Origin of the sequence: Paenibacillus sp. ACRRY (assembly GCF_022346995.1) — a bacterium.
GTDB lineage: Bacteria > Bacillota > Bacilli > Paenibacillales > Paenibacillaceae > Paenibacillus.
On sequence record NZ_JAKRNM010000003.1, the window covers coordinates 346,029 to 403,699 of the forward strand.

45 protein-coding genes (2 of these 45 cut by a window edge) are annotated in these 57,671 nt (G+C 50.7%); 32 read left to right on the forward strand and 13 right to left on the reverse strand.

Annotated elements, in window-relative coordinates:
- The 10 genes from MH144_RS15110 to MH144_RS15155 all read left to right on the forward strand — a co-directional run.
- On the forward strand, nt 1-484 hold the 3' portion of the coding sequence (locus tag MH144_RS15110) for a tubulin-like doman-containing protein (protein ID WP_239301684.1). The gene continues 2,906 nt to the left of window position 1, outside the view; 484 of the gene's 3,390 nt are visible here — the last part of the coding sequence; its start codon lies off the left edge, out of view; the stop codon is at nt 482-484.
- 1 nt (nt 485) lies between these two features.
- On the forward strand, nt 486-2,930 hold the full coding sequence (locus MH144_RS15115) for a transcription initiation factor TFIID (RefSeq protein ID WP_239301686.1): 2,445 nt from the start codon (nt 486-488) through the stop codon (nt 2,928-2,930).
- Between the two features lie 73 nt (nt 2,931-3,003).
- The gene (locus MH144_RS15120; protein WP_239301688.1) at nt 3,004-4,287 is read left to right on the forward strand and encodes a vWA domain-containing protein; all 1,284 of its coding nucleotides are present in this window, start codon (nt 3,004-3,006) and stop codon (nt 4,285-4,287) included.
- Between the two features lie 21 nt (nt 4,288-4,308).
- Nucleotides 4,309-4,956: a beta-mannanase gene (locus tag MH144_RS15125; protein ID WP_239301690.1), complete on the forward strand. Its 648-nt coding sequence runs from the start codon at nt 4,309-4,311 to the stop codon at nt 4,954-4,956.
- Between the two features lie 47 nt (nt 4,957-5,003).
- On the forward strand, nt 5,004-6,263 hold the full coding sequence (locus tag MH144_RS15130; RefSeq protein ID WP_095291103.1) for a TRAFAC clade GTPase domain-containing protein: 1,260 nt from the start codon (nt 5,004-5,006) through the stop codon (nt 6,261-6,263).
- Nucleotides 6,263-9,457, forward strand: coding sequence for a GAP1-N2 domain-containing protein (locus MH144_RS15135; protein WP_239301692.1), 3,195 nt, complete (start codon nt 6,263-6,265; stop codon nt 9,455-9,457). Before MH144_RS15130 ends, MH144_RS15135 begins: the two co-directional genes overlap by 1 nt.
- A gap of 144 nt (nt 9,458-9,601) precedes the next feature.
- Nucleotides 9,602-9,865 (forward strand): hypothetical protein, encoded by a 264-nt coding sequence (locus tag MH144_RS15140; RefSeq protein WP_239301702.1) that lies wholly within the window; start codon nt 9,602-9,604, stop codon nt 9,863-9,865.
- Between the two features lie 323 nt (nt 9,866-10,188).
- On the forward strand, nt 10,189-11,076 hold the full coding sequence (locus MH144_RS15145; protein ID WP_239301704.1) for an ABC transporter ATP-binding protein: 888 nt from the start codon (nt 10,189-10,191) through the stop codon (nt 11,074-11,076).
- Between the two features lie 92 nt (nt 11,077-11,168).
- On the forward strand, nt 11,169-11,978 hold the full coding sequence (locus tag MH144_RS15150) for a ferric iron reductase (RefSeq protein WP_239301706.1): 810 nt from the start codon (nt 11,169-11,171) through the stop codon (nt 11,976-11,978).
- Nucleotides 11,979-12,120: 142 nt separating this feature from the next.
- A complete protein-coding gene (locus MH144_RS15155; protein ID WP_239301708.1) occupies nt 12,121-12,600 on the forward strand; it encodes a glutathione peroxidase in 480 nt (159 codons plus the stop codon).
- 81 nt (nt 12,601-12,681) lie between these two features.
- Here MH144_RS15155 and pelA read toward each other — a convergent pair whose 3' ends face one another.
- Nucleotides 12,682-13,854: a pectate lyase gene (gene pelA, locus MH144_RS15160; RefSeq protein ID WP_239301719.1), complete on the reverse strand. Its 1,173-nt coding sequence runs from the start codon at nt 13,852-13,854 to the stop codon at nt 12,682-12,684.
- A gap of 519 nt (nt 13,855-14,373) precedes the next feature.
- On the opposite strand from pelA, the gene MH144_RS15165 reads away from it, so the two are divergent.
- The 5 genes from MH144_RS15165 to MH144_RS15185 all read left to right on the forward strand — a co-directional run bounded on the left by MH144_RS15165 (nt 14,374) and on the right by MH144_RS15185 (nt 21,203).
- On the forward strand, nt 14,374-15,735 hold the full coding sequence (locus tag MH144_RS15165; RefSeq protein ID WP_183523533.1) for an FAD-dependent oxidoreductase: 1,362 nt from the start codon (nt 14,374-14,376) through the stop codon (nt 15,733-15,735).
- A 143-nt stretch (nt 15,736-15,878) separates the two neighbouring features.
- Nucleotides 15,879-16,349, forward strand: coding sequence for a DinB family protein (locus tag MH144_RS15170; protein ID WP_239301731.1), 471 nt, complete (start codon nt 15,879-15,881; stop codon nt 16,347-16,349).
- A gap of 163 nt (nt 16,350-16,512) precedes the next feature.
- Nucleotides 16,513-17,352, forward strand: coding sequence for a formate/nitrite transporter family protein (locus MH144_RS15175; RefSeq protein ID WP_239302249.1), 840 nt, complete (start codon nt 16,513-16,515; stop codon nt 17,350-17,352).
- Between the two features lie 392 nt (nt 17,353-17,744).
- Entirely contained in the window at nt 17,745-19,808 is a 2,064-nt protein-coding gene (locus MH144_RS15180) for a molybdopterin-containing oxidoreductase family protein (protein ID WP_239301741.1), read from the forward strand.
- 171 nt (nt 19,809-19,979) lie between these two features.
- Nucleotides 19,980-21,203, forward strand: coding sequence for an MFS transporter (locus MH144_RS15185; RefSeq protein WP_239302250.1), 1,224 nt, complete (start codon nt 19,980-19,982; stop codon nt 21,201-21,203).
- Nucleotides 21,204-21,330: 127 nt separating this feature from the next.
- Here MH144_RS15185 and MH144_RS15190 read toward each other — a convergent pair whose 3' ends face one another.
- From MH144_RS15190 to MH144_RS15200, 3 genes are all read right to left on the reverse strand, one after another.
- Entirely contained in the window at nt 21,331-23,043 is a 1,713-nt protein-coding gene (locus MH144_RS15190; protein ID WP_239301743.1) for an ABC transporter ATP-binding protein, read from the reverse strand.
- 98 nt (nt 23,044-23,141) lie between these two features.
- Complete coding sequence (locus MH144_RS15195) at nt 23,142-24,170, reverse strand: iron-hydroxamate ABC transporter substrate-binding protein (RefSeq protein ID WP_239301745.1); 1,029 nt, start codon at nt 24,168-24,170, stop codon at nt 23,142-23,144.
- A gap of 91 nt (nt 24,171-24,261) precedes the next feature.
- Complete coding sequence (locus MH144_RS15200) at nt 24,262-25,914, reverse strand: AraC family transcriptional regulator (protein ID WP_239301747.1); 1,653 nt, start codon at nt 25,912-25,914, stop codon at nt 24,262-24,264.
- A 459-nt stretch (nt 25,915-26,373) separates the two neighbouring features.
- Here MH144_RS15200 and MH144_RS15205 point away from each other — a divergent pair, with 459 nt between their 5' ends.
- The 3 genes from MH144_RS15205 to MH144_RS15215 all read left to right on the forward strand — a co-directional run bounded on the left by MH144_RS15205 (nt 26,374) and on the right by MH144_RS15215 (nt 31,780).
- Entirely contained in the window at nt 26,374-27,390 is a 1,017-nt protein-coding gene (locus MH144_RS15205; protein ID WP_239301749.1) for a LacI family DNA-binding transcriptional regulator, read from the forward strand.
- Between the two features lie 112 nt (nt 27,391-27,502).
- Nucleotides 27,503-28,270, forward strand: coding sequence for an alpha/beta hydrolase (locus MH144_RS15210; protein ID WP_239301750.1), 768 nt, complete (start codon nt 27,503-27,505; stop codon nt 28,268-28,270).
- A gap of 129 nt (nt 28,271-28,399) precedes the next feature.
- Nucleotides 28,400-31,780 carry a GH36-type glycosyl hydrolase domain-containing protein gene (locus MH144_RS15215; protein ID WP_239301751.1) on the forward strand — a complete coding sequence of 1,127 codons (3,381 nt, stop codon included), beginning with the start codon at nt 28,400-28,402 and terminating at the stop codon, nt 31,778-31,780.
- Between the two features lie 137 nt (nt 31,781-31,917).
- On the opposite strand, the gene MH144_RS15220 is transcribed toward MH144_RS15215, so the two are convergent.
- Nucleotides 31,918-33,090, reverse strand: a complete 1,173-nt coding sequence (locus tag MH144_RS15220) for a methyltransferase domain-containing protein (RefSeq protein WP_481857368.1) — start codon at nt 33,088-33,090, stop codon at nt 31,918-31,920.
- 196 nt (nt 33,091-33,286) lie between these two features.
- Between MH144_RS15220 and MH144_RS15225 the strand changes: the two genes are divergently transcribed.
- Both MH144_RS15225 and MH144_RS15230 read left to right on the forward strand, forming a co-directional pair.
- Nucleotides 33,287-33,790 (forward strand): GNAT family N-acetyltransferase, encoded by a 504-nt coding sequence (locus MH144_RS15225; protein ID WP_239301753.1) that lies wholly within the window; start codon nt 33,287-33,289, stop codon nt 33,788-33,790.
- A gap of 26 nt (nt 33,791-33,816) precedes the next feature.
- Nucleotides 33,817-34,605, forward strand: coding sequence for an SDR family oxidoreductase (locus MH144_RS15230; protein ID WP_239301754.1), 789 nt, complete (start codon nt 33,817-33,819; stop codon nt 34,603-34,605).
- A gap of 137 nt (nt 34,606-34,742) precedes the next feature.
- Here MH144_RS15230 and MH144_RS15235 read toward each other — a convergent pair whose 3' ends face one another.
- The 3 genes from MH144_RS15235 to MH144_RS15245 form a co-directional block, all read right to left on the reverse strand.
- Nucleotides 34,743-35,324, reverse strand: coding sequence for a hypothetical protein (locus MH144_RS15235; RefSeq protein ID WP_239301755.1), 582 nt, complete (start codon nt 35,322-35,324; stop codon nt 34,743-34,745).
- Nucleotides 35,325-35,537: 213 nt separating this feature from the next.
- Nucleotides 35,538-36,086: a GNAT family N-acetyltransferase gene (locus MH144_RS15240; protein ID WP_183523559.1), complete on the reverse strand. Its 549-nt coding sequence runs from the start codon at nt 36,084-36,086 to the stop codon at nt 35,538-35,540.
- Between the two features lie 32 nt (nt 36,087-36,118).
- Complete coding sequence (locus tag MH144_RS15245) at nt 36,119-36,376, reverse strand: DUF2164 domain-containing protein (protein ID WP_239301757.1); 258 nt, start codon at nt 36,374-36,376, stop codon at nt 36,119-36,121.
- Between the two features lie 190 nt (nt 36,377-36,566).
- On the opposite strand from MH144_RS15245, the gene MH144_RS15250 reads away from it, so the two are divergent.
- The gene (locus tag MH144_RS15250) at nt 36,567-38,294 is read left to right on the forward strand and encodes a glutamine--tRNA ligase/YqeY domain fusion protein (protein WP_239301759.1); all 1,728 of its coding nucleotides are present in this window, start codon (nt 36,567-36,569) and stop codon (nt 38,292-38,294) included.
- A gap of 78 nt (nt 38,295-38,372) precedes the next feature.
- On the opposite strand, the gene MH144_RS15255 is transcribed toward MH144_RS15250, so the two are convergent.
- Nucleotides 38,373-39,602: an MFS transporter gene (locus tag MH144_RS15255; protein WP_239301761.1), complete on the reverse strand. Its 1,230-nt coding sequence runs from the start codon at nt 39,600-39,602 to the stop codon at nt 38,373-38,375.
- A gap of 114 nt (nt 39,603-39,716) precedes the next feature.
- On the opposite strand from MH144_RS15255, the gene mobA reads away from it, so the two are divergent.
- Nucleotides 39,717-40,331, forward strand: coding sequence for a molybdenum cofactor guanylyltransferase (gene mobA, locus MH144_RS15260; protein WP_239301763.1), 615 nt, complete (start codon nt 39,717-39,719; stop codon nt 40,329-40,331).
- Nucleotides 40,332-40,412: 81 nt separating this feature from the next.
- Here mobA and MH144_RS15265 read toward each other — a convergent pair whose 3' ends face one another.
- Nucleotides 40,413-41,909: an aminotransferase-like domain-containing protein gene (locus MH144_RS15265; protein WP_239301765.1), complete on the reverse strand. Its 1,497-nt coding sequence runs from the start codon at nt 41,907-41,909 to the stop codon at nt 40,413-40,415.
- Nucleotides 41,910-42,088: 179 nt separating this feature from the next.
- Between MH144_RS15265 and MH144_RS15270 the strand changes: the two genes are divergently transcribed.
- Nucleotides 42,089-42,697 (forward strand): LysE/ArgO family amino acid transporter, encoded by a 609-nt coding sequence (locus MH144_RS15270; protein ID WP_239301776.1) that lies wholly within the window; start codon nt 42,089-42,091, stop codon nt 42,695-42,697.
- A 112-nt stretch (nt 42,698-42,809) separates the two neighbouring features.
- Here MH144_RS15270 and MH144_RS15275 read toward each other — a convergent pair whose 3' ends face one another.
- The 3 genes from MH144_RS15275 to MH144_RS15285 all read right to left on the reverse strand — a co-directional run bounded on the left by MH144_RS15275 (nt 42,810) and on the right by MH144_RS15285 (nt 47,307).
- Nucleotides 42,810-43,646 (reverse strand): methyl-accepting chemotaxis protein, encoded by an 837-nt coding sequence (locus tag MH144_RS15275; RefSeq protein WP_239301788.1) that lies wholly within the window; start codon nt 43,644-43,646, stop codon nt 42,810-42,812.
- 309 nt (nt 43,647-43,955) lie between these two features.
- Nucleotides 43,956-44,957, reverse strand: coding sequence for a GTP 3',8-cyclase MoaA (gene moaA, locus MH144_RS15280; protein ID WP_239301790.1), 1,002 nt, complete (start codon nt 44,955-44,957; stop codon nt 43,956-43,958).
- A gap of 127 nt (nt 44,958-45,084) precedes the next feature.
- A complete protein-coding gene (locus MH144_RS15285; protein WP_239301792.1) occupies nt 45,085-47,307 on the reverse strand; it encodes a methyl-accepting chemotaxis protein in 2,223 nt (740 codons plus the stop codon).
- Between the two features lie 582 nt (nt 47,308-47,889).
- On the opposite strand from MH144_RS15285, the gene MH144_RS15290 reads away from it, so the two are divergent.
- The 9 genes from MH144_RS15290 to preA form a co-directional block, all read left to right on the forward strand.
- Nucleotides 47,890-48,705, forward strand: a complete 816-nt coding sequence (locus tag MH144_RS15290) for an ABC transporter ATP-binding protein (protein ID WP_239301794.1) — start codon at nt 47,890-47,892, stop codon at nt 48,703-48,705.
- On the forward strand, nt 48,686-49,498 hold the full coding sequence (locus MH144_RS15295) for an ABC transporter permease (RefSeq protein WP_239301804.1): 813 nt from the start codon (nt 48,686-48,688) through the stop codon (nt 49,496-49,498). Before MH144_RS15290 ends, MH144_RS15295 begins: the two co-directional genes overlap by 20 nt.
- Nucleotides 49,495-50,430: an ABC transporter permease gene (locus MH144_RS15300; protein WP_239301806.1), complete on the forward strand. Its 936-nt coding sequence runs from the start codon at nt 49,495-49,497 to the stop codon at nt 50,428-50,430. Before MH144_RS15295 ends, MH144_RS15300 begins: the two co-directional genes overlap by 4 nt.
- Nucleotides 50,431-50,510: 80 nt before the next feature.
- The gene (locus tag MH144_RS15305) at nt 50,511-51,572 is read left to right on the forward strand and encodes an ABC transporter substrate-binding protein (RefSeq protein ID WP_239301808.1); all 1,062 of its coding nucleotides are present in this window, start codon (nt 50,511-50,513) and stop codon (nt 51,570-51,572) included.
- A gap of 22 nt (nt 51,573-51,594) precedes the next feature.
- Nucleotides 51,595-52,968, forward strand: a complete 1,374-nt coding sequence (locus MH144_RS15310) for an aspartate aminotransferase family protein (protein WP_239301810.1) — start codon at nt 51,595-51,597, stop codon at nt 52,966-52,968.
- A gap of 64 nt (nt 52,969-53,032) precedes the next feature.
- The gene (locus MH144_RS15315; protein ID WP_239301812.1) at nt 53,033-54,313 is read left to right on the forward strand and encodes a M20 family metallo-hydrolase; all 1,281 of its coding nucleotides are present in this window, start codon (nt 53,033-53,035) and stop codon (nt 54,311-54,313) included.
- 90 nt (nt 54,314-54,403) lie between these two features.
- On the forward strand, nt 54,404-55,285 hold the full coding sequence (locus tag MH144_RS15320; RefSeq protein WP_239301814.1) for a nitrilase-related carbon-nitrogen hydrolase: 882 nt from the start codon (nt 54,404-54,406) through the stop codon (nt 55,283-55,285).
- 69 nt (nt 55,286-55,354) lie between these two features.
- A complete protein-coding gene (locus tag MH144_RS15325) occupies nt 55,355-56,725 on the forward strand; it encodes an NAD(P)-dependent oxidoreductase (RefSeq protein ID WP_239301816.1) in 1,371 nt (456 codons plus the stop codon).
- Between the two features lie 92 nt (nt 56,726-56,817).
- Nucleotides 56,818-57,671: the 5' portion of an NAD-dependent dihydropyrimidine dehydrogenase subunit PreA gene (preA, locus tag MH144_RS15330; protein WP_239301818.1), read on the forward strand. Its footprint extends 442 nt past the window's final position; the window shows 854 of its 1,296 coding nt (coding positions 1-854); the start codon lies at nt 56,818-56,820; its stop codon lies beyond the right edge, outside the window.

The following is a 57,671-nucleotide window of genomic DNA, read 5'->3' on the forward strand; positions in this document are numbered from 1 at the left end:
ACTGGCGAAGATGAATGCCATCTCGGCCAAAGTGGCTGAACTGGAAGGCATCCTGGCACAGCATCAGGATGAGGAACAATGGTATGATCGCTTCATCGAAGCTCTGTATACGGACACGATCGTCAAGAAGGGCGCACTCTACGTCTATGACCGCGATCCGGAAGAAGATGCCTGGGAACCGTTCGCGAACCTGATGAAGAGCCGCAACTTTGCCGAGTATGAAGTGTTTGGCAATTTCCGCGGTCTGTCTGAAAAAGATCGCAGTACACTACTGCGCAAAGCTTCCCGTCGGGATAACGAACTAACGGCTTCTGAGGACATTGCTCCGCTGCTGGCCAAACTGGATGATCTGGCTGCCCTGTTCATGGAATCGCGCGATCGACTGGAATATGAACGTGTAGAGCTGGCAAACGGTGAAGACATCTATCAGTTCTACAGAACGATGTCGTCGAAGCTGAATGACATCCGCAGAAGGCTGAAGTAACATGGCAGCCGGGATGGAGTTCAAGATGAACAATACCCTGAAGCGGGATCTGGAGAAGTACGCAGCACAGTATGCGGCAGAGCAGGAGCGGCAAGGCAGCCTGGGTGATGGACGAAGCAGCATCCATTACCCGGCCCTGTTTCTTTTTGTTGGTGACCTGGTCGAACCGGCCATGGCTGCGGTGCGCGAGATCAATCAGTTGAAGTGGGATAACGGAGAAGGTGTGGTGTATCTCCAGATAGGAACGGAGGGCCGGGAGGAACAAGGAGGACGGGAGCATCGTGATTCATTGGAAGACGGTCAGGTGACCCGTCATATCCTGCCTCTATCTACTGCACAGGCTGGACGTCCTTCAAAGACCATGCGCAAGGATGTACACCGCAGTTTTCACGATTCGGAGCAGGCGCTCTTCGGGCTGAATCGCACGTTACGACGGGTGAGCAATCGGATCGCTGAATATGGGCGACTGTATTCATCGTTTGACCGGATTTACGTAACCGTTGTGACAAGGGCGGATGATCCACTGAACGTGCTTCTGCCTGAACTGACCAAGCTGACCGAGACTATTCTGGCCCAATCCTTCAAGTCGGTCCAGACCGATCTGCATGTACTGGTCAGCGAGATGGAGCAGGTGGATTCCTTCGGATATGCTAGTGCAGCCGGACTTGCCTTTTTGCGGGAACTGGATTATATGCAGGCACTGGACTATACGTTCAGCGGTAATCTGCTCGTAACGGAAGATGGGATTTCCATCCCCGTCGTGCACCCTTCTTCGCCTTTGTTTGATCTCGTCTATATCCTGTCTGACAAAAATGAGCGAGGAACCGGCGTGATCGGGGGATGGATAGAGAATGCCCAGATTATCTGCCGAATCTGCCTGCTGAAGAACCGGAAACAGGATCCGGATGCGCTTGGTGCGGTTGCAAGCACAGGGGCCAATACCTACAATAATACGTCGTTCAAAAACAACATTCGTACGACCTCGGATCAGCACGGCTATGCGAGTGCAGGTTTTGCCGAGATCAGACGGCCCAACCAACCGATTGCGCTCGCGGTATTGTATCATCTATACCGCTATCTGTTGGACCTTATGCGACAGGAGCCGGAATGGAGCATGAAAGACAAGCTTGCTTTCTTCGGCCTGGACGCTTCATCCGTTGAGCACAAGGTTGAAGGACTGCTGCACGAGCAGGATCTGGTGGGTGGCATGAGCGGCATTATGACGCATAACGTCAGCTTCTCCGATCTCAAGCCGTTATCACTGCGTGAAGCGGAGCGGGCGCTATTCGGTCAGGGTGCAGAGGCGTACTTCCGTGATAACATGGTACGTCCGGCGGAAGAACGTCTGCGTCAGCGCAGCAGCCAGAGTTCCCTACTCCGCCGGGCAGAGCAGTCACGGACAGAGTACCCGGAGATTGGCTATTTCCAATGGGCCTCATGGAGTGACGGCAGCCCTGGGAGCGTGCGTGAGGCCTTGCTGGGACTCATTCGCGACAAATCGGTTCAGCTTGATTCAGCACGTGCCCTGCTGGAGCAGCGTCAGCAGGAGCAAGTGGAGGATCAGCCGATCAAGCGGGCATTGTTCCGGGACAAGCAGAATGTACGGAATCTGATCGATTGTTTGTTGGAACGTGTGTATGTGCCCAAGACAGAGTTGTTACGACTGGAAAATGAACTGCAATTGCTTCGCATCTACGATTCGGAGATGGAACAGCTTCATAGCTTCAGCCGTAGCATAACGACAGCACTTGAAGCGCTGGAACGTACGCTGCGTGACGCGGCAGAAGAACGTATCGCGGCCGCGGATGAATATATCGGACAGAATGTGATGGAGTACTACGGTAAGGTAACGGAAGCATTGATTGCCGATTTGGAGGCCAAGCGGGGCCGGGATGTTTGGTTTGAAGAGCGTTATATGGGGGACATCAACCGGCTTGCTGCCGAAGGCAACGAGCGTCTGCTGCGACGTCTGATGGAGGTATGCCATACGCTGCTGCTCACAGCAGAACCACTGAGGTTACCTTTTGAGGAAGAACTGCTGCAGCGAGCGAATGTAACGATTACCTATGGGGACAAAAACGTATTGACCCGCGATGATCTGTTCCGCAGGCTGTATCGTACGCTGGAAGATCAAGCGGTTGTGAGAATACGGGTATTCGATTATACCCAGGAACATCGGTATGAAGAAAAGTATTTCTTTGGTGATCATCACAGTGCTTTCATGGATTATGCGGCGCACGCCGAGGAAACGTCCCGCATCTATAAGCTGGGAGTTGTGTACGAAGAACGCAGTAGTGGTGTGGAAAAGTTGAACCTGATGGGAGGGTTCCATCTGGAGGATCTGATGGTCTATCGCAACGGCAAGGTGTATTACGACTCGTATACGGAGAACGGTTATGAGCTTCATCCAGCAGGCCTGGCTGATAAGCTGTCACCTATGCGATAGAACGACATGTCATGATCGACTCCAGTATTAATTCAGCCTATGATGGGCTGGTTTGGAAAGGATGCATGCGAACATGCAGCGAAAAATCAATCTTCTCCTGGTCCTGTTCAGCCTGATTGGCGGAGCCGTGGGATTTGCGGCAGGAGAAATCATGCTGCATCAGTGGCTTGGGGAGATGCCTCGCCTGCTGCTGATGGGATTATACTTCGGCGTGCTGGCGCTGAGCGTAGGTCTGTTCTGTCTGCTCGCCGAGATGATCTCGCCCAAGCTGAACGGGTCTTCCTGGAAGCTGAGATATCTTGGCTTGTCGTGGAAGCTGCTCGTTCCGGCAACACTGGTGTTCCTGTTTGTTGTTGGATTGGTCTTTCAATTGTTGTATCAGATCAATCCAGGCGGCGTGAAGCAGGTAAAGGACATTGTGCTGATGATCGACAACTCGGGCAGCATGTCGGAAACGGACCCGGATAATGGACGTTTCGAGGCGGCCAAGACGTTAATCAGTCAGATGGAAAGTGACAAGCAGGTCGCTGTTATTACATTTGATGATCAGCCGCAGTTATTGCAGCCGTTTACCGCATTAGATAGTGAAGCGGCAAAGGCAGAGGTCAACGGTAAGATCGACGGCATTGTCACAACATCGGGCGGTACAAACTTCGATGCCGTGCTCCGGGAAGCCATGGAGCAGATCCAAAACAAGCAGGATCCAAAACGCGGCACGGTTGCTATTTTGCTGTCGGATGGATTCAGTGAAGCAGATACTTCGGATATCTTATCCCAGTATGCGAATGAACAGATTGCCGTGAATACGGTAGGTCTGAGTCTGGTTGATCCATCGGGTACCGACTTGCTGCGCAGTATCGCTCAGCAGACAGGTGGCTTGTACTATGACGTGCCGGATTCCGGTGGTCTCAGCATGGCATTTCAGCAAATTTACGATACGATTGATGAACGGACGCTGGTGACGGAACGTACAGGCATGATGGAACACAGTACCTATCTGGCCATTTTCCGCGTTGCTGCAATACTGTTGATTGGTGTAGCACTGGGCGTATCGCTTGGTCTGGTGTTTGATAACCGCCATCTGGCAGTCAGCTTCGGCATTGGTGGAGCGGTGTCAGGCCTGCTAGCAGGCCTTTTGCTGGAGTGGGGACTGGACGGTTCTTCAGTAGGGGATGCATTGGTTAGACTGGGTGCGATGTTCATATTATCTGGGGTACTCACCCTGTTCACCTGGATTATTCCGGTCAAGGAGAATACGCCGCGGAAGAGCAAGGGCCGCCGTGAGGCAGGCAGGGGAACTCCGAACGCAGACGGATTTGGTCAGCGGGGGAGAGACACACGCAGCAAAGGATTTTAAACATCAGGAGGTTGGCGACACATGCGATATGCAGATGCGGACCCTTCGGTACCTCTGATTCGCAGACTTACACTTGCGGTGGATGATGGTAACTGTACCCTGCGCTGGCTCTGGCCCGAAGGTGTAGAAGCCGTTTACGTGGAGCGGTTGGAGCTGGAAATGATCGAAGGTGGACAGAGCAAGAATCAGACTGTGAATGGCAAGCTGAAACTGTATACGAGAGAAGAATACAAGGCGAGTAACGGATATACGGACCGGATGACAGGATTTGGTGCCATCCGGTACACGATACATGTTTGCCGAATGGACGAAGACGGTCCTGTGCTGCTGCGTCAGCAAAATGACGAGAATACAGTCATCGCCAGTGCAGGCAAGGCGGATATTCGTTTCTCCATTCGCTACAAAAGTGGTTTTTTTCAAAAAAGGAAGACGGTTCTCATGACGGTGACGGCTGAAGTACCCGTGCCGAAGGAAGCCCTCTGTTATGTACGCAAGCAGGGCGGAGTTCCTCTCAATAAGGAAGATGGCACGGTATATCCTTTTGTCAGTGATTTTGCTCCAGGGAGAAATGAGATGCCGCCCGTGGAAGTGGCCAAGGATGACCATGTGAGGCTGTTTTTCACGGACGGACCGAAATACGGAGCCGTTTACCGCCTAATATCAGACTAGATAAATGTGAGGCAGTTCAGTCTGCCTGAACAGGGAGGGGAGTGGCTATGAGCTTTTTTAGTCGGTTTTTGAAGAAACAGCAGCCCGTAGAACGGCCGCTGTTTTACGATATTGTCTGTCCGTATTGCTTCAGCAAGTTTTCGCCGGAAGAAGTGGTGTTCCGGGCTGCGCATCACCGGGATGACGATGAGGATTATGCACTGGGGGAAGATGCGAAGCTTAATCGGTATCGTGAGCGTTTTGGGCTGGACACGGTATTCGATATGGAAGCTGTTCTGGCTCCGCATGATGTGCCTGAGGAACATCGCATTTATTCGGATAACATTGTGATGGGACTGAACGATCGGTATGGTGTGGTTACACGGCGCCGGCTGTGCCCGCATTGTCATAATGAGCTGCCGGTGACGGCAGGCAAGGCACCGAGCAATATCATTTCCATTATTGGGGCATCCCAGGTGGGGAAATCGGTGTATATGACATCGTTGATTCATACGCTTCAGCATTATACGGCTGACCACTTTGATGCGGCCTGCATGCCGCTGAATGCCGAAATTAGCCGCAGATTCCGCGCAGATTACGAAGAACCGCTGTTCGAGCGGGGAGACCTGCTGGATTCCACGCAGAAGGAGAAGCTGCAGGAGCCGTTTATTTTTCAATTTGTATTTAAGGATGAAGATAAAGCACCGCTGACACTGGTCTTTTTTGATGTGGCGGGTGAAGGTATGGTCGAGCAGGATTATCTGGGTCTGCATGGTCAGCATATCAAGAACTCAGCGGGTATTCTGTTTATGGTCGATCCGCTCCAGATTCGTTCCATTCGGGACAAGATCCGTATTAACCTTGGCAACGAGCCAGGCGAGTGGACGCCACGATATGATGAACCACGTGATGTTGTGCTGACCCTGTTCGGTGATTTTATCGCTTATCAGGATAAAGCCAAAACGAATATTCCTACAGCCGTTGTGCTGACCAAGAGCGACATGCTGCATTCCCTTAAGGATGAAGAGGGGGATTATATCAAATCCAACAGCAATGTATTCCGCAATATGGTACACCGCGATTGGTTCGATCTGACCGAATTCGAGAATATTGACGGGGAGATTCGTCGCTTTATCGAGAAGGTGGACCGTCCGTTCAAAGGCACGATGGATGTGTACTTCAAGGATACAGCCTATTTCGCGGTATCAGCGCTGGGCAGTAATCCGGTGGATATGAAGCTGCAGGGCGTCGTAAGCCCCATCCGTGTGGACGAGCCCTTCCTATGGCTGCTGTACAAGCTGAAGTACATTGAGGGGAGAGTGGAATAATGCGTTCTTCCATGACCCCGCCTATTGAACAGCAGATGTACACAAGAGAGCGGCGCGGGGTGTTTCGCACAACGGAGGGGTTCGATACGGTTGCGGCATCGCCGGGAATGGACCCTTCCTTTATCAAGAAAGTACTTCATCCTTATTGCGTCTATGATGCTCCAGCGGAATTAACGGGCCGAAGCGAGAAGGATCCGGCTAAATTTCCGCCATCCATACATCTGATTCATCTGGAGAGCGGAGAGACGATCCTTGGTCAAAATGTGTACCAGTCTGCTGATTTTACCGGGCTGCGCAGCGCCTTTTTTGCACACAACTATGTCCTGTCTCCGGAACGTTCCGAGGAACAGATGAAGCAGGGGAATTGGCTGGATGCCGTATTCGCCACGTCATATGACATCGAACAAGGCACGGTATTGCCTGCCCTGACGGAATTGCCGGGTGCACCACTGAATGGCCGAGATGCCGCCACCGGAGCAGGCCAAAGTGCCCGTTCCGTAGCGCCAGCTGATCTGCTGGCCGCACTGAAGATGAACGAAACTCTCTTCAAGCGCCTGCTCTATGCCGTCATGCAGGCAGTAGCAACCCGGCGGAAGGTATACATTGCACTCGATCTTCCTGCTGAGGAGATCACAGCTGGAGCCAAGGAACTGCTTCGCCTGCTCTATGCAGCACTGCCCTATGCGTTTAGGCGGCAGCTCGGCTTCATGACATTTGCCAAAGAGCCTCAGGCCAAGAAGGGAATTCATCTTCAGTTTGTAGAGCGGGGCACGCTTCGTCCAAAAGACCGAAATACGGAGAAGGACTTTACCTTCGACTTGGCTACGGGCAGAGTAACCCATGCGGAAGTGTCGGTTGCCCAGCTGCCCTATGCGGAGTTTGCCTGGTCACTTCTGCAGGAACCAGCTATGGCGGATGCGTTTTATGCTTTTGCAGACGAGATGTTATCCGGCACCGAACCGGGGCGTGAGCTTTCTATCCAGGCCTATGGGGAATTGTCCATGTTTTATCGTCTCGAGCAAGGGATGGAAGATCTCTACCTGAATGATAAAGGCGGGGTTCTGAGCGGGCTGCTCACCTATCTGAAACCCGAAGGTAGCGTACAACGACGTTCACGTTTGAACGAGCTGTTCCTCACTCTGCTCAGCCGGGAATTGGACAGCGTCAAAAGAGAGAACGTACCTGAAGAGACGGTCGCCTCACGTATTGCGGAATATTTCCGCGTCGCTGCGCCTGTCGTTCAATCCCGCATCGTGGATTATTTCATCTATGCGGTGAACAATGCCAGGTCTCAGAAGCGGATGAGAGCCGTACAGGAATTGTATGATATGCTCGACCGCGATTCCGGGCTGAGTCGTGCATTCTTCGATAAGGTACTGGCCAATGAATCACTGACAAAACTGCTGTTTGAGCCTTATCTGGACAATCAGCTGAAACGTACCGAGACCGCTTCGGATGTGATTGGCGTGATCGAACGCTGGGTAACCACGCATACATCTGCGGTTTACAACAGCTTCCTGCTGGACCGGACAGCGACAGAGCTGGGTGAACGATTATGTTCTGCCCCGAATCCGGTACATGCTGCGAGTGAGGCACTTAAGCGTGTGAGCGTGCTGGACCAGCTATCTTCTGACATGCTCGTGGGTGATGGAATTAAGGCCCGAATTGGGCAGTCTCAAACCGTCACCCGATCCGCCCGTTCAAGTGGAGCCGAGTCAGCGGGATTATCCGCATATCAGGAAGAACTGACACGCCTTGCTGACAAGCTGGCCTATGTCATTAACCTGTTTTTGATTCAGGATCTTGATCTGGAACGGGTGAACCGTGAGCAGTTGCTGAGCATTGATATTTTGCTGCATGACAGCGAGGTACGTGATTGGGCGGCGCGTCAGGGACAGGATGTAACGGCTCGTACAAACATGATGCTGGCAGCCAGAGCATGGCTGAGCGGCGAAGACCGTGAAGAAGAGGTGCTTGAATCCCTTAGCCTTGCGGAGCGGAATGAACTTCAGCGTTGGGTACGCAGATGGCTCGCAGGGGAACTGCGGGATCAACCGGGAACACCTGCATATGAGGCGCTTCCGCTGGCTTTCTACCGGGGAGGAAGCGGCAGCAAACTGGACTATGCAGGGCTGATTGAGTTTGTCCGCAGCAGTGCTGGCAGTAAGGAAGTATTGTATTCATTTATTGAATGGTCGGGAAGCCAACGGTTGTTCATACGGAATTCCCAGGCGAGCAAAGCATATTCAGATGCCATAGTAGCCTATTTCAAAGATCATGACCGTGAAGCCTTCAAGTCCAAGTCGGCATTCAAGCCGTATTACACGAGAGCGAGTAAAACAATGAAGCCGGTCTATGATCGGGCCAAGAACGAACTTTCATCACCGCTTGTGCGCATGCTGACAGGCAAAAGAAAAAATCTTTTTCTAGGGTCGGTTATTGTTATCCTGATCCTGGGTATCGCTGGAGTTACGTATGCCCTGACGAATAAGACGGAAGCGCCAGAAGAGGCAGCGCCATCGACACAGGAACCCGTGGTTCCGGTAGAGCCTGAGGTACAGTTAGCTGAGCAGATCGCTTATGTCATTCCGGCAGCCGAGGTGGATGGCACAACGACTGAAGCACAATTGGTTATCCGTTTCATGAATGAAGCGGACAGCAATGCGTTATTGTCTGGTCCGGTCCAATTAACCTTGCAGGATGGCACAACGCTGGAGATGGATGCCGCGTCGGACTGGGAGAGTTTTAACCGGAATGAGGATGTCGATACGGAAGGACCAGCAGAAGATGGGACTTCGCCTGAGGGAACGTCCGGGGATACGCCTACAGGATCTACAAACGAAGTTCAGCAGGGTGAGGAGCCTGTTCAAGGGACAGATTCCACTACGTCAGATGACTCTTCTGCAGATGAAGCGGCAGGTGCAGAGACGAGTGGAGCGACCGGGGATGAGTCTGGCTCTGCTGCCGCGGATGGGAATACTGAGCAGGGAACAGATATTACATCATCCGGTTCTTCGGGCACAGCAGGCGAATCAGGAGCGTCCTCTTCAACAGAATTGACGCCTGCTGAGGCGGACCGTCTGTATCCTTATGGTCAGCAAGTGCCGCTGCCTGATGAGGTTAATCCAGAAGATATCGTAAGTGTCCAGAGCGGTACAATGGTTATCCAACTGATGCCAGAGCCTAAGTTATAGGATCGTTATAATCTGTTCGTAACCAAAATGAAATCATTACATGATGACCTTCGGATGTAAATCGGGGTCATCTTCTTTTTATTTTTCCTGCTACCAATCCTTCCTTTAAGGACGATCTTATTTGTTCACTCCAAACAAGTGTTTATGGTGGATATACAGGTGAACGGGGAAACGATTTTTCCTCCGAGATCAACAACTAATAAAGGCCTCATAACGGAATTGACGAATGAGGATTGGTACACGGAACCGTATGAAATAACACTGACTCAAGCACAGCTCGATAAGATGGGTGGATCAGAAGCCAACATTGTGCTGCAAGCCTATTTTCAAGCCGAACAGTCAGGTTATGGGGACGAAAAAAAGATGATTCTAAGTGCTTCCCAAGTTCTGCTGCAAAATGAAGAGTAGATTCTTTTTTTTGTTCACAAATCAGACACAAGCTCTGGATTCATTCTTTTTGGATAATCCCCAATAGGGATCAACTGCACGTATACGTTGAGAAAAGCTCTCACATAAATGAGGCAAATTCCGATCTGAAAGTCCTCTGAACTGCTATAAAATAGCTCCAAACAAGCAAGAAGTTTGGTATTTCTTATTGACAAATGATAATGATTATCAGTATCTTTAGTATAGAAGATTTGTTGCGCCGGAAATACGCTGAACATATAAATTCGTTTTCGTTATCGATAGCCGGAATACATAACCGGGATAAATGAGAGAGGGATGATCGCATGTTTCGTCTGGAGACGTCCAAGCTGGATATCGCTTATGAGGAAAGACTGATTGTTGAAGATCTGAATATTCAAATACCCCAAGGAAAAATTACAGCGCTTGTTGGAGCCAATGGTTCAGGTAAATCGACGATCCTGAAGACGATGGCACGCATCATGAATCCAAAAGCAGGTAGTGTTTTGCTCGACGGGAAGTCCATTCATAAGCAATCCACCCGTGAAGTAGCCAAGCAGCTTGCGATTTTGCCGCAGAATCCTACAGCACCAGAGGGACTCACCGTAACGGAACTGGTATCCTACGGAAGATTTCCTTATCAAAAAGGCTTCGGTTCCATGCGTGCGGAAGACAAACGCATGATTGAGTGGGCTATCAAAGTAACCGGTATGACGGAGTTCCACGATCGCCCCATTGATCAATTGTCAGGCGGACAGCGTCAACGTGCCTGGATTGCCATGGCTCTTGCACAAGAAACGGATATTTTGTTCCTGGACGAGCCGACAACGTTCCTCGACATGGCTCACCAGCTTGAAGTTCTGCAATTGCTGGAGATGCTGAACGCAACAGCAAACCGCACCATCGTTATGGTTGTGCATGACCTGAATCATGCTTCCCGCTATGCCCATCACATGATCGGCATTAAAAAAGGTAAAGCAATCGCTACAGGCTCCCCTGTAGAAGTCATGAACTGTGATGTGCTCCGTGAAGTCTTCAACATTGAGGCTGATATCGTGATTGATCCACGTTCCGGTGTGCCACTTTGCCTGCCATATGCTCTTGCCGGCGAACGCCAGCAAACGGCAGCGCCAGAGCAAATGGTGATGAATGGCGCCATGATGAATGCCGCTGGACGCTCCGAACAACGTGTTCGTACCGCAACAGGAAGTTAATACAGTGGACCATTGGTGGTCTTGAAATATAGAATAAGCCGCTTTGCATTTATGCAGGCGGCTCATTCGCATTCATGGGAGGCATGCTGAAAATGGGAGCAATCAACTATACCTGGTTACAGCAATATGGAAGAATCACAACCGAACCTGGAGATGAACCAGTTTGGGAGATTCACATGACTGAGCTTAGACAACCGGAGAAGGCGAGAGAGCTGCTGGATGTATATAATAAACATCTTCAGGCAGATTCAATCCGATCCGCGGCGGTATACTTCATGCATTCGGTGCGTGGGCTGATGCTGGGGATTCATTATATGACGGCACTGTGTGATACATGGCTTGATCTATCACTGGAGAACATGAAGCTGCAGCTCGAAGTTCAGGATGGCCGTACAGCCTTTCGTTTTCAACTGCTGGATGGAACAGAACATCCTCACCCTGCACCAGTTCTCATAGATGCAGCCCAATCCTCATGGCGCAAGGACATCCTAACCACTTACTACACGGAGCAGCTTCGTCCCTTGATCGAAGGGGTTGCCTCTGCCGGAGAAGCGAACCTTGGTCAGATGTGGTCACAGCTTGCCTCCATGCTCCGATGGTACAAGACCACAGCGTTACAAATGAACATTGAAGAAGCTGAGCGAGAAGCGGTGATGGAAGGGTATGAACATGTAATCGCTCTACCTGCCAGTCTGCTCGGATTGAAGAAAAATCTGTTATCTTTCAAGCCGGTAGAGATCGATAATCCACATCAACCGGGAGAGACCATGCTGATGAAGCCGGTGTGCTGCCTGCATCACCAGGTGTATGGAGGACAAAATTACTGTTATAGCTGTCCCAAACTTAGTAAGGCCGAGCGGCAGAAGCGTTATGATGACATCCTGGCAGCCAAGTCCGGATAACAAGCAGGAAGGACTCAAGGCTGAATTTGGTAATTGGTTAGCACCGGGTCTATAATATGGAGATAGGCGCTGTATTACGTTGTAGATATATAAGGTAACGACAGCTGCTCAAAACCAACATCGATCATGGGAGGAATCAGTCATGTCCGTATATTCATATCAGGCCGTAACGACAGCCAATCAGGAAGTATCACTGGATCTGTACCAAGGTAAAGTTCTTGTCATCGCCAATACGGCCAGCAAATGTGGATTGACTCCGCAATATGGAGAGCTGCAGAAGCTGTATGATCGTTACCGCGATCAGGGTCTGGTTGTACTGGGTTTCCCTTGTAATCAGTTCGGAGGACAGGAGCCGGGTACAAGCGAGGAAGCCGAATCCTTCTGCCAAGTAAACTATGGTGTGAACTTCCCTGTATTCGCTAAAGTGGACGTGAACGGTGAGGATGCGCATCCTTTGTTCCAGTATCTTCGCGAGCAGCAACCAGGGGCAGCTGAAGACGACACGATTCAATGGAATTTCACCAAATTCCTGGTCAATCGTGAAGGGGAAGTGGTGGGACGCTTTGAACCCAAAGAGTCTCCTGAAGCGATGACTGCAGAGATTGAGAAACTGCTGGGATAACCAAATAGAACAGATCAAGCCTGCCCTCGTTGTTGGAGGACAGGCTTTTTTGATGCTATTTTATACTGGGACTGGGAGGATTTATGGCAGCGGTTTGCTTAAATTGTAATATCCCTGATCCGAGGCAAGCTGCAGGAGATTACGGGCATAGTTTCCTGCCCAGGAATAGCCGTGCCGCCGCTCCTCGCTGATGTCCATAATATCCATGTACTTCTTGCCGTCACGGTCCGCGTAGAAGGGCACATCTTCATCTACATTGTAGAAACGATACCAGATCACGCTGGACGGGTCAGGTTCAAAATACACCGGTCCTTGACGATTATATTTGGTTCCATCTTCTCGGACCTGATCAAACCAGCGGAGGGCGCTTTTGGCTGCACGTTCAATCTCGGTCGTCTGAGGCCTGGACATGAGGAAAGCCGTGATGGCTACAGATTCGGATCCGGATTTGGATGGCAGCTCATAGGCTCTGCCGGATACAGGTGCATAGGTTACAGGGTCATGCTGGGCACCCCAAACTGTAGGCACACCGCCGTTTTTAATTTGAGCTTTTAATGTATATGCGATTCCTTGATCCAAGGCTGCAACCAGTTTCGACCGTGTATCCTCACTCAGAATATCGTTGTTGAAGCCTTCACGCTTCTCAATGATATCGTCGATGAGCACCATGGTTCGCACCATGGCATTGTCGTTATATGTAACGCTGTCGGAGTAATTGCTTCGCTGTGGATAAACCTGAGGCCATCCGCCTGAAGGATATTGGGAAACGAGGATAAAATCCACCGCTTTGCGGACACTGTCCCGGAAGAGGGGGTTGCCCGTCTTTTCATACATATCAGCCAGGAAGCGGATCTCTGTTGTGGTTGCATCATTATCAAACGTTCCGAGCTCTATGCCTTTGGGATCCTTCCAATCCGAACGCGGCGTCACCCCGTCCCATGAAGAGTTGTACTTCTCCTCCATTGCTTTGAAGAATCCACCATGCGGCAGCTGCCAGGATACAATGTTTAGCGCATATGCGGTGTCCTTGGCCAAGTCCCCGGTAGAGAACGTGCTGTAATCCCTGAACTTATTCAGCAGTGAAGATACATCAACCCCTGCAGAAGTTTTGGAGGATAACACCTCGGTTTTAATAGTGACAGGCGGGGAATCAGCAAAAGCAACTACGGGCTTGGTCATATCTGCGGTCAACATGGCGATAATTGCAGTGACAGGAACAAGCGTTAATGAAACAGAGATGGAACGTTTCTTCAAATGAATGCCTCCCAACGTAATTGGTATTCTATTCATATAAAATCCAAATAAAGGGTCAATATTATTGTAAGCGCTTTCTAATACAAAAATCAACTGTAAGCTGAAAATTTATATTTGTTATCGTTCAGCAATCAGCCGCCAGCCTTACCATACGGTGAGGACGAAGGCCTTTTTTCTCCAAAAGGTTCAATAGCATAAACCGTTATTGGTCAGGGGACAATAAGTCTTAGAGGTTGAGGCAACGGGTCGTCCGCAAGGGATATATCCTATTTTTTAAATATTTTTAAGAAAACACTTGTAATGTGAAAAAGATCACATTATAATAAGTGCATGAAGTGAAATAAATCACAAAGCCATCGAGTTAGTGGTGAATATTTTCACATAATCGTTTAGTTTCATTAGTGAATGTATTCACAAGAGAGTGAAACCATTGTCGTTTTTAAATCCCAGGAATCAAGCGCAGCAAACTGATAAATGAAGCACGGTTTATATTTTATAACTCCAAGGGGGACCTTTATTATGAAAATCGCAGTTATCGGATGTACACATGCAGGAACCGCAGCCATCGTAAATACCGCCAAATTGTACCCGGATGCTACCATCACGGTGTATGAGCGCAATGACAACATTTCCTTCCTATCTTGCGGTATCGCCCTTTATGTCGGCGGGGTAGTTAAGGATCCGGATGGACTGTTCTACTCTTCGCCAAACCAGCTGGCTGAGCTGGGTGTAGTCACCAAGATGCTGCATGAGGTTACAGCAGTGGATGCCGCGAATCATAAACTTCAGGCTAAAAACCTGAAAACAGGGGAAGAATTTGAAGATACGTTCGACAAGCTCATCGTGACAACAGGTTCATGGCCGGTCGTTCCAAAACTTGAGGGGATCGAGATGGAGAACATCTTGCTCTGCAAAAACTACAATCATTCCAATACGATCATCGAAAAAGCCAAAGAAGCTAAACGCGTTACTGTTGTTGGTGCAGGGTACATCGGTATTGAACTGGTTGAAGCATTCCAAATGAACGGTAAGGAAGTCACCCTGATCGATAGTGTGGACCGGATTCTCAATAAATATCTGGACCCCGAGTTTACAGATGCCATTGAAGACACACTGACTGGACGCGGGATCAAGCTTGCACTGGGTCAGACTGTGCAGAAATTCACCGGAGAGAATGGCAAGGTAACGAAGGTGATCACATCGAAAGGTGAATTCGAAACCGACCTCGTAATCTTGTGCATCGGTTTCCGTCCGAATACCGAATTGCTCAAAGGCCAGGTGGATATGCTGCCGAACGGCGCGATTATCGTGGATAAGTATATGCAAACAAGCCAAAAAGACGTGTTCGCTGCAGGTGATAGCTGTGCCATTCACTATAATCCAACAGGCAAGGCTTCTTACATTCCACTCGCGACCAATGCTGTAAGAATGGGTACACTGGTAGCTCGTAACCTGGTTCGTCCAACAACGCCGTACATGGGTACACAAGGGACATCAGGAATTAAAATTTACGACCAGAATATTGCAGGTACAGGGCTGACCGAAACATCTGCTACAGATGACGGGCTGGTGGTGGAAGCTGTAACGCTTGAAGATGCTTATCGTCCAGAGTTCATGCCAACGGCTGAGAAACTGCTGCTCAAAGTCATTTACGAACAGGCTACACGCCGAATCGTTGGAGCACAAGTGATGTCCAAGGCGGATCTGACACAGTCGATCAATACAATCTCGGTTTGCATTCAGAACAACATGACCGTAGATGAGCTGGCCTTCATCGACTTCTTCTTCCAACCGCATTACAACAAACCATGGAACTTCCTGAACTCGGCTGGTCTTCAGGCTCTGCCTCCAGTGGAAGTAAAAGCACCAGCGATGGTGTAACTAATGAATTCGAGAACTGCCGCAGAAATGCGGCAGTTTTTTTATATAACTTGATGTAGTTGGTTCTAGAAATTGGTGATATATTAACAACAGTTTAGAGGTCATACCGCAATAGATATGAACATAAAGGAGTGGTTCACAACATGCTTACAACTACAGTGTCCGAGCTCAAAGTTCTGCTACAATCCGTACCTCGCTCGTTTCTTGCGCTGAATCCAGATGAACTTGTACAGCCACGCATGGAAGGGAAATGGTCCCGTCTTCAGATTCTTGGTCATTTATGTGATTCGGCTCTTCATAACGTAAGCAGGTTTGTCCAAATGCAGCATCAGACCGAACCATTGTCTATAACGCCTTATCATCAAGACCAATGGGTAGAGAGCCAACAATATGTCAGTGCACCGATTGAAGAGGTGTTAAATCTCTGGATCAGTCTGAATCAGTCCGTCATTCGTGTTCTATCCAGCATGCCGGAAACAGGGGAATCAGCAACGTGTGTCTTACCTGATGGAAGTGTGGTTACGATGGAGTGGCTGGCACAAGATTACGTCCAGCATCTGAAGCATCATCTGCAGCAGATTTTTGGTGAACATCATAACCTGGGAACAGAATAAGTAACCAACCAGCTGCACTCAAGCAAGAGAGCACGGAAGCTGGAACAAGGGACTTTTAGGACTTTGTGATAAAAGTAACAAACTTGCCGAACCCTTCGCGATACAATGAACATATCAACGATGTAAGCTGATTTTGTTCATGAATAGTGAAGGAGAGGATGGCATGGCGGCAAAAACACCTCTTGAGGTTGCACAATATACGGTGAGCACAGGGATGAAGAAAGGACAGAATCAGGTGTCCTCTGTGCTCGTTCTCAGTTTCCTGGCAGGGGCATTTATTGCGCTTGGGTTCCTGCTGGATATTCGCGTAATTGCCTCCGCCCCGGCGGAATGGGGCAGCTTGGTTAACCTGATCGGGGCAGCGGTATTCCCCGTAGGCTTAATCATGGTATTGATTGGCGGGGGAGAACTACTGACAGGCAATATGATGGCAGTACCGCTCGCCACGCTAGCCCGTAAACTGTCCGTAGGCAGCATGCTGAAGAATCTTACTTTGGTCACGATTGGGAACTTTTTGGGTGCACTGTTCGTGGCATATGCGTTCGGGCATGTGCTTGGTCTCACGGGAGAAGGAGTGTATCTGACCAAGGTTGTGGATATGGCGGGACACAAGCTGCATGACGGCTTTCTACAAGCGTTTATATCTGGAATCGGGTGCAACTGGCTGGTAGCCCTGGCGGTGTGGCTGTCTTACGCTTCGGATACGATGAGTGGCAAGGTGCTCGGCATCTGGTTTCCGACGATGGCCTTTGTCGCTATTGGCTTCCAGCACGTGGTTGCCAATATGTTTCTTATTCCGGCTGCCATCTTCGAAGGGCACTACTCATGGGGGCAGTACATCATGAACTTTATCCCGGTATGGCTCGGTAATCTGACGGGAGGCGCATTGTTCGTTGCTGCTGCCTACTGGATGGTGTACCTGCGGAAGACGGAACCCGAGGTCAAAGCGGTTGTTCAGCCAGTAGAGCCGGAAGCCAGAACGGTGTGGAGCAAACAGGCATAATCCTATGCACAATTAAAACTGAATATATTAAAGCGATCCCTTACTGCCATGAGGTCACGGTGTATGTTATACCGTAAGCCGGCGAAGATGGGATCGCTTTTTTTGCAGACAAAATAAATTCGCCATGACAAGGTTCGGGGGAACGAAACCTGTTCATGGCGAATTTCGGGAGTGGTCCATGATATGGCATGAGGAGGAAGTGGGGAAACACTAACCTAATGCCTTGTTTTTAATTTACCCCTGAATTTCGAGGATGAATCATGGGGCCAAAATTTTTTTTTTAGATGAAAGGCATCAAGCCTGAGCGCACAAAACATGACTGTTCTCTTTACGTCATAACCTCCAAAATTATATGATGTAAGGATAGTTTTAAATGGGGAGGACTTGTACATATGATCGATCAGGAGAATGGCGTGTTTCCGGCGGTATGCCCGCTTGACTGCCCGGATACTTGCGGCCTGCTGCTTCATAAGGAGAACGGAAAAATCGTGAAGGTGGCGGGCAACCCTGACCATCCGATTACGAAAGGCGCCATCTGCAATAAAGTCAGAAACATGGCAGAGCGGGTATATCACCCCGAGCGGCTGCAATATCCGATGAGACGTGTCGGCGCGAAAGGTGAAGGCAAGTTCGAACGTATAAGCTGGGATGAAGCGATCCATGAGATTACGGGGAAATTCAAATCGATATCCGAGAAGTACGGCTCGGAGAGTATCCTGCCATACAGTTTCTACGGCAACATGGGGATCCTTGGGGTAGATGGTATGGATCGTCGTTTCTTCAATGCGCTAGGTGCAAGTATGCTGGAGCAAACGATCTGCAATGCGGCCGGGAATACCGGATGGAAATATACGATGGGCGCCAATCGGGGGACATTGCCCGAAGATACAGAGCATTCGGACCTTATTCTGGTCTGGGGAGGCAACATTGTCAGTACAAACATGCACCAGGTTGTCCTGGCTGAGAAAGCTCGCAAAAAAGGTGCCCAAATCGTGGTCATCGATGTTCACCGGAATCGCACAGCTCAATGGGGAGATTGGTTTATTCCGCTCTACCCTGGCACAGACAGCGCACTCGCACTGGGATTGATGAATGTACTGTTTGATCGGGGCCTGACGGACGAAGCCTTTATGCAAAAGTATACTGTGGGCCATGAGGCACTGCGTGATCATGTCCGCGACTACACCCCTGAACGGGTCGCTCGCATTACGGGTGTACCGGAAGAAGATATCGTGAAGCTGGCTGAACTGTACGGAAATGCACAGGCGGCACATATTCACATCGGCAACGGTCTTCAGCACCATGACAATGGAGGCATGAATGTGCGAAGCATTGCCTGTCTGCCTGCCATCACGGGACAATGGCTGAACCGAGGCGGCGGAGCCGTACGCACCAACAGCTATGCGAGCACCAATAGCGACGCGCTGGAGCGTCCAGAGCTTCGGAGCAATCCGGAGGCGCGGGTCGTGAACATGAACCGGATTGGCGAAGCATTGCTGGAAGCGCAGCAGCCCATCCGGGCATTAATGGTCTACTGCAGCAATCCTCTGGTGGTGGCACCGGATACCGAGCGGGTGGAGCGAGGTTTTGCACGGGAAGATCTGTTTACTGTTGTGCATGATCTGTTCATGACGGACACGGCTAAGTATGCAGACATTGTGCTGCCGGCCAAGTCTTCGTTTGAAGCGACCGATCTGTATACGTCCTACTGGCATCAGTATGTTCATCTGCAGGAACCGGTCATTGCGCCAATCGGCGAGAGCAAGAGCAATGTGGAACTGTTTTCGCTGCTGGGACAGGCGATGGGATATGACCCTGAAATCTTCGGTGAGACGCCGGAACAGATGATTGCGGACGCTTTGGCGGATACAGATAATCCTTATATGAACGGAGTGACGCTGGAGGCCCTTCAGGAGCATCGTTTTGTGAAACTGGATATGTCGTCACATGATTCTTTCCTGGAACAGCTGCCAACACCATCCGGGAAGATTGAGCTGTATTCCGAAACGATGGCAGAGAGAGGCCTTCCGCCGCTGCCTACATATCGTGCTCTAGTTGAAGGGTATGACGGGGAACATCCGGCCGGACCTGATGATGTGCATCCGCTTATGTTCCTGTCGCCACCGAATCACAATTTCCTGAATTCAACCTTTGCAAATACGGAGAAGCATCAACGTATGGAGAAAATGCCCACGCTGCAAATTCATCCAGAGGATGCAGCTCATAGAAACATTGAGGATGGCGATGCGGTGGTCGTGTGGAATGACCGGGGACGGATCGAACTGACTGCCAAGGTGAGCGAATCCATGCTGCCGGGTACGGTGATCAGCCAAGGTCTATGGTGGGATGGAAGCGGACGGAAACAGCGGGTGAATTCACTGACATCGGGTCGGCTGTCGGACATGGGCAACGGGGCAACGTTCTTCTCGGCCACTGTCGAAGTGAAGCGTCAATGAGTGCACTTGCAGATTGAGACTTTTCAGGTAAGATGAACAAGGGGTAAACCTTGAAGCAAGAATAAAAGGCAATGTTTAATATACAAATGGCCTCCGCTCAGGTAGTTTAAGCCGCCGTGAGTGGAGGTTTGTTTTGTTCGTTTATGGTAGTAAGGAGAATGAATGAAGATGATGAGATGGTTGGATACATATCCAAAAGAAGTCAAAGTATTTTTGCTGGCAAGTCTGGTTAACGCGACAGGCAGTGCCCTGATGTGGCCGCTAACCACGATGTATGTATTTGATGAACTTGGCCGGACGATGGCTAATGCAGGATTCGTCATTCTGATCCAGTCGCTCGGCGGCATCTTCGGCCAGCTGCTCGGCGGTGCATTATATCACAGAGTCGGGGTGAAGAAGCTGATCATTGGATCGCTTGCCCTTAATGCACTTGGCCTGTTTGCCTTGCCCTGGATTAGTGCGTACTGGGTTGTATTTATATGTGCCATGGGCTGGATCGGCTTGTTCAGTTCCTTGTCACTGCCTGCGATCCAGGCCTTTATTGGCTTTCGGTTTGCGGAGCGGCGGGGAGAGCTGTTCAATATTATTTATGTGGCGAACAACATTGGTGTAGCGATTGGGACAGCACTTAGCGGTTTCTTGGCCGACTTTTCCTATCACCTCAGCTTTGTACTGAATGGCGTGACCTCTGCCGGGTTTGCAGTCTTCTTCTGGTACTATCTGTCTCGGGTGGATACTGATCAGGGAGAAGTGCATCTGACAAAACGGAAAACGGTCCAGAATGGTCCTGGGATCTGGGCGCTGCTCGGCAACACCAGGTTATACCTGTTTATGAGCCTTGGGGTATTGTTCATCCTATTTGGCAACTCCATCTGGAACACAGGCGTATCGCCGTACATTATCTCCGAAGGGATGGAGAAACGAATGTACGGACTGCTCTGGACACTGAACGGGGTTCTGATCTTCGTGGGCCAACCGTTTACGAGCTGGGTTAAACGCACCATGGCCCGTACTTCCACTGCGCAGATGGCAGCAAGTGCGATTTTCTATGGATTGGCTTATATCGTCATGATCACGATGTACAGCTATCCGGGCATGGTGTTTGCGATGGTGCTGGCGACCTTTGGAGAAATGCTGATCTCACCTGCAACCCCTGCCTTTATTTCTGATCATGCGGGCAGAGCTGCACCATTTTACATTGGAGTCTCCGGCGGTATCGGATCGATTGGTCGTGTCATCGGCCCTTATGTGATGGGTGTGATGTACGATAAACAAGGCCTGATCTCCGTAGCCTGGCTGGCAACGGCGATGGCAGGGGTGGCACTGCTCGGTTTTGCACTTCATGCCTTCCTGAATCGTCACCGTGAGGTGAAGGAGTATGGGTTGGATACCTAGAGTCTTCGAGCCAGATCCAAGATCTGGCCGGTTTAAAAACAAAGTAACGCTCTAAAATTAAGAAAAGACCCTTTCCCTGTAACAACAGGAGAAGGGTTTTTGTATTAAACAATGTAAATGAAGCACTTTATCCAAATTGCGCCTGATGCAGTCGGCTATAGGAGCCTTCTCGTTTGAGAAGTTCATCATGGCTGCCTTGTTCAGCTACGCCACCGTTCTCCACGACAATAATGCGGTCCGCATGCCGGATGGTTGCCAGTCGGTGCGCAATAACAAGTGTTGTACGCCCCTGAGCAAGCTCAGACAGTGCGAGCTGAATGGCGGCTTCTGTTTCGGTATCCAGAGCCGAAGTTGCCTCGTCCAGGATGAGGATTGGCGGATTTTTCAGAATCATGCGCGCAATAGACAGGCGCTGTTTCTGTCCTCCGGACAATTTCACGCCACGTTCACCAATCATGGTGTCGAGTCCTTCGGGCTGTGAACGTACGAGCTCTTCCAATTGTGCCCGGCGGATGGCTTCCCAGATATCTTCATCCGATGCATTCAACTTACCGTAGGCAATGTTTTCACGAATGGTGCCGTCAAACAGGAATATGTCCTGCTGTACAATGCCGATATTGGAGCGCAGCGACTCCAGCGTCATATCCTTGACCGGGATGCCGTCAATGGTGATATGCCCTGCATCCACATCGTAGAAGCGCGGGATCAGGCTGCACAGCGTCGATTTGCCTGCTCCGGAGGGCCCGACCAGAGCAACGGTCTGTCCGGCTTGAATCTCCAGGTTGACCTTGTCCAATGTAGGTTTATGTTCACCATAGGAGAAACTAACATTATGGAAAGCGATATCTCCGCTTACGCTTGTGATCGGTTTGGCTTGCGGTGTATCTTCTACATCTGGTACAGCTTCGAGCAGTTCCAGGTACCGCTTGAAACCAGCAATGCCTTTCGGATAGGTTTCGATGACAGAGTTAATCTGTTTGATCGGACCCAGGAAAATATTCGACAGCATCACGAAGGCGATAAATTCCCCGTAGGTCATACTACCTTGAATAACAAACCATGTTCCACATACCAGCACAAACAGCGAGACGAACTTCATCAAAATAAAGCTAAGCGAGGAGTTCCACGCCATAATGCGGTAGGTGATCAGTTTGGTGAGGCGGAAACGTTCATTGTTTTCAGTAAAACGTCCGATTTCATGATTTTCATTGGCAAAAGCCTGTACTACACGGATTCCACTAACGTTGTTCTCTACTCGTGCATTATAGTCTGCAATATCGGCAAACATGCGTTTGAAGGCTTTGGACATCTTGCGGCTGAAATACAAGGACAGGTAGATCATCAGCGGCACGATGATAAAGGTCAGTACGGCGAGCTGCCAATTGATGCTGAGCATGATACCGAAGGCACCTGCAAGAGTCATCAGGGCAATGAATAGATCCTCCGGTCCATGGTGCGCGATCTCTCCGATATCCATCAGATCATTGGTCATACGTGAGACAAGGTGGCCTGTTTTGTTATTGTCGAAGAAGCGGAAGGACTGCTTCTGTACACGTGTGAACAGTTCTCTCCGCATATCAGATTCAATGTTAATCCCCAGCTTATGTCCCCAATAGGTGACTGCAAAATGGAAAAAGGAACTGAGCAGATAGATGCCGAGCAATGCGGCACATGCGGTTAGAATCATGGACCAGTTGCCCTCAGGAAGTAGTTTATCCACCACCTGGTTTACTGCCAGTGGAAACACGAGTTCCAGCAGGGCAGCGGCGATTGCGCAAGAAAAATCCAGAATGAAAAGTCCCCTATAGGGACGGTAATATGCCATGAAACGGCGAAGCATATGTATTTCTCCCTTCTATAACGCAAAAGCCCAGGCAGGCTTCAGGGCCTGTCCGGACACAGCGTTCAGTCGTGTTGGATGTATGTTATAACTGCTATTTACTTGCGGTTCTGCTGCGCACGCTCCACGATCATATCAGCGAATTCCGCTGCCTGACCTTGGATTGCGATCGGATCGAAATACCAGTAGCGATCCTCTTGTAGTTCGTACACCTGGTTGTTCTTCACAGCCGGCAGGTTCTGCCAGATGGAATCACCTTGATAATTGGCATTACCCTCACTTACGGTCAGAAAAATATGATCTCCTGCATAATCACCGATGATCTCACGCGAAATTTCCTTCCACTGCGTATCACCCATGAGTTCTTTCTTGGTAATCTCGAGCGGTGCAAGTTCCAAGGCACGATAGACGGCCTGTCCACCACGGCCAAAATTATCCCCGTAACCATAGTAGCTCTTGTCGGATACTTCAAGAATCGAGAATGTTTCCTCAGGCTTAATCACTGCCTTTACCTTAGCGCGGGAGGCTTCAATACTCTCGTCATATGATTTTAGCCACGCTTCGGCTTCTTCGGATTTGTTCAGCAGTTCTCCGAATCCCCGAATCTCGTCATGCACATTGGTGAATGTGCCGTAGGGAATAACGACTGTAGGTGCTATTTTTTTATATTTCTCAATTTCTTCAGCATCTGTCGAAGGGGTGATGATTAGATCCGGGTTTAATGCGATAATTCTCTCCAGAGAGACAGCACCACGGTCACCGATATTTTCGACGTCAGCGACCTGATCCGCATAGAACGGATTATCGAGATAGTATTTGACTGCACCGACAGGTTTCAAACCGAGAGCAAGCAGATCACTTACGTACATATCCGTAACAATACGCTTGGGTTCAGCAGGGATTTCAACATCTCCGCTTAGGGATTTATAGATCCTTGTTGCATTGCCGGAAGTGCCTGAGTCGTTCGATGCTGCTGCAGTGGTTTCGGTCGACCCGTTGGTAGTTTCCGTACCTGCACCAGTCTGTTCTGCAGAGCTGGAACCTGCCCTACTGCTGCAGGCAGACAGGATCATAATGATGGCTAGCATAAGCAGCAAGCCGGAAAAGCGTTTATTGACGGCAAACATCGGTAAGTTCCCCCTGTGATAATCAATAATGATTATTATTCTCATTAATAACATAGAGGAAGATTTGACATTTGTAAATGGACAACTATGATCAGTGTTCCATGGACAATTGTGATGTGAGTTTATGCATGATAGTTTGCAGCTGTTCAATAACTGATAGTGGATCAAATCCGTAAAACATGTCTGCTTCAATCTCGTAGACTTGTCCATTGCGAACAGCGCCAAGGCTGCTCCAGTGCCCCTGACTAAGGAGTAATTCCAGAGCTTGTCGCTCCTCTGGATCTGTTGGATAAGCCATAAATATATGATCAGCATCATACAGGTGAATGTCCGAAGTGGGCACATGTACATAACCTGTGAGTAATTGGCCGTCTTTTTCCATACGTGCGGGTGGAGTGAAGCCCAATGACTGATACAGGATATACGAGGCCCTGCCCCAGCCTTGGCCATATACATAAGCTCCACTTTCGCCAGTCCAAAAGATGCATATGGCTGATCCTCTCGTGCCGATTGATGAGTCCAGCCTATGATTGGCGTCCGTCTGAAGCTGATCATAATGACTTAGCAATGCCTTGGCATTGTTCTCCAGGCCTGTAACCCGGCCCAGTTGAAGGAATTGCTCCTGCCAGTCCATTTCCTCAAATGGCATCAGAATGGTCGGTGCGATCTGTCGTAATTCATCCGTACTGGAGTGCGGCGCGTAACCGATGATGACATCTGCATCGGAGTCTGCAATCAGATCAAGCCGGGTAAACAGTTCATATTCGGAGTGCTGTATGAAGGATTGCTGTCCATTTTGAGCAAGTTTATTTTCCATCCAGGAGGCCACAGCTCCCATGTAGGGGGTATAACCCAGTGCCAGCAGAGAAGCGGTATAGTTATAAGTAAGGGTTACAATCTTCTTGGGCGTCTTTCGGTAAAGGGTTGGCGCGGTTCCGACCATTTGCTTGAATTTACGGCTTAAATAGAAAATATCCCGGTAGCCTGTCAGCTGTGCGAGCTCCTGCAGTGTGGGATTGGAGAATAGCAGATGCTCCTGTGCTAACCGAATTCTAAGCCGGGTGACATATTCCACAAAGGTAAGACCGGTATGCTTCTTGAATTCCCGTGAAAAATGTTCTGGGCTCACATTGGCATCTCTCGCCAATTGATCTCGTGTCAGTGGATGGTCAATTCTGTCATGAATGTGTCTGATGACAAGATCTAGCCATGAATGCTCATTACGGCTTGAACGGACAAAATGATCGTATAACACATCAAGCAGCTGATAGAATAGCATGTGCGGTTTGAACAGACCGGACGCCTCGCTTTTGGAACAGGCAAGCACCAGCTCGAATGCAATCTCGGCAATCGCGCGGTTCGCAATGGACGCAGGTGTTCCAAACGGCCAGAACGACGATTCAATGTCGGTTCCTTCAAAAGCTATAGCAATCCCTTGTACCGGCGATAATGAGCCGCGTGTCTGTTCATGCTGAATCAGGGCTCCGGCCTGTCGAACCACTACAGACCCGGTATTCACTGTCAAATTCCGATCCATGCTGATCAGCCTTGCCTGACCCGATGTAACGACATAAATCACATGCAGTCTGTTCCAGTCTTCATCTGTGCGAGAGAAGGCCTCTTGATCATGAAAATGAACCAGATAGCGCAGCTTGTACATCACTGGTGAAAGGGACCGAATCTCGTGCATAGGACTGGTTTTGGGTAGAGGATGTTGGTATTCGTTTTGCTCCATAAAGCTCATAACACAGATGTCTCCTTACTTGGTTTGAATTAATATGCAGTATATACCATTATTGCTGAGTGTGGTTGCTTGGATCAGGAAGTCCATTTATTTCAGTGAAAATGAATAAAGAGGTTGAAATCGCTATCAACACCGACTATAATAAAAATGTCGAAACGTTTCAATGTCTTGCCAAGAAGCATGTCCATACGATCTTTGTAAGGAATTGCCTGTTGAGTTTTACATTGAAAGGCTTGTCTCGATGCGAATGGATCCCCAGTTAAAGCTGGTACGAATAAGCCGTTGGGCAAGAAGCAGAATGGAAGATTTTTTTTTGATATCACTTCGAAACGTTTCGATTAAGTAAAACCGGCTAATATTCAATGATAAAGTATAGAATTTGGTGGTTGTCACAACCATTTACAGTATAAAATGTAGGTAACTTATGAAATTGGTCAAGTTAGAAGGGGCGAGCGTGGAATGGCAACGATTAAGGATGTGGCAAAGCTGGCAGGTGTGGCGCTCTCGACCGCTTCCTATGCATTAAACGGGGATAGCAAGGTTAGCGCCAAGACCAAGGCAAAAGTGCTTGAGGCAGCCCGGGAACTGAATTATCGCAAAAACGGCTTTGCCATGGACCTGAAACGGAGCCGGACGAATACGATTGCGTTAATTCTGACTGATCTTTCGGGCCCGTATTACTCGGAGTTAATCCGCAGCGTTCAGGATGTGGCGCTTGCGAATGGATATGATCTGATTGCGTGCAGTTCAATGGGCGGTCGTGATTCAACGGCAGTCCGGTTTTTGAGGGAAAAGAGAGTGGATGGTGCGATTGTACTCGCGCACAACATTCAGGATGATATTTTGGTCGAATCAGCAGGGCAGCGTTTTCCTATTATTGTAATGGATCGTCATCTGTCAGGTGACCATCTGGTCAATGTGCTGGTTGACGGTGAACAAGGTGGATACCTGGCTACGCGTCACCTGATTAATGAGGGGCACCGGAAGATTGCCTACATTAGCGGTCCATCCAACTCGTATGATAATGCCCTGCGCTACCAGGGATATCTGAGAGCCATGAAGGAAGCAGGGCTTGAAGAGAAATCCAAATGGCGTCTAAGCGGCAATTTCGTACGTGAGGGCGGGCATAGCGCAACCAAAATGATGATTATGCAGGGCGAGCTTCCAACCGCTGTATTTTACGGGAATGACGAGATGGCTATAGGTGGTTTGAAGGCGCTGGAAGAGAGCGGCATATCCGTGCCAAATGATATTTCGGTTATCGGGTTTGATGATATTCAATTGTCGGAATTCGTTCGTCCTCCGCTCACCACGGTACGGCAGCCGAAGCACGAGGCCGGCTCACTTGCAGGACATCTTCTGTTTCAGATGCTAAATGGTGAAGCCGTGAATCCATCTTATACGTTGACGATAGAAATGGTGGAACGCGAGTCTGTACGTTCTGTGCAGGCAGAGTCGGGTACCCAGCCCGCGTAAGAAGCAGCGTTTGGATGAGTAAGGTCCTTTTATATCGAGGCATAAGGGACCATTTCTCAAATAATTGCATCCATGATCATCACGTAAATCTCGTTGAACAGGAGATGAAGCAATGGCTTTGATCCAATGCCAGTTGTTCGCCGAAAGTCTTAGCGTGTCTACAGACATTACACTTATACTGCCTGAGCGTTCACCGCTTCGTGCAAGCCGGGATGGCAAACTGCCTGTCCTGTATCTGCTGCATGGACGCGGTGCAGACCACTCCGAATGGACAAGGCATTCATCCATCGAACGTTTGGCTGAGGCCAGGGGGATTGCGGTTGTGATGCCATCGGCAGGGCGAAGCTATTATATGGATATGCAGCAGGGCGGGTCTTATTTTACATATATAAGTGAGGAACTGCCTGCATTCGTAAAGTCACTCTTTCCCATCTCGGACCGCCGTGAAGATACATTTGTAACTGGCGTTTCCATGGGCGGGTATGGTGCATTCAAGCTGGGTCTGCGTTTTCCGGAACGATATGCTGCGGCAGCCAGCCTCTCGGGCGGGCTTGATCTGGCAAGCAGGGTGCGTGGCGAAGGGAACTTCACCCCTGCAGAAATGCAGAGCATCTTCGGGAGTCCGGAGCGAATTGAAGGCAGTGATGACGATCTGCTGGCTGTTAGCCGCAGACTGGCTGCGTCAGGGACGACGTTCCCGCAATTGTATCAATGCTGTGGAACAGAAGATTTTCTGTACGAAGCCAACCAGACATTTCGGCATACGATGAAGGAACTGGATGTACAGGTGACGTATGAGGAAGAGCCAGGTGGCCATGAGTGGAGTTATTGGGATATGAAGATCAAGCGTGTTCTGGAATGGTTGCCTGTTCAGGTATAGCCAGCGTGAAAATAAAACCAGGGGTTCGTAACCAGATTGGCCTTTAACAGGTTGGTTTGCAGAGGAACCCTATTCTTTTTCAGTTGATTCGAAACGTTTCGATTTTTACTAAATGAAGGAGTGAATGACATGACAACGATGATTAATGAACCGATCCGGCTGACTGCCGGGGAATTGACGTTTACCTTTTTGAACAGTGGGGACCTGTACCAGGCCACATCCGGTACAACCATGCTGAACCAGCTGCTAAGCAATCAGATCGATGGATCTCTGAACAATCTGTACCTGCGAGTACACGAGGGCGAGAACATTAGCTCTTTCCCGCTGCTGGGTGCACGTTCGAACAGTAAGGTGATTACAAGCAAGGCTCAGCCAGGCAATCAACTAATCTGGGAAGGCAGCATCCCATTGGAAGGCAAGGAACAAGGCATTAGTTATCAGGTCGTGTTCACTGCAGCATCGCAAGGCGTATGGTTCTGGGATGTGAAACTGAAAGGGCAGCATAACGGAGTAGATATCGTCTACGGACAGGATGTTGGACTGGCTGATCCAGGTGCGGTACGCAGCAACGAGGCCTATCTGTCACAGTATATTGACCATACTGTCTTTGAAGACGAAGCGAAAGGGTATGTCGTTTGTTCCCGTCAAAACCAGCCTCAAGGCGGCGTATTCCCTTATATGCAGCAAGGCTCTTTAACTAGAGCAGTCGGCTACTCTACAGATGGATTCCAATTCTTCGGCTTATCCTACAAGGAAACCAACGAACCGGAGGGTCTCAGCCGTAAAACTCTGGCTAATGAGACTTATCAATATGAGTTCGCCTATACGGCGCTGCAATCCGAGCTGTTGAACCTGAACGGGGAAGCTGAGGTTGTCTTCTATGGACTGGCGAAGTCCAATCATTCAGAAGGCATTTCCGCACTGGAGTATGCAGATGAAGTGTCTACGGCATGGGACGCTGTACAGAAACTCGAAGTTCAGTACGGTGAAACGCTCGAACAAGTGAAGCTGTCTTCCAGCCTGGGCGAGCCGCTTGTGGCACTGGACATGACAGAAGAGGAAATCAAGGAACTGTTCCCTGATCGTCACCAGGAAGAGCGTAATGAGGATTCACTCCTGTCCTTCTTCACAGGCAGTTACGAACATATCGTGCTGAAAGCCAAGGAACTGCTGGTGGAGCGTCCTCACGGTCATATCCTGATGAGCGGTGGCAACGTGAAGCTTGGAGCACAGGTCATTACAACAACGTCTTATATGTACGGTATCTTCAACTCACAGCTGGTTATCGGCAACACTAATTTTAACAAAATGATCAGTAACGCCCGCAATGCACTGAACGTGCCCAAGACTGCCGGACAACGCATTTACGTAGAGATGGATGGCCAATATCGTCTGCTCACAATGCCGTCATTGTTCGAAATTGGCTTCAACTATGTGCGCTGGATGTACAAAACCGAATCCGATACACTCATCGTGACGAACTATACTGGGGCGCATACAACGGAAGTGAGCATGAACGTGCGTTCCACAAGCGGTAAAGCCTATCGCTATCTGGTAACCAACCAGATCACAATGAATGTGAACGAATACGAGTATCCACTGCATATGACGCAGGAGGGCAATACGTTGGTCTTCAAAGCAGACCCAAAAGCAATCAGTGCCGGCACATATCCTGACTTGCAATATCGCATGTCTGTAGAGGGTGCCTCAATGAACGCAGGCGACGAGACGCTGCTGGCAAGCGGTATCCGCAGTGGATCTGCTTCGCTCGTTACGCTTAGCCTGGAAGAGAGTGCAGAGTGGACGCTTAAAGTGCAGGGTGTACTGGAAGGCCAAGCTGACGAAGCTGGATCAACTCTTACATTTGAAGAGGAAGTACAGGCTTATCGCGAATTCTTCGAGGGTGTAATGAATGGCTTCCGTTTGTCCCGCGGGGAAGGTCAGCGCGCTGAGGATCTGTTCAAAGTGAATGCCTTGGCCTGGTGGTATACACACAACATGCTTGTTCACTATTCCGTGCCTCACGGTCTGGAGCAATACGGCGGCGCAGCATGGGGTACACGGGACGTATGTCAGGGTCCGGTTGAATACTTCATGGCTACTCAAAAATACGAGCAGGTACGCGACATCATCAAAATGGTCTACACGCACCAATACGAGGATGACGGCAACTGGCCGCAATGGTTCATGTTTGACAAATACTTTGCCATCCAGCAGGAAGAGAGTCACGGCGATATCATCGTCTGGCCGCTGAAAGTGCTGGCAGACTATCTGACGGCGACGCGCGACTATGCGATTCTGGATGAAAAAGTGCCTTACACCGTCAAACACAGCTTTGGATTCACGGAAGAAACAGCAACGGTACTGGATCATGCGAAGAAAGAGATCGAATACATTCGTTCGCACTTCCTGCACGATACGTTCCTGTCTTCCTATGGTGATGGGGACTGGGACGATACCCTGCAACCTGCCAACGCACAGCTCAAGCAGTTTATGGTGAGCAGCTGGACAGTAGCTCTAACGTATCAATCCGTCAACGTGCTCTCACAGGCTTTGAAATACAAGGATGCTTCCTTCGCAGAGGAGCTTGGAGCTCTGGCTCAGGGTATCCATGAAGACTTCAACCGTTACATGCTGGGAACCGATGTTATTCCGGGCTTTGTGTACATGGAGGACGCGGATCAGGCGAAGCTGATGCTGCATCCGACCGATACCGAGACAGGCATTCAGTATCGTCTGCTGCCTATGACACGCAGCATGATCGGTGAATTGCTAACGACAGAACAAGCTGAATCGCATTATGCACTGATTCGCGAGCATTTCCTGTGCCCGGATGGAGTGCGCTTGATGAATCGTCCGGCTCAGTATGCCGGCGGTGTAAGCAGCCACTTCAAGCGGGCAGAACAGGCATCCAACTTCGGACGCGAAATCGGGTTGCAGTACGTACACGCTCACATTCGTTATGTGGAAGCAATGGCCAAGCTCGGTAAGACAGATCAGGTATGGAATGGACTCGCGATGATCAACCCGGTTGGCATCGGTGAGGTTGTACCTAATGCAGAGATTCGTCAAGCCAATGCGTACTTCAGCAGTTCCGACGGCAAATTCAACACACGTTATGAGGCACAGGAGCACTTTGATCAATTGCGCAAAGGTACCGTACAGGTGAAGGGTGGATGGAGAATCTACTCCAGCGGCCCGGGGATCTACATGAACCAGCTGATCTCGAATGCACTTGGTATCCGTCAGGAAGGTGGAGATCTGGTCATTGACCCTGTCCTGCCAGCTGAGCTGGACGGCATGCAATTCGAATTTGAATATGCAGGTGAACCGGTAACGTTTATCTATCACCTCAACGAAGGATCGGTTAACCGTGTAACCGTAAACGGCAAAGATATCCGCACAGAAGTTACGGCGAATCGTTACCGTCAGGGCGGGGTCTGCATCTCACTGGATGAGTTCAGACAGCTGCGTACTTCGGACCGTACCCTCGTTGATATTTATATGTAACTCACTTCTTATGAGCTTGATGCTTGAGTGTAATGAAAGGCCATCCTCCTTAATAGGCAGGATGGCCTTTTTTTCATGAACGTGAGAGACAGTGGCCCAAGTCTTGTGCCATAAGGGGAGCACGCGTATCACCTTTATCAACGCAGCGGAACCGCCAGCATCGTATGCAGCAGCTCATTGTGACGAACGTATTTTGTAACGTAGCCATGCGCCTCAAGCCACCCGGTCAATTCATCCAATAGGGGGAAATGGCGTTCTCTTACGGCAAGCAATTGCTCACCGTTTCCATCTGACTCAGCTTGTCTTATATAAGCTTCGCGGTGAAGTGCGTCCGCAAACATGAGATCGGTTAGACAGATCCGTCCCCGCATGGTTAATACCCGCTGCATCTCCTGCAGCGCCAGCTGCTGCTGATCCGGACTCAGATGATGGAAGGCGAAGCTGGATACAAGGAAATCAAAGGTCTGGTCGGCAAAAGGCAGAGCCAGGAAATTCCCCAGCTTCACATGCATCCCGGGGTACTTGGTACGGCATGTGCGCAGCATTTCTCTGGACTGGTCAATCCCCGTCATGATGGCATGGCGTTCCAATAACTTGCCTGCCAGATTACCGGTGCCTGTTCCGATATCAAGTCCGTGTTCACCGGGAACAGGGGAGATCCAATTCGCAGTCTGTTCAAGCGCCTCGTCATAGTTGTGATACAGGTAAAAGGAAGACGGTGGGGCCTTCTTGATATCCGGGTGTTCTACGGTGTACCTGGATTCGTTATAAGGCATGTTATCGGCTTCCTCCGGTAAAGATGGGGCAGATGCAGGGATGCAGCCGCTTTTGGCATGAACACGCTCATCATGGATAGCAGCCTGGGTATCATAGTTCCAACGATCATGCCAGTTCTGGCGTGCTTCCCGCAGGCGGCGGGAACTGTCTGCAAGTTCATGGAGATGGCTAACATCCAGTGGCCCGTCTTGACGATTGAGATCAATCATGCGCTGGGTTGTATCCAGCATGCGTTTCAGTTCAATCCACTGGGCATACATGACGGCCTGCTGCAGCTCGAGATACTCTTCCAGCCGCTGTTGGTTGCCTTGATCAATCTCACTGAGTGCGTGAGTAATATCCTGAAGTGACATGCCAATCTCCCGCAGTGCGGCAATCGTCTGAAGCCGCCAGATGTCATTTTCCGTGTAGCTCCGGTATCCATTGCTGGCCTGCTTGGCGGGGAGAACTAATCCTTTTTCCTCGTAAAAACGGATCGCTCTGGGGGATATGCCAAGCCTGCCTGCCGCCTCTTTAATATTCAAGGGACGCACCTCCTTCATGACAATCAGTATAAACGATGACGTAACGTAAAGGTTAAGGGGGACACCCAATTTTAGTTCAGGCTGAGGGCTGTGCTACAATATAATCAGATGAAAAAAATGCGCTAGTGGTATCTATCAGCTATAATCCAAGGGCCATACAGCGCGCTGGAATAATGTAATTACCTGTATGAAAGGTTGAAATGCGATGCTTACCCGTCAAACGTATAAAATTCGGCCATCCGAGATGAAGGATGCACCCCAACTGATGGAGATGGATGCTCTCGTGTGGGATATACATACCTCTCCAGCGCCGTTCCATTGGAAGTCCAGACAGCAATTTCTGCAGCATTGTCCGCCCGGCAGCCAGCTGGTTGCCGTTCAGGGAGACCGGGTCTGTGGCTATGTGGGCTTTTATCCGGCTACGGGAATGCCTGTCAATCGTCATGTCTACGAGATTAATATTGCTGTTCATCCCAATGACCGGCGTAGTGGCGTGGCCACGTCCCTGATGCATGCCATGAAAGAATATGCTCGTGAACAGGGGATACATAAGCTGCGTCTTCGCGTGCTGTCGAGCAATCCGGGAGCGATCGCTTTTTACACCCAATGTGGATTTGAGACGGAGGGCCGACTGGTGTCGGAATTTTATATCGCCGGGAAGTACGTGGACGATATTCTCATGAGTTATTTTATCCGGACTGAACGGTAGTTCGATGGCGAAGGAGGAACAATATAATGGATATGGGACTTCGGGGTAAAAAAGCGCTGGTGCTTGCGTCCAGTCAGGGACTGGGCAAGGCGGTGGCAGCACAGCTGGCCGCAGAAGGCGCAGACGTGATGCTTGCGAGCAGGAACGAGGAGAAGCTCTCAGCCGTCAAGCAAGAGCTGCTGGAACTGGACGGCGGAGGACGCGTTGAATACTGCGTAACGGATGTTACACGGAAGGAAGACATTAACGCACTGATCCATAAGACAGGGGAACTGTTCGGACAGATTGATATCCTGGTGAACAACTCTGGCGGTCCTCCCTCGGGAACATTTGAATCATTAACAGATGAGGATTGGGTACGTGCATTTGAGTTGAATGTTATGAGCTATGTACGTATGATTCGTGGGGCCCTCCCTTATATGAAGGCCAATGGCGGACATATTGTGAATATTGCTTCAACTTCAGTGAAACAGCCCATTCCGGGGCTGATTCTGTCCAACACGTTCCGCACGGGTGTCTTTGGTCTGGCGAAGACGTTGTCACAGGAGCTTGCTCCTTATGGCATTCTGATCAATACGGTGGCACCTGGACGAATCGGAACAGACCGGATACGTGAACTCGACACAGCCCGGGCAGAGCAGAATGGAATCCGTGAAGAAGAGGTAGCCGAACAGTTCCGCAAGGAAATCCCTCTGGGACGATACGGTCAGCCCGAGGAATTCGCCAAAGCCGTGGTATTTCTTTTATCCGGGGCCAATACCTACATTACCGGTACTTCGCTAGTGGTGGATGGTGGTATGGTACGTGCTCTCTAAAGATGGAAAGGTAATTTATCGGAATGAGTCCGGTTAGATATAGGAATCATGTAAAACCCTCTGTCACACCATGGGTGAAGACAGAGGGTTTTTGATCGAAAACATGTAGAAACATACAAACGAGCTGGCATGATCCCTCAGGCCGGATCAGTGCTGTTCGTGCTGGTGGATTCGTCTGGGCTGCCTGAATCGGGTTCAGTTCCTGAAGCCTCGTCACGCTTGCCCCTGGAACTTTGTCGTCCTTCCGGCAGTACGCCGTTCACCAAGTCCGTCACTCGTTCATTCAGACCGGCTATCCGTGTGTCATACTGGGTTTGTGTAATATTTCCGTCAGACAGCTGCTGCTGCAGCTCGCTCTTCCCGGCGGCGACAAGCTTGTCAATGACAGTCTGCACGTCCACATGGTTGCTCGCGGCCATCTCGGCAATAGTGCTGCCCGCCTTGCGGGCTTCTTTCAGCTCGTCTACTGTTACGCCGAGGGCGGAGACCAGCTCATCGGTATATCGGCCATGCCCGGCTCCCTTGTTATCATTTATGGATTTTGATGATTTCGATGTATGTGAATTCGTTGCGGAGCTGGCATTTTTCTTCTGAGTGGAAGTGCCTGCAGCTGGATCGGCACTCGCCATGCTGTTTACAAACAATCCTCCGCCAAGTGCGATCGTCAAAGCCATCGTGCTGGTAATCATCATGGTTCTTGATGTTCTGCTTCTCTTCATCAGCGATCACCCTCTTTCTCAGTATGGTTGTGTATGGTATGGGCCATGGACCCACAACGTTATCTTAGACGTCCAGGATGAGGAGAGGCTGAAAAAGACCTTAAGACGCAGTAAAAGTTCAATTTTGTCGGCCCAATCCAAAATGTCCGTATCTGCACGAAGGTGGCTTCGTGCAGATACGGACATTCCATGTTGTATCGATATGTATGCGGGTTAGCGCAAAAGCTCCCATTCATGCTGCAGCATGCCGTATACGGCATGGTTGACGTATCCCTTAGGTAATTTCTCAGCCTGACGAATAACGCCTTCCAGGACAAATCCAAGACGCTCAGGGATGGCGCGGCTGCGCTTGTTGTTTGTAGCTGAACGAATCTCTACCCGATTGAGGTCCAGGGTGACCAGAGCATAATCGACCAAAACACGACAAGCGCTGGTCATGAGTCCCTGACCTTCAAAACCCTTGCCGAGCCAGTATCCAATGCTTACCGAACGATTGGTCCAGTTAATCTCGTGGAATCCGATAATGCCAGCGAGTTCGCCCTTCAGCCATACACCTGCGGTGAAGCCTCCGTTCTCGGCACCTTGCTTCAGCGCATTGTTAATGAAATTTGAGGTATGTTCAATTTCGGTGACATGGTCCACCCATGGCAGCCAGTGTCTCAATTGATCGCGGGAACGATCCGTAAGTTCAAACAGCGGCTTAGTGTGCTCTATAGAGAGTGGACGGAGCTCAGTATATTCATCCAATGAATAGGTAAACATGAGTGCAACCTTCTTTCTTTATAAGTAGTGGTTTAGCGGGAAGCAGAGGGCAGTTTGCGCTCCAAAGCAAACAGATCTTCTTCCATGGAGGCCATGCGTTGATTCACGGTGGTGCGAGCATCACTGAGAGCCTGATTATATATGTAGGGAGCGAGCTTCGTCATAAACAGATCGAGCACCCCCCAAGCGGCCAGGTCGCCAAGTTCTTCATCGCGTTCCTCTTGGAAATACGACTGAATCGTGCGAATGGCTTCATCCTGTTGTTCTTTGGTCAGTTTCAGCGCGTTCAATGGGAATCCCTCCCTATATTTTGTTTTTACTATCATGCTACATGATTCGTGCGAACCCGTCAAAATGGTTTTTGGCCTATCTTGCATACAGGCAATCCGGACTTTGGTGCCGTTCTTTATTGAACTCGTCCCTCGTTAAAGGTATATTTAGATGAAACACTTTGTAATTTCTGAAAGCTCCAATCAATTCATGAAAGGTTTGATACCTGTGGACAATCGTACAACCCCTCCTAACTTTATCAAAAATATTATTACCGAAGATCTCCGGTCAGGAAAAGTCCAGGAAGTCATTACCCGTTTTCCTCCGGAACCGAACGGTTATCTGCATATTGGTCATGCCAAGGCCATCTGGATCAACTTCACGCTGGGCGCTGAATTCGGCGGCAAGACGAACCTGCGTTTTGACGACACGAATCCGGTGAAGGAAGATGTGGAATACGTACAATCCATCCAGGAGGATGTTAAATGGCTCGGCTTTGAGTGGAACGAGAAACGTTTTGCCTCCGACTATTTTGACGAGATGTACAAACGCGCTGTCCTGCTGATCCAAAAAGGAAAGGCGTACGTCGACGACCAAAGCGCCGACGAAATTCGGGAAATGCGCGGCACGCTGACCGAACCGGGCAAGAACAGCCCATATCGTGATCGTACTGTAGAAGAGAACCTGGATCTGTTCACACGGATGCGCGCAGGTGAATTCCAAAATGGAGAGAAAGTGCTGCGTGCGAAGATTGATATGTCCTCACCTAATATTAACCTGCGTGATCCGGTCATCTACCGGATTTCTCATGCACACCATCACAACACCGGTGACAAATGGTGTATCTATCCGATGTATGCCTTCGCTCATCCGCTGGAAGATGCCATTGAAGGTGTGACACATTCCCTCTGTTCCCTGGAATTTGAGGATCAACGACCATTCTATGACTGGGTTATCGCTGAATGTGAGATGGAGAGTCAGCCGCATCAATATGAATTTGGTCGCTTGAACCTGTCCCAGATGGTAACGAGCAAGCGGAAACTGAAATTGCTTGTGGACGAAGGACATGTGGATGGATGGGACGATCCGCGCATGCCAACGATTTCAGGTCTCCGTCGCCGGGGTTACACACCGGAAGCGATTCGTGATTTTGTATTCGAGACAGGTATTTCGAAAAGTCAGGGCGTAATTGACCTGCAAACGCTGGAACACTTTGTCCGTGAGGATCTGAAGCTGAAAGCTCCGCGCACCATGGCGGTTCTGCACCCACTGAAAGTGGTCATCACCAACTACCCTGAAGGGGAAGTGGAGTGGCTGGAAGCTGAGAACAATGTGGAGAATCCGGAGATGGGTAATCGTAAAATTCCGTTCTCCCGCGAGATCTACATTGAGCAAGACGACTTCATGGAGAATCCGCCGAACAAATACTTCCGTTTGTTCCCTGGTAATGAGGTTCGACTGAAACATGCGTACTTCATTAAATGTAACGATGTGATCAAGGATGCTGAAGGAAATGTGACCGAGATTCATTGTACCTATGATGTGGAAACGAAGAGCGGCAGTGGATTCACAGGCCGTAAAGTCAAAGGAACCATCCACTGGGTGGAAGCAAGCCAGGCTGTACCGGCTGAATTCCGTCTGTACGAGCCATTGATCTTGGCAGAAGCACCGGATGCTGATGTAGAAGCAGAAGTAGCCGGAGCTGAGGTCGTGGAAGAGCAACCGGAAAAAACATTCCTGGATCAATTAAATCCGAATTCCCTTGAGATCGTTCACGGGTATGTGGAGCAAGAGATGCAGGAGGCGAAAGCACAGGATAAATTCCAGTTCTTCCGCCATGGATATTTCAGTGTGGATCCGAAGCATTCGGAGCCAGGACGCCCTGTATTCAACCGGGTAGTATCGCTGAAAAGCTCGTTCCAACTGCCGAAGGCATAAGATACATGAAATAAATAAAAGGGTGTCCCCACGCAATAGCTGCGTGGAGACACCCTTTTTCTTACTTCCCTTTTTTCATTATCCATCCTCATCCATGCTTCCCATTTCAGTCAGCACAACAGGTTGGTAGCCATTCTTGCGATTGATCAACCACATGACACCAAAACCTGCTGCGCCAATGAGAGAGAAAAAGACGCCAATGTTATACATGACCTCGGCACCGAAGCTCTGGAATAACCAGCCACCGAACAAACCAGCAATGACACCGGATATACCGCCCCAGGCCATTGTATACACAGCTTGGCCAGAAGAGCGATAAGGTCTCGGAATAAACAGCATGGTCAGCTGGGTTCCGACATAGAAGTATCCGCCAAACGTAATGGAATGCATTAGCTGGATAAATACAATCTCCAGGGGATTAACGGCCTCAGCCATCAGCTGCCAACGAACGGCGAATAACAGGCTAACGAGCACGAGACTTGCAAGCAGCATGCTCATTTTTCGTTTCAAGAAGCGATCCAGCAGCAGGAAGACACCTACTTCAAGAATAGATGAGGTAAAGATGGCCCATCCGACCATCTGTTTGTTGCCGCCCATCTCTGTAATATAGAGGGACATAAATGTACTGTTCATCGCATTGGGAACCGACACCAGCACACCCAGTCCGATAAACGCCATGAAATACGGATTGAACATCACCCTGCCGAAACGGCGGAAGGTCACTACAGGAGTGTCCGAAGCGATCGGCTGCCTTGGCAGAAACATGGCAAAAGCAAATGCAATGATAATTAAGCAGGCGAAGACAATCGAAACACTGCCGACACCCAATCGGTCAATAAGCGGTCCTGCAGCTGCCGCAGTCAGAGCCCAGCCGAGGGAGCCCCACAGCCGGAAAGTACCGAATTTCTGCGTGGTCCCATCGATATACCCGAGAATAAGGCTGTTGGTTTGGGCAAACAGCGGACTTTGGAAGAAATAAAAGAATATCATGGCTCCATAGATCCAGGCATAGGTCGGTGCATGAAACACCGCTTGTGCCAGCACGAAGGTGCCCCCCATCATCATCATCAGGACAATGCGGATATTGCGGGACTTGTCACTCCAGTAGCCCCAGAACGGATTGGCAAATAAAGATACAAAGGGGCCGATCGCCATCAGACTTCCGATTTCCAGCTTGGTCATGCCGATCTCCTGCAGATACAATTGGAGGAAACCGGCGAAGATGGAGATGGCTCCGTATATGAAAAAGTTATATAGCTTCAGCGAAACCAAAGAGGGATTGCCTCTTCCGGGTGCATATCTGTCCAAATAGAGCCATTCCTTTCAGAATCAATATTCTTCAATGTATCATTTGTTGAAAGGGGATTCAATGTATAGAATAAGTTTATTATATGAGAACCGGAAGGGATGATAACCGTGAACATGAAGGAATGGACTGGCATTATACTGGCAGGGGGCTTATCCAGCCGGATGGGCTCCAATAAGGCGCTGCTGCCTCTGGATGGCTCCATTGTGCTGGAGCATGTGGCTTCGGCTATAGCTCCTGCAGTATCCCGTGTCATCGTTGCTGCCGGACCGAATGCGGATGCTTATCAAGCTTTCGGTTATACGTGTGTTCAGGATAGCTACCCTGGAAAGGGGCCGCTGGCCGGGCTGCATGCCGCATTTGAAGCATCCGAGACCGAGTGGAATCTGGTCTGCGCCTGCGATATGCCTTTGGTCCAGCCCTCCTTATTCACCGCAATGCAACGGCTTGTTGAATCGGACAAGACACATCCGGCGATGGTGCCGCGTCTGGATGGACGTGTTCATCCACTGGTAGGCATATATCATATTGATGTACTTCCCAGCCTCGAACAGTGTCTGATTGAAGACCGCTTGCGAGTCACTCGTTGGCTGGAGGAGGTTGGGTGTCGGTATGTGGAAGCAGAGGATCTGGAGAGAGCAGGGGTCCTGGATGCAGCGGCACAGTTAAGCAATATGAACACCATGCAGGAGTATCAGGATCTGGTGGACAAGCGTCCGCCGAGCATGTGAGGCGTATGCAATCACGTGAAGAACGTAAGCCTACCTTTGACCACACATTACCTGATGAGAGATCCTCATGGTCCTGTGTGGTTATTTGTTATGAACCGACAGGTTTCTGGCTGCTTTGGCTAACCGCTGCATCCCGCGCTCCATCTCGTCCTGCGAAGCATACGCATAGGACAGTCTGAGGTGGTCCGCATCCAAGCGGTCATACAGAAAACCAGGGTGAATGAGCACACCATCCTGGAGACAGGCATGGAACAGCTGGCGCATCGAAAGAGTGGTGGCAGTGAACTTGAGCCAGATGTAGAAGCCTCCGGCTGGTTTGTTCCACTGGGCTATGTCCTTGAAATAACGTTCCAGCAGATCTAGCATAAAATCTCGGCGGCGGCGAAGCTCTGGCCGCAGACGCTCCATGTGCCGTGTGTGGTATCCTTCCGCAAACCAGAGTGCGGCAGCTTCCTGCGCGAGTGAACTGGTGCCATAGTCCGTTTGCATCTTGATGTCTGCCAGGCGGCGAATAACTGGTTCAGGTCCCACCAGCCAGCCCAGACGCAGACCAGGGCTGACAGCCTTGGACAGCGTGCCCATATGAAGCACGCGGCCATCCGTGTCCCTCGCTTTTAACGATAAAGGCGGGGGCATGTCCAGCCACAGGTCCGTGTAGGCGGCATCCTCCAGAATGGATATGCCTCCGGCACGGGCCGCAGACATCAACTCGTTTCGGCGAGCGTCACTCATGACGGAACCCGTCGGATTGTGAAAACTCGGTATGGTGTAGAGCAGCGGCGAAGGATGGCCCTGATGAGTGCCTCCTTCGATCATATCTACCAGTAGCTGTATTTGTAATCCACCTGCATCCATGGGAATGCCATTCATTTTTAATCCCGCGGATTGGAAGGCATGTATGGAATAGAGGTAGGAGGGTTTCTCCAGCAGGACAGCCGACCCGCGGGGAAGCAGGCCGACGGATATCAAATGCAGCGCCTGCAGCGAGCCCGAGACAATTAGAATTGCACTGGGAGACGCCTGAATGCCGCAAGTCAGCAAATAGTCAGACAAGGCCTCACGGAGCTCCGGACTGCCTTGAGGCTGAAGGTAATTTAACGTACGGGACCGTTCAGAGAGAGAACGCAGGATGTCATTGAAGGCGTCTTCCGGCATTAGTTCAGGTGCAAGCTCTCCGGTCCCGAGCCGGATGATACCAGGCTGGAATTCGGCACGATTAATGAGCTGTACTTCAGGGAGGTTGGGGTAATACCAGCCCTCCTCAATCGCTTCATTCCAGTTGGGTGGCGCCCCATTGGCAAGTGCATACCAGCCGGAACCGGAGACGTAGGTTCCGCCGCCGCGTCTGCCTTCAATCATGCCGGCAGCGATCAAGTTGTCCAGCGCAGCGACCAGTGTACTGCGGTTAACGCCCATGGACTTAGCCAGCACTCGCTGGGAAGGCAGGCGGTAGCCCGCAGTCCATTCTCCGGTCGTTATTTTTTCACGGATATATATTTCAATCTGACGGAACAGAGCCAGGGGGATTGCAGGATCAGGTTTCCAGTCAATGCCCTGTCTTGGATCAGAATGCTTCATGCTGAGCTTGCCTCCAGTGGGATAAGATGATTCAGGCTTTTTTTTGTATACCGAATTTGTGTACCAAAATTGTATATCGACAACTATATCATTTTGGTTGGTCTCCATGCCATCCAATTGGTTGGTCACACGGAAAGTCATCCCCTCTAATATAGAGACATATACAAGGGGGATGAACAATGAGTGTAATTATACATGCCGTGGTACTGGCGTTTGGCCTGATCCTGCCACTTGGCGTGCAGAACGTGTTTATTTTTAACCAGGGGATGAGCCAGCGAAGTTTATTGCGTGCACTTCCGGCGGTAGTGACAGCTGGTATTAGCGATACATTATTAATTGGTGCTGCGGTCGGAGGGGTGTCTCTCATTTTGCTGCAGTGGCCGCTACTCGCCGGTGTGTTGTATGCAGGGGGCAGTGCATTTCTGCTGTATATGGCATGGAGCATATGGAAGTCATCCGGAACCGTGAGTGGCTCAGCATCCGTGTTGACCGCAGGGCGCCAGATTGCTTTCGCTGCTTCCGTATCCCTGCTTAACCCGCATGCACTGCTGGATACAGTAGCTGTCATTGGCACCAGCTCACTTCAGTATGAAGGGGTGGACCGGATTACTTTTGCCATCACCGCAGCGGCGGTTTCTTGGATATGGTTCCTTGGACTCGCAAGTGCTGGAAGGTGGATTGGAAGAACGGATACTACTGGACGGATCAGTCTGGTCTTCAATCGGTTATCGGCAGTGGTAATGATTGTGATGGCGGCCATGATGATATGGAAGCTGATTCATATGTAGCGTCTCACACGGGAATTTTTGCTGAGAAAAACCCCGCACGATAGCGTGCGGGGTTCATTGTGTTACAGGCTGAGTTGCAGCCGGTTGTAACATCTGATCATGCTGTTTATCGTTATTCCGCTTTCAGAATCATGGATTGAATAAAGGACTTCAGTTCCTCACTCACATTGTTCAACTGGTCAATAACTTCGCTAAATTCCGTGACAAGTTCAGCCTGCTGCGTACTGGACTGGGAGATGGATGTAATCTCCTGCTCCATCTGACGGATGGAATGCTGTACGTCCTGGAGGGAACGTTCGATATTCACGGTAGCTTCCTTCGTCCCGGTGGACAGCTTGCGTACTTCGGAGGCCACTACACCGAATCCGGCGCCTGCTTCACCCGCTCGTGCTGCTTCAATAGCCGCGTTGAGGCCGAGTAAATTGGTTTGTTCGGAGACTTCCCGGATAAACGAGGCCACTTTATTGACTTCCGCTGCATTTTGAACGGCAACCTTGGTGTTGTCCAGAATTTGTGAAGAGGAGGCAGTCAGCTCTTCGGATTGAGCTGCTACAGTTTGGACCATGTCGGTCAGCCTGCCACTGATGCCGCTGATCAATTCGGTGAAATGTCCAAGCTGCTCTTCGTTTTTGAGAGAGAAACCAATGGCAAGCGCACCAACAATATTCCCCGCTTCATCGCGCAGAGGTGTAGCTGTAGAATTAAGGGCTGTTCCGTAATGATGTGCTTCAATGCGATTGGCAGAAGTCTCGCCGTTGATCAGGGCACGGCGCAGTGTAGGATCCTCTAGTGAAACAGGGTCTCCTGCCTTGATACCGAGGTCAAGATCTTCGCTGGGCACGTAATACCAGAATTTTTCGGTGTCGGTTACAGCAATCATCAGATTATGTTCCTTAAGCATGATTTTAAAATATGGACTTGCTGCGACGATTGCTTCAACAATGTTCATCCAGTCAGCTCCTATGTGCGGTATATTTGTTTGGTTTTCATTGATTATACATCGTCCGTATCACGGAAATTATAGAGACCCAGAGGGCAATATATAATCATCTTTTATTGTAACAATTTTAGTAGCAGAAAGGAAAAGGAAGTCCTATTTTTTAGTGACCCTCTTAGGACTTTATGAAAAAAGCCGCAAAGGATATCTCCTTTGCGGCTTCATAACAAGCTATTATCGTTTGCACAACGTTTGTTGAGCTTACTTAGCATCCATAGTTCTTTAATTCGTTCGTAACCGTTATAAGGTTGAAAAGAAGGCTTAACCGCCGATCTGGGACATGCGCCGTACGGTTGGGGTATGGCTTTGCATTTTTTGCTCCAGCGCCAGCGCCATCTCATGGTTCTTCGGCTTCGTGCCGAGTGCCTTGAGGAAGAGGGCAGCCATCGCATCCGGATCATCGACGTAGCGGCGAACATTGTACTCATCCGACCAGTACAGGCAGGCCTTGATATGTCCGTCTGCCGTCAGGCGCAGCCGGTTGCAATTATCACAGAAGTGATCGCTAACCGGATGGATCAGACCGAAAGTTCCCTGTGAACCAACAATCTTCATGTTGCGGGAAGGACCATTTCCTGCTGGTCCCGATGTGCTCTCTACGGTCCAGCCGGCTTCCGCGCACACATCAGTGACGGTTTCCAGCGGGAGGTACGATTTACGCCATGAATCCGAAGCATGTCCGATGGGCATGTATTCGATAAAACGCACATGCAGCGGTTGATCGATCGTCATCGCAATGAAATCCTTGATTTCATCATCATTGATGCCCTTCATCAGGACCACGTTCAGCTTGATTGGCGCAAGTCCAACAGCCGTTGCAGTTTCAATCCCCTTGAGCACCTTATTGACGTCTCCTCCGCGGGTAATCATGGAGAAACGGTCCGCATGAAGGGAATCGAGACTGATGTTAATCCGGTTTAGTCCAGCGTCTTTCAGTGCCTGGGCCTGTTTATCCAGCAGGAGCGCATTGGTCGTCAGCGCAATATCCTCAATCCCGTCGATAGCCGAGATCATGCCAACAAGCTTATGCAGATCCTTGCGTACCAGAGGTTCACCGCCAGTCAGCCGCACCTTGCGCATGCCCATCGGGGCGAGTACCTTGAGCACCTGGGTGATTTCCTCGTAACTCATAATTTCATCATGCGGGGCGAACTCCATGCCTTCGGCCGGCATGCAGTACACACAACGCAAATTACAGCGGTCCGTAACGGAAATACGGATGTAGTCATGGATCCTACCAAACGAATCCTGGAGCATTTCCATGCTGACCACCCTTTCATTGATTCAGATTGGAAAGCTTCTATAAAATGAACGATACGACAACGTCGAAATTCAAAAGAACAGTTGCATCAAATTTTAGCTATTTCTCCAATCCGCGTCAACGATAACGTCAGGTGGCAGCAATTTTTTCGGAATGAGTCAGCTGGAATTGACCCACAATCTGCTGCAAAAATACGGTGATGGCTTCCACGTTATGCGAAGACTGTTGAACATGCATCATGTCACTCAGCAATGCCATCATCTCGGTCTCCACCTCTGCGGACGTGGAGCGGTTTTGTTGACTGATGGCAGCGATATTTTCCATAAGTCTGACAACTTGATCCACGACCTGTGTCCTCTGCGAGTCTTCTGCTGACGCACTTTGCAGCAGTTGTGCAGCTGCTTGGACCAGTGTGCTGCCTTCAGCAAGTACCTGATCTCCCTCATGAATAGAGCGGGCAGCGGTATCGGCTGCAGTAGTGATATTATTCAGAATCTGATGGATGTCTTCGGTAGAGGAACGGGACAGCTCGGCCAGCTTGCGAATCTCCCCGGCAACGACAGCGAAACCTCGGCCATGCTCCCCGACACGTGCTGCTTCAATGGATGCATTCAGCGCCAGCAGATTCGTTTGAGCGGATATTTCATCAATGGCCGCCAGTGCTCGGTAAATGTCCTGCATGGTCTCCATAAAGGAAAGAATCGTACGGTTCGTATCCTTGACGGTCCCGGAGATCTGAGTCATTTTGCCGCCAATGCGTTCCACTTCCTGACGTGCAACAACAATCTGCTCTGTGGCCGAGGCTTCCAGCTGCTGCAATGTAAGACGCATATGGTCGGCAGCCAGCTTGGCCTGATCGAGATCTTCCAGTTGTTCACGTATGCCGTGGATCATGGACCCGAGCTTATGGTTTACACGTTCAGTAGTAACTTGGGTCGTTTCGGTGGAAGTACGCATCTGATACTGGTTGTTCATCACATCCACGGTGGCAATCTGTACCTTGAGCATGATGCCTTCGAGCGAATCAATCATGTTATTAATCCATTTTGCGAGTTCACCTGATTCATCCTGTGCAAAAGCGGATGTATCGAGCCGCTGGGTCAGATCGCCCTGACCCTCTGCGTTGATCCGAATAAACCGGCTGATACGCCGCAAGTCCTCGTGTACACGTTGATGATGTCTCCGCTGCAGTTGATCTGCTGTGATCAAACCCAGAATGATATTAAATGCCGCCAGAGCTGCTGCACTCCATGCACTTCCTGATAAGGCATAGACGAGGGCAGCTCCCCCAATGCCTGATAAACCGATAAACAGGCTGTGCAGCTTGAACTGACGCCAGCCGATACTGCGTACCCGGTATACTTCCTCCAAGTCACCTTCGCACATCATGCCCCATCGATCGGGGCAGTGGGGAAGCTGGAAGGTGATGCCTTTGCCGATAACAGAAATATGACGGTAATCGGAATAACCTGGATAGGCCGCAAACAGATTCGACCCGTTACGAATGGTATTTGCAACGCCAGGATGCAGCTCTCCAGTGGATGGGTCGGTAAACATCAACTCCAGTTCGGTATGCTCCTTGACGGATACACTCCCCCAATCGGTTGTGACACCATCCTTGAGATTTTCGCCATGTGTAAATGTACGATCCTCAAATCGGCTTCGGGACAAGGCCGTTCCTGGCTGCAGATGCGGGCGCAGTTTCGACTCGGCCATGAAGAGATAATTATCTCCCGAATCGGGATAGACATGTCCGGACTCCCGTTGGATCAAGTCCCCGAGTACATCATTGGGGATTCGACAGCACAGTGAGCCGATGTAGCGTCCTTCCTGCACCATAGGTTCAATAAACATGAGGGTGACATCATCGTGAAAAGAGGAGGAGCGGGGCCCGATCTCCATGGTCACTGGATCGGAATAGGGTCCATAGAGACATCTTTTCCCGGTCGCATCTGCTCTTGCATACTTCAAGCCTGGTCCAATGGAAACATCGTTATCTTCATAGATCTGTCCAATATGTTTCTTATATGTAGAAAATACAACCTGATTCTGTTCGTCCAACATAAAAATCTCCGTGCTATCTGCTGCCCGGATGTACGCTGCTTTGAAGCATGCATCCCATTTGCTGCTATTTTGTACGATTTGTGCTGTGTCCAGAAGCCCTGCTGACTTGATCTGGTTCACGAATTGATCCATATGACGCCACTGTTCATCTGCCCAATCCAGTAGAAGCTGATGTCTGGTTTCGGCAATTCCCTCAAAAATCTGCTCCACATCATTTTTGATATGTGCGTTCAACCGATACGACCGCCATAACGGCCACCCTTTTCTCCAGCCAAGCCAATCAAACATACAGACCACCCCGATCTTTGAAGTTGAAAGCTTAATTGCACAGCCCTTTCCTGATAAAACGATATGGATTCTGTCATTTCTAAAAGAAGGGGTATTCCTATCTTTTCCATATAAAACGTTATACAAGAAAAACGACAAGAATACGAGGGTATATGTCATATTTTCCGAATATTTATTCAATAAATACAAAGAAACATGCGCTTTTTGAGGAGGATAGGCATGTGAATGACCTATATTGTAGGTCTTATTGTACTGGAATACGTACCCAGTTCTATATATTTGCACGAATAAACAAGCCATAAAGAAAGGATGTTGAAATGCAGCGCTATATAGGCATATCGAATAAAGTGATGTCAGATAAACCATCCATGGGCTGACATCGTCCCGAATGAGAATTCGTCTCATTTTACACTGTGTAACATGAACAGGCCCATACTCAAAACAGTCTGTATAATGTAATCTTTGCTCAATGATATATAGTATTACCTAACCAGAAAAACCTGTTACGTTCGTGAACGCAAACCTTCCATTCGGCCTTGGTGTGAAATGAAACCTAACTTCCCCGCGAAAAGGAGTATGCCTATGTCATCCATGAACGTCCCCGAAGCTCGCCACATTGAAATTGATCATGTATCTGTCGTTTTTGGCACTGGAACGAAGCAGGTCACCGCGCTGTCTGATGTAACGTTCCATATCCAGTCCAATGAATTCGTCTCGCTGCTTGGTCCCTCAGGCTGTGGCAAGTCGACATTGCTCAGGCTCATAGCCGATCTGCTGCAGCCGACTTCAGGCAGCGTCCGGATTGCAGGCTCAGAACCTGAGAAGGCGCGCTTGCAGCGACAATTCGGTATCGTATTCCAGACACCGGCCCTGTTTGATTGGCGCACGGTACGTCACAATGTCGAGCTGCCGCTGGAGATCATGGGCACAAGCAAAAGAGAGTGCCGCCGCATCAGTAGTGAGCTGCTTGAGATGGTCGGGCTTACCCGATTTGCTGACCACTATCCTTGGCAGCTCAGTGGAGGCATGCAGCAGCGGGTATCGATTGCGCGTGCACTCTCGCTGGACCCGCCGCTGCTGCTGATGGATGAGCCGTTCTCCGCCCTGGATGAATTCACGAAAGAGAAGCTTCAACTGGAACTGCTTGAGATCAAGCGGTCCACGGGCAAAACCTTCCTCTTTGTCACACACAGTATCCCCGAAGCCGTATTCCTGTCCGATCGCATTATCGTCCTCTCGGCACATCCCGGGCAAGTACATTCCATTCACTCTGTCGCGCTGCCTTCGGATCGAACCAATGAACTGAGAGAGACTGAAGATTTCTACCACATGCTGACCACCATTCGCAATTGTTTTCATGAGGAGCGTGATCCGGGCCATGTCCCTGCGCTCATTTAAACTGGATTACCGATCCTGGATCGTGATCTGGATTCTATCCCTATTGCTGCTGTGGGAGGGTATAGCTTGGATTCTCCACATGTGGATGTCACCGCAGCAGGCTGCATCCCGTCTGCCTTACCTTCATGACGTTCTTGCCGCACTGGTTCGCTACTCGGGCACTCTCGCTGAGCAGGGGGCAGTGACGTTCGGCAATGCAGCGATTGGATTCGCAGGAGGAGCAATGCTGGGTCTAATGCTGGCACTTCTTATGAGTGCGGCCGTCTGGCTGGAACGTACATTATCTCCCTATGTTATCTCGTCACAGATGATCCCAATTATCGGTCTCGCACCGATCGTGTACGGCATTATTCATCACGCCGAGTGGGCCAGGATCGTCATGGCGGCTTATGTTACATTTTTTCCCATTGTCATTCACACGTTAAAAGGATTAAAGAGCGCTGCGCCGGAGCATCTGGAGTTGATGCGTTCCTGCGGAGCCTCGCTTCCGGCCAGATATATCAAATGCCTGCTGCCTTCTGCCCTACCGGGACTATTCTCGGGCATGAAAATCGCTGCTCCGCTAGCCGTCACTTCTTCCATCGTTGTCGAACTGATGGGTGCACCGGATGGACTCGGTGTCCTGATGGTCAGTTCCTTGTATTATGGCAGTGCTCAAGCTGGCATGTTCTGGGCTACGATCATGCTTAGTATCGGCATTGGTCTAATCTCGTATCTGGTCATCAGCCTGGCCGAGCGCTGGTTAACGCCTTGGCAGCCCGAATTCAGAGCCAAGGGAGGAAACACGGTATGAGTGAAGGCGTAATGGTGAACCGCAACAGGGATGAGAACGGAACAGCTGCGGTTTCCGGTTCTGCAGCTTTGTCCGGTTCAGCTATGGCTGCTTCTGTCACCAGCTCGGAGATTCAGGGGCAGCAGGGACAAGCAGAACAGGAACGGCCTGTCGGTACTGCGCGGAAAAAATGGACCATGTTGCATTTGCTCCCCTGGCTGGCCGGCCTATGTTTTCTCGCCTTGTGGCAGTTCCGGTTGTTTCATCAATTATTTTCTCTGGAAAGTTATCAGCTTCCTGTACCTTCAGCCATTGCAGCTTCCATCCGGGATAATGCAGAAATGCTCTTTCGATATGCCCTATATAGTGGGACGGAAATGCTGGGCGGCTTCCTGCTGGGTTCCCTTCTGGGGGCGGTCGCAGCCGCAGGCGCCTCGTTCTTCCCCATCAGCGGCAAGGCAGGGATCGCGGTGATGTCGGCTCTTAACGCAGTCCCGATTGTTGCACTGGCACCCATCATGAACAACTGGTTTGGGGACGGCATCTGGTCACGGATTGCCGTAGTGGCCGTCATTACGATGGCAGCCATGGCAGTCAGTCTGTTCAAAGGGCTCACTTCCATACAGCCGCAGTACGGTGAGCTGCTGGACGGACTCGCTGCAAGCCGTATGCAGGTGTTCCTGAAGTTGCGCTTGCCACATGCCATGCCGTCCCTCTTTGCCGGACTGAAGATCAACATGTCCACCAGTATTATCGGTGCCATTGTGGGCGAGTTTTTTATCGCTTCCCAAGGACTTGGATACCTGCTGTCGGATCAGATCCGGCTTGCCAATATGCCGCTAGCATGGTCTTGTATCGTCATTGCTGCCGCTCTCGGCATCGTGCTCTATGAAGCGGTTGTACTGGCGGAGAAGCGGCTCATTCCATGGAACCGTGTGCGCACTAACGCATAACCCTCACTAGCGTGCGGGAATACCACAGATCCGCTGCAGTACCTGATTGAATTCTTATATAAACAGGGGGTTGTTTGTATATGTACAAAACGTTGAAATCGGGTTTGATGGTCGTTGTGCTGATGCTCACGGTTGCCTTGCTGGCAGCATGTTCTGCCAAGACGGAACCGTCTGCCGAACCTGCTGCTGCAAGTTCAGGAGGAGATGCAGAGCAGTCTTTAACCAAAGTGAAAATTCAGCTTAAATGGGTTCCGCAGGCCCAGTTCGCCGGAATTTATGCCGCGAAGGAACAAGGTTTTTTTGAAGATGAAGGTATTGATGCAGAGATTATTCCGGGTGGCCCGGATATCGTTATTGAACAGCAGGTGGTGAACGGTGCAGCCGATGTCGGCATCACGGGGGTAGACAGTCTGCTGGTGAGCCGTGACAACGGTCTGCCGCTGGTCTCCCTTGCCCAGATCTCACAGAAGAGCAGCTATCGCCTGATCGCCAAGAAGTCGGCAGGAATTACGGATCCGGCCCAAATGAAAGGCAAAAAGGTAAGCACATGGTTCGGCAGCCAGCAGTTCCAGGTCCTCGCTTTTATGGAGAAGAACGGACTTGATCCGAAGAAGGATATTGAGCTGGTGAAGCAGGGGTTTACGATGGATCAGTTTTTCAATGACCAGGTGGATGTCGCCACAGCAACCATATATAACGAATATCACGTCGTGCTGGAGAGTGGCGTACAAGAGTCCGATCTGGATGTGTTCAACATTGAGGATGCCGGCGTAGGCATGCTGGAAGATACATTGATCGCGAAGAAGGACTGGGTCGATGGCAACCGCGATCTTGCTGTTAAAGTCACCCGTGCCATTCTGAAAGGCTGGAACTATGCCATCGACAACCAGGAGGAAACGGTGGATATCGTCATGAGCAACGTGACCGATGGCAGTACGACCCGTGAACATCAGGTGACGATGCTGGAAGAGATTGCGAAGCTGATTCGTCCGGAAGGATTTACGGAGCAGCAGGTGGGCAGTTTTGTGGATGAATCGTTTGCCCGTACAGCAGATATTGCACTGAATTATGGATTGATCAAGAAGGCAGCCAACCTGGATGAAGCGCTGGAGAAGAGCATTTACGAAGAAGCGGTGAAATAAGGCAGTCGAAGGAGGATGACGAATGAACTCCGTGGATCAGCAACCTCAGCCGCTTGGCGGTACCAAGGAAGAATGGCTGGAGAAAGACCGCAGATATGTGTGGCATCACATCTCGCCTCATAACGATCATCCGATGATTGCGGTCAGCGGAGAAGGCAGCTGGATCACGGATCAGGATGGAACGCGGTACCTGGATGCCATGTCCGGGTTATGGTGCGTGAATGTGGGGCATGGACGGGAGGAGATTGCGAAGAGCGCATATGAGCAGATGAAAACACTCGCTTATGTGCCGATGACCCAGAGCCACGAACCGGCGATTTTGCTGGCAGAGAAGCTGAACGAGTGGCTGGAGGGAGACTATCGAATCTTTTTCTCCAATTCCGGATCGGATGCCAATGAGGTGGCGTTCAAAATAGCCCGTCAGTTTCATCACCAAAATGGTGAGCCAACCAGACACAAGTTCATCTCCCGTCACCGGGCTTATCATGGCAACTCCATGGGCGCACTCGGTGCCACCGGGCAAGCTGCCCGCAAGATCAAGTACGAGCCGCTGGGCGTGGGCTTCTCCCATGTTCCACCCCCGTACTGCTATCGCTGTCCGTTTGGACGGAACAAAGAGGGCTGCGGACTCGAATGTGCAACCATCTATGAGGAGGTCATCCGCTGGGAAGGCCCCGAGACAGTGGCTGCGGTGATCATGGAACCGGTGATTACGGGGGGCGGCATGATTGTCCCGCCTCCGGACTACATGCGTACAGTGAAGGAAATCTGTGAGCGTTATGGTGTACTGCTGATCGTGGATGAAGTGATCTGCGGGTTCGGTCGTTCGGGACAGAAGTTCGGACACCAGAATTATGGGGTGCAGCCGGATATAGTCACCATGGCCAAGGGGATGACCAGTGCGTACTCTCCGTTATCGGCTACAGCCGTGCGAGCGGATCTGTATGATACGTTCCGGGAACCCGGACCGGATGCTCACTTTCGTCATGTGAACACCTTCGGCGGCAATCCGGTATCCTGCCGGGTAGCACTGGCCAATCTCGACATCCTGGAGCGTGAAAATCTGGTGCAGCGTGCGGATGAACTGGGGCGAATCCTTCGTGAGAAGCTGGAGCCGCTGCTGGAGCTGCCCGTGGTCGGAGATGTTCGAATGTTTGGATTCGCCTGCGGCATTGAGCTTATTGAAGCGGACGGCTCCCCGGCAGATGCAGGGAAGGTCGCACACGTGCTGGCCAGTTGTAAGAAGGACGGCATTCTCATCGGTAAGAACGGGGACACGGTACCCGGGTTCGCCAACATTTTGACGATATCCCCACCTTTTGTCACCACGGAGGATGAGCTGGAGCTGATTGCGGCAAGTTTGCTTAAGGCACTGAGCAGTGTGGAGGCAGGATAGTGGATGGATAGCTAATCACAGAAATGCACTCGTTTGAAAATAGAACACATGGAGGCGAGGGAAGATGCAGACCACAACCGGATTAGGCATTAACCATCTTCGGTTGAATGAACGAATTGAACAATTGTCCCGCATTGGACAAATCGGAGAGACGGGCGTTTGTCGGCTTGCCCTCACCCCTGAAGATATGGACGGCATTATCCAGGTGCGTCTCTGGATGGAAGAAGCCGGATTGGTGACTCGTCTTGATCCATTTGGGAATCTGATTGGCCGCCTTGAAGGTGTGGATCCTGCGCAGCCCATCCTCATGGTCGGTTCACATATTGATTCACAGCCTTATGGTGGTCGATATGATGGTGCGATTGGTGTCCTGGGGGCCCTGGAAGCTGTGCAGTGCCTGATGGAGAGTGGCCTTCAGCCTCCGATGCCAATTGAGGTCGTAGCTTTTTGCGATGAAGAGGGTTCCCGATTTAACAAAGGCTTGTTTGGCTCCCGGGGAATGACCGGGCAGTTGGAAATGGGAGAACTGGAGCGGCAGGACAGGAACGGGGTGACTCGCCGGGAGGCGCTGGAATCCTTCGGATACTCGGTAGAGAAATTCGCTGAAGGAGTGTATGCACCTGATTCCATCGGCAGCTATCTGGAGCTGCATATCGAACAGGGCCCTGTGCTGGAATCGCTGGATGCTCCGGTGGGACTGGTCACGGGCATCTCCGGTCCTTTATGGCTAACGATTACGATCAAGGGCATGGCAGGGCATGCCGGTTCGGTACCGATGGCCATGCGTAATGATGCGCTCGTTGGCAGTGCCAGAGTCATTGCAGCGTTTGACGACATGGTTAGGGCAGATCCGGCTGCCCCCACGGTTGGTACTGTGGGCAGTCTGAGGGTGTTCCCCGACTCGCGCAACATCATCCCTGAAGAAGTCAGCTTCACCTTGGACTTGCGCGATATGGAGATGGAACGCCGTAACCAGCTTGAAGCCCGGCTGATGAATGTGCTCGCTGAAGTATGCAGTCAGCATGGGCTTGCCTATTCCGTGGCTGAAGATACCAATAGTGAACCGAGCTACTGTGCGGAACGAATCAAGGCAGCCATTCGCTCGTCTGCAGAGGAGATGGACTTGTCCTTGCCGGAGCTCATGAGTGGTCCGTTCCATGATGCACTGGCGCTATCCTATGTCTGCGACTATGGCATGATTTTTGTCCGCAGCAAGGATGGGATCAGCCATCATCCGAGTGAGTATTCCTCCCCGGAGGACATTGCGCTGGGAACGGAGGTATTATACCGCACGATTCGGCAGATATGCAGGCAGCTGCCTGCTGACGATGAATCGGAGGGCTGATTCACCTTTTATGATAGAAAATGAACACGATAAACGATCGGATTTTCTCTAATACATCTTAATCAGGGTAGAAGGAGGCGCTACAGGCGTATGGGAAAAATCAATATAGGCCTGATTCAGGCTTCGCATGAAGTGGAAGGATCGGCACTGGTTGAAGAGCACAAGGAGGCTGCCATCCAGAAGCATATCACCCTGGTCCGTGAGGCTGCAGCGCGAGGAGCACAGATTATCGGACTGCAGGAGGTTTTCTATGGCCCCTACTTTTGCACCGAACAAAATCCCAAATGGTATGCATCTGCCGAACCGGTGCCGGAGGGGCCGACAACCAGGCGTTTTCAGGCACTTGCGAAGGAACTTGGCGTGGTGATCATTTTGCCCGTGTACGAGGTAGAAGGCATTGCATCGTATTACAATACGGCTGCCGTGATTGATGCCGATGGCTCCTATCTGGGCAAATACCGCAAGCATCATATCCCGCATGTGGAAGCAGGTGAGGGCACGAACGGTTTCTGGGAAAAGTACTATTTCAGGCCTGGGAATCTCGGATACCCGGTATTTGATACAGCTTACGCCAGAGTGGGCGTGTACATCTGCTATGATCGGCACTTTCCGGAAGGAGCCCGTCTGCTCGGACTCGCCGGAGCGGAGATTGTGTTCAATCCGTCAGCCACGGTGGCGGGTACATCGGAATATCTGTGGAAATTGGAACAGCCTGCCCACGCTGTGGCCAACGGCTATTACGTGGCTGCCATTAACCGGGTAGGCGTGGAGGCACCTTGGAATATGGGCGAGTTCTATGGTCAGTCGTATCTGGTGGACCCGCGCGGACGAATGGTTGCCATGGGCAGCAGGGATCAGGATGAGATTGTCATCGGCGAGATGGATATCGAAATCATCCGTGAAGTGCGCAATGTGTGGCAATTCTACCGGGATCGGCGCCCTGAGACGTATGAGCATCTGGTTAATCTGTAACAGGCATTTGAAAGGTTGTATTCAAAAAAGGAACCGGACCCTAATTCAATCCCTAGGAGGTGCATGGTCATGATAAACAACCCGGGAACAGCGTTATCCGATTATGGATGGGAGAGCCGTTTTGCCGAGATGAAACCCGCCATGACAGGCAAGGAAGCGATGGAGGAATCCAACCGCTGTCTGTACTGTTACGATGCACCTTGCATCAAGGCGTGCCCAACGGATATCAACATTCCTTCGTTTATTCGGAAAATCTCGACAGGTCATCTGAAAGGCTCGGCCCGAACCATTATGGATGCCAATCCGGTAGGAGCCAGCTGTGCAAGGGTCTGTCCAACCGAGGAATTGTGCGAAGGCGCCTGTGTACTGAACGAATCGTCCAAGCCCATTCGCATCGGTGATCTGCAGCGATATGCCACGGACTGGGCACGGGTGTCTAATGAACCTTTGTTTCAGGCAGCCCCCTCCAATGGTTGTTCCATTGCTGTTGTTGGCGCCGGGCCTGCCGGCTTGTCCGCAGCCAGAGAGCTTGGCCGTGCAGGGTATGAGGTGACGATCTATGAAGCGAAGCCAAAGGGTGGTGGATTAAATACGTACGGGATCGTCTCCTTTCGTTTACCGCAGGACGTGTCCCTGTGGGAAGTGGAGCAGGTTGAAGCGCTGGGAGTACACATCCGGTATGGTGTACGCATAGGCGTGGATCTGTCTCCTGCACAACTGCTGGAACAGCATGAAGCTGTCATTCTGGCTTGTGGGATGGGTTCCGTTCCGATGCTTGGGATCGAAGGAGAGAACTTGGAAGGGGTGTACGATGCCATTGAACTGGTGGAATCTACGAAACAGGGCGTACCGCCTGCGCTGAATGGTCTAAGAGTAGCCGTCATAGGTGCGGGCAACACGGCAGTGGATGCAGCCACCTGCTCGGTACGTCTGGGAGCAGAACGTGTACAGATGCTCTATCGTCGCGGAGAGAGTCAGATGACAGCCTATGCGTTTGAATATGCATTTGCAAAACAGGAAGGTGTAGAGTTCCGCTGGTTTACGATGCCGCAGCGCATTATTGGCGATGAGAATGGGCGAGTCCAGGCTGTGGAGTGTGTCAAAATGGAGCTGGTCACGCCGCCAGGAGGCGGGCGTGCATTACCCGTACCCCAAGAAGGAACGGAGTTCATGATTGAATGTGACACCGTCGTTCGGGCGATCGGACAGAACCGGCTGCTGCCTCTCATTGAAGCTTTCGGTCTGCGTCATCACTGGGGCGTTGTCGAGGTGGAGCAGCAGACCTACCGAACTTCTCATCCGCAGATCTATGCGGCAGGGGATGTGGTTTTCGGCCAGGGGCAAGGCGAAGCCATGGTTGTCTCAGCAGCACAGCAGGGCAAGCTGGCCGCAGCAGCACTGATGAAGGCACTGCCTGGACAGGTGGAGGAGACAGCTTGAGGTGAGCTTGTGCTTCGTATGCTGTTCAGACTACGAAGCCACCGAGTGCTGAGCAAGACCATATATGCAAACAACACCAAGGAGGGATCGTTATGGCTGACTTATCGATAAATCTGGCAGGTATTCGATCACCCAATCCATTTTGGCTGGCATCCGCGCCACCGACCAATACAGGATATCAGGTGCAGCGCGCCTTCGAGGCAGGCTGGGGAGGTGCGGTGTGGAAGACGCTGGGTGAACCGATCATTAACACGTCATCCCGTTTTGCCGCTGTACATTTCGGCGGACAGCGGGTAGCGGGCTTCAACAATATTGAGCTGATCTCCGATCGTCCACTGGAGGTCAATCTGCGGGAGATTGCTGAAACCAAGAAACGTTTCCCGGATCGCGCGGTCATTGCATCACTGATGGTGGAGCCGCAGCGCGAGAAGTGGCATGAGATTGTCAAAAAGGTGGAGGCGATCGGGGTAGACGGACTGGAGCTAAACTTCGGCTGCCCTCATGGCATGGCCGAACGCGGCATGGGGGCAGCTTCTGGTCAGCAGCCGGATCTGGTTGAGCTGCAGACGATGTGGGTGAAGGAAGTCGCGACGACACCCGTGATCGTGAAACTGACACCGAATATTACGGATATTACGGCAACGGCCCGGGCAGCAGTGCGAGGCGGTGCGGATGCAATCTCGCTCATCAACACCATTAACTCTCTGGCGGGCGTGGATCTGGATTCGTGGAATACCGTGCCCCATGTAGGCGGCAAAGGGGCCCATGGCGGCTATTGCGGACCAGCTGTGAAGCCGATTGCCCTGAACATGGTGGCCGAATGTGCCCGCCATCCGGAAGTGGGGGTACCCATCTCGGGTATTGGTGGCATATCTGATTGGCGGGATACGGCTGAATTTTTGCTCATGGGAGCGACAGGCGTGCAAGTGTGCACCGCAGCGATGCA

What these genes read in the sequence shown, in the direction of transcription:
- MH144_RS15320 (WP_239301814.1), top strand. Translation starts at nt 54,404, where the DNA reads ATGGGAAAAATCAATATAGGCCTGATTCAGGCTTCGCATGAAGTGGAA.
- MH144_RS15305 (WP_239301808.1), top strand. Translation starts at nt 50,511, where the DNA reads ATGTACAAAACGTTGAAATCGGGTTTGATGGTCGTTGTGCTGATGCTC.
- MH144_RS15285 (WP_239301792.1), bottom strand. Translation starts at nt 47,307, where the DNA reads ATGTTTGATTGGCTTGGCTGGAGAAAAGGGTGGCCGTTATGGCGGTCG.
- MH144_RS15210 (WP_239301750.1), top strand. Translation starts at nt 27,503, where the DNA reads ATGGCTTTGATCCAATGCCAGTTGTTCGCCGAAAGTCTTAGCGTGTCT.
- MH144_RS15225 (WP_239301753.1), top strand. Translation starts at nt 33,287, where the DNA reads ATGCTTACCCGTCAAACGTATAAAATTCGGCCATCCGAGATGAAGGAT.
- MH144_RS15270 (WP_239301776.1), top strand. Translation starts at nt 42,089, where the DNA reads ATGAGTGTAATTATACATGCCGTGGTACTGGCGTTTGGCCTGATCCTG.
- MH144_RS15230 (WP_239301754.1), top strand. Translation starts at nt 33,817, where the DNA reads ATGGATATGGGACTTCGGGGTAAAAAAGCGCTGGTGCTTGCGTCCAGT.
- MH144_RS15115 (WP_239301686.1), top strand. Translation starts at nt 486, where the DNA reads ATGGCAGCCGGGATGGAGTTCAAGATGAACAATACCCTGAAGCGGGAT.
- MH144_RS15195 (WP_239301745.1), bottom strand. Translation starts at nt 24,170, where the DNA reads ATGTTTGCCGTCAATAAACGCTTTTCCGGCTTGCTGCTTATGCTAGCC.
- MH144_RS15170 (WP_239301731.1), top strand. Translation starts at nt 15,879, where the DNA reads ATGCTTACAACTACAGTGTCCGAGCTCAAAGTTCTGCTACAATCCGTA.
- MH144_RS15275 (WP_239301788.1), bottom strand. Translation starts at nt 43,646, where the DNA reads ATGAACATTGTTGAAGCAATCGTCGCAGCAAGTCCATATTTTAAAATC.
- MH144_RS15185 (WP_239302250.1), top strand. Translation starts at nt 19,980, where the DNA reads ATGAGATGGTTGGATACATATCCAAAAGAAGTCAAAGTATTTTTGCTG.
- MH144_RS15290 (WP_239301794.1), top strand. Translation starts at nt 47,890, where the DNA reads ATGTCATCCATGAACGTCCCCGAAGCTCGCCACATTGAAATTGATCAT.
- mobA (WP_239301763.1), top strand. Translation starts at nt 39,717, where the DNA reads ATGAAGGAATGGACTGGCATTATACTGGCAGGGGGCTTATCCAGCCGG.
- MH144_RS15250 (WP_239301759.1), top strand. Translation starts at nt 36,567, where the DNA reads ATGAAAGGTTTGATACCTGTGGACAATCGTACAACCCCTCCTAACTTT.
- MH144_RS15315 (WP_239301812.1), top strand. Translation starts at nt 53,033, where the DNA reads ATGCAGACCACAACCGGATTAGGCATTAACCATCTTCGGTTGAATGAA.
- MH144_RS15240 (WP_183523559.1), bottom strand. Translation starts at nt 36,086, where the DNA reads ATGTTTACCTATTCATTGGATGAATATACTGAGCTCCGTCCACTCTCT.
- MH144_RS15310 (WP_239301810.1), top strand. Translation starts at nt 51,595, where the DNA reads ATGAACTCCGTGGATCAGCAACCTCAGCCGCTTGGCGGTACCAAGGAA.
- MH144_RS15155 (WP_239301708.1), top strand. Translation starts at nt 12,121, where the DNA reads ATGTCCGTATATTCATATCAGGCCGTAACGACAGCCAATCAGGAAGTA.
- MH144_RS15135 (WP_239301692.1), top strand. Translation starts at nt 6,263, where the DNA reads ATGCGTTCTTCCATGACCCCGCCTATTGAACAGCAGATGTACACAAGA.
- MH144_RS15130 (WP_095291103.1), top strand. Translation starts at nt 5,004, where the DNA reads ATGAGCTTTTTTAGTCGGTTTTTGAAGAAACAGCAGCCCGTAGAACGG.
- MH144_RS15200 (WP_239301747.1), bottom strand. Translation starts at nt 25,914, where the DNA reads ATGAGCTTTATGGAGCAAAACGAATACCAACATCCTCTACCCAAAACC.
- MH144_RS15120 (WP_239301688.1), top strand. Translation starts at nt 3,004, where the DNA reads ATGCAGCGAAAAATCAATCTTCTCCTGGTCCTGTTCAGCCTGATTGGC.
- MH144_RS15175 (WP_239302249.1), top strand. Translation starts at nt 16,513, where the DNA reads ATGGCGGCAAAAACACCTCTTGAGGTTGCACAATATACGGTGAGCACA.
- MH144_RS15295 (WP_239301804.1), top strand. Translation starts at nt 48,686, where the DNA reads ATGTCCCTGCGCTCATTTAAACTGGATTACCGATCCTGGATCGTGATC.
- MH144_RS15180 (WP_239301741.1), top strand. Translation starts at nt 17,745, where the DNA reads ATGATCGATCAGGAGAATGGCGTGTTTCCGGCGGTATGCCCGCTTGAC.
- MH144_RS15140 (WP_239301702.1), top strand. Translation starts at nt 9,602, where the DNA reads ATGGTGGATATACAGGTGAACGGGGAAACGATTTTTCCTCCGAGATCA.
- MH144_RS15235 (WP_239301755.1), bottom strand. Translation starts at nt 35,324, where the DNA reads ATGAAGAGAAGCAGAACATCAAGAACCATGATGATTACCAGCACGATG.
- moaA (WP_239301790.1), bottom strand. Translation starts at nt 44,957, where the DNA reads ATGGAAATGCTCCAGGATTCGTTTGGTAGGATCCATGACTACATCCGT.
- MH144_RS15125 (WP_239301690.1), top strand. Translation starts at nt 4,309, where the DNA reads ATGCGATATGCAGATGCGGACCCTTCGGTACCTCTGATTCGCAGACTT.
- MH144_RS15190 (WP_239301743.1), bottom strand. Translation starts at nt 23,043, where the DNA reads ATGCTTCGCCGTTTCATGGCATATTACCGTCCCTATAGGGGACTTTTC.
- MH144_RS15325 (WP_239301816.1), top strand. Translation starts at nt 55,355, where the DNA reads ATGATAAACAACCCGGGAACAGCGTTATCCGATTATGGATGGGAGAGC.
- MH144_RS15205 (WP_239301749.1), top strand. Translation starts at nt 26,374, where the DNA reads ATGGCAACGATTAAGGATGTGGCAAAGCTGGCAGGTGTGGCGCTCTCG.
- MH144_RS15215 (WP_239301751.1), top strand. Translation starts at nt 28,400, where the DNA reads ATGACAACGATGATTAATGAACCGATCCGGCTGACTGCCGGGGAATTG.
- MH144_RS15165 (WP_183523533.1), top strand. Translation starts at nt 14,374, where the DNA reads ATGAAAATCGCAGTTATCGGATGTACACATGCAGGAACCGCAGCCATC.
- MH144_RS15265 (WP_239301765.1), bottom strand. Translation starts at nt 41,909, where the DNA reads ATGAAGCATTCTGATCCAAGACAGGGCATTGACTGGAAACCTGATCCT.
- MH144_RS15145 (WP_239301704.1), top strand. Translation starts at nt 10,189, where the DNA reads ATGTTTCGTCTGGAGACGTCCAAGCTGGATATCGCTTATGAGGAAAGA.
- MH144_RS15300 (WP_239301806.1), top strand. Translation starts at nt 49,495, where the DNA reads ATGAGTGAAGGCGTAATGGTGAACCGCAACAGGGATGAGAACGGAACA.
- MH144_RS15150 (WP_239301706.1), top strand. Translation starts at nt 11,169, where the DNA reads ATGGGAGCAATCAACTATACCTGGTTACAGCAATATGGAAGAATCACA.